The 57,076-nt window shown below is 71.6% G+C and carries 49 protein-coding genes and 2 pseudogenes (1 of these 51 only partly in view); 16 read left to right on the top strand and 35 right to left on the bottom strand.

Annotated features, from left to right (window positions below; translation table 11 throughout):
- Nucleotides 1–1,769: the 5' portion of a UPF0182 family protein gene (locus AB0F38_RS05500; protein ID WP_361887887.1), read on the bottom strand. Its footprint begins 1,168 nt before the window's first position; the window shows 1,769 of its 2,937 coding nt (coding positions 1–1,769); the start codon lies at nucleotides 1,767–1,769; the stop codon falls past the left edge of the window.
- A gap of 136 nt (nucleotides 1,770–1,905) precedes the next feature.
- On the opposite strand from AB0F38_RS05500, the gene AB0F38_RS05495 reads away from it, so the two are divergent.
- Nucleotides 1,906–2,466: a PPA1309 family protein gene (locus AB0F38_RS05495; RefSeq protein WP_361887076.1), complete on the top strand. Its 561-nt coding sequence runs from the start codon at nucleotides 1,906–1,908 to the stop codon at nucleotides 2,464–2,466.
- A gap of 24 nt (nucleotides 2,467–2,490) precedes the next feature.
- Here the strand turns inward: AB0F38_RS05495 and AB0F38_RS05490 are convergent, their stop codons facing one another.
- The 4 genes from AB0F38_RS05490 to AB0F38_RS05475 form a co-directional block, all read right to left on the bottom strand.
- Complete coding sequence (locus tag AB0F38_RS05490) at nucleotides 2,491–3,600, bottom strand: PDZ domain-containing protein (protein WP_361887072.1); 1,110 nt, start codon at nucleotides 3,598–3,600, stop codon at nucleotides 2,491–2,493.
- Between the two features lie 207 nt (nucleotides 3,601–3,807).
- A complete protein-coding gene (locus AB0F38_RS05485; protein WP_361887069.1) occupies nucleotides 3,808–3,954 on the bottom strand; it encodes a hypothetical protein in 147 nt (48 codons plus the stop codon).
- Nucleotides 3,955–4,081: 127 nt separating this feature from the next.
- The gene (locus tag AB0F38_RS05480) at nucleotides 4,082–4,543 is read right to left on the bottom strand and encodes a molybdenum cofactor biosynthesis protein MoaE (RefSeq protein WP_361887066.1); all 462 of its coding nucleotides are present in this window, start codon (nucleotides 4,541–4,543) and stop codon (nucleotides 4,082–4,084) included.
- Between the two features lie 115 nt (nucleotides 4,544–4,658).
- Nucleotides 4,659–5,801, bottom strand: coding sequence for an SDR family oxidoreductase (locus tag AB0F38_RS05475; protein WP_361887063.1), 1,143 nt, complete (start codon nucleotides 5,799–5,801; stop codon nucleotides 4,659–4,661).
- A gap of 191 nt (nucleotides 5,802–5,992) precedes the next feature.
- Between AB0F38_RS05475 and AB0F38_RS05470 the strand changes: the two genes are divergently transcribed.
- Together AB0F38_RS05470 and AB0F38_RS05465 are read left to right on the top strand one after the other, a co-directional pair.
- Nucleotides 5,993–7,447 (top strand): zinc-dependent metalloprotease, encoded by a 1,455-nt coding sequence (locus AB0F38_RS05470; RefSeq protein ID WP_361887060.1) that lies wholly within the window; start codon nucleotides 5,993–5,995, stop codon nucleotides 7,445–7,447.
- On the top strand, nucleotides 7,444–7,986 hold the full coding sequence (locus AB0F38_RS05465; RefSeq protein ID WP_361887057.1) for an NUDIX hydrolase: 543 nt from the start codon (nucleotides 7,444–7,446) through the stop codon (nucleotides 7,984–7,986). Before AB0F38_RS05470 ends, AB0F38_RS05465 begins: the two co-directional genes overlap by 4 nt.
- A 61-nt stretch (nucleotides 7,987–8,047) precedes the next feature.
- Here AB0F38_RS05465 and AB0F38_RS05460 read toward each other — a convergent pair whose 3' ends face one another.
- From AB0F38_RS05460 to AB0F38_RS05445, 4 genes are all read right to left on the bottom strand, one after another.
- Nucleotides 8,048–8,803: an AIM24 family protein gene (locus tag AB0F38_RS05460; protein WP_361887054.1), complete on the bottom strand. Its 756-nt coding sequence runs from the start codon at nucleotides 8,801–8,803 to the stop codon at nucleotides 8,048–8,050.
- 17 nt (nucleotides 8,804–8,820) lie between these two features.
- The gene (locus AB0F38_RS05455) at nucleotides 8,821–9,501 is read right to left on the bottom strand and encodes an AIM24 family protein (RefSeq protein ID WP_361887051.1); all 681 of its coding nucleotides are present in this window, start codon (nucleotides 9,499–9,501) and stop codon (nucleotides 8,821–8,823) included.
- Nucleotides 9,502–9,512: 11 nt separating this feature from the next.
- Entirely contained in the window at nucleotides 9,513–11,156 is a 1,644-nt protein-coding gene (locus tag AB0F38_RS05450; RefSeq protein ID WP_361887048.1) for a TerD family protein, read from the bottom strand.
- A gap of 107 nt (nucleotides 11,157–11,263) precedes the next feature.
- Nucleotides 11,264–11,887, bottom strand: coding sequence for a M48 family metallopeptidase (locus AB0F38_RS05445; protein ID WP_361887045.1), 624 nt, complete (start codon nucleotides 11,885–11,887; stop codon nucleotides 11,264–11,266).
- A gap of 179 nt (nucleotides 11,888–12,066) precedes the next feature.
- Here AB0F38_RS05445 and AB0F38_RS05440 point away from each other — a divergent pair, with 179 nt between their 5' ends.
- A complete protein-coding gene (locus AB0F38_RS05440; protein ID WP_361887042.1) occupies nucleotides 12,067–13,212 on the top strand; it encodes a ThiF family adenylyltransferase in 1,146 nt (381 codons plus the stop codon).
- Between the two features lie 64 nt (nucleotides 13,213–13,276).
- Nucleotides 13,277–14,788, top strand: coding sequence for an AarF/ABC1/UbiB kinase family protein (locus AB0F38_RS05435; RefSeq protein WP_361887039.1), 1,512 nt, complete (start codon nucleotides 13,277–13,279; stop codon nucleotides 14,786–14,788).
- Between the two features lie 7 nt (nucleotides 14,789–14,795).
- Here AB0F38_RS05435 and AB0F38_RS05430 read toward each other — a convergent pair whose 3' ends face one another.
- The 5 genes from AB0F38_RS05430 to AB0F38_RS05410 form a co-directional block, all read right to left on the bottom strand.
- Nucleotides 14,796–14,999 (bottom strand): hypothetical protein, encoded by a 204-nt coding sequence (locus AB0F38_RS05430; protein ID WP_361887036.1) that lies wholly within the window; start codon nucleotides 14,997–14,999, stop codon nucleotides 14,796–14,798.
- A gap of 154 nt (nucleotides 15,000–15,153) precedes the next feature.
- On the bottom strand, nucleotides 15,154–15,513 hold the full coding sequence (locus tag AB0F38_RS05425) for a hypothetical protein (RefSeq protein WP_361887034.1): 360 nt from the start codon (nucleotides 15,511–15,513) through the stop codon (nucleotides 15,154–15,156).
- Nucleotides 15,510–15,878: a WhiB family transcriptional regulator gene (locus AB0F38_RS05420; RefSeq protein ID WP_361887031.1), complete on the bottom strand. Its 369-nt coding sequence runs from the start codon at nucleotides 15,876–15,878 to the stop codon at nucleotides 15,510–15,512. Before AB0F38_RS05420 ends, AB0F38_RS05425 begins: the two co-directional genes overlap by 4 nt.
- Nucleotides 15,879–16,050: 172 nt before the next feature.
- The gene (locus AB0F38_RS05415) at nucleotides 16,051–16,374 is read right to left on the bottom strand and encodes a hypothetical protein (RefSeq protein WP_361887028.1); all 324 of its coding nucleotides are present in this window, start codon (nucleotides 16,372–16,374) and stop codon (nucleotides 16,051–16,053) included.
- Between the two features lie 167 nt (nucleotides 16,375–16,541).
- Nucleotides 16,542–18,770, bottom strand: a complete 2,229-nt coding sequence (locus AB0F38_RS05410) for an ATP-dependent DNA helicase UvrD2 (protein ID WP_361887025.1) — start codon at nucleotides 18,768–18,770, stop codon at nucleotides 16,542–16,544.
- A gap of 210 nt (nucleotides 18,771–18,980) precedes the next feature.
- Here AB0F38_RS05410 and AB0F38_RS05405 point away from each other — a divergent pair, with 210 nt between their 5' ends.
- A complete protein-coding gene (locus AB0F38_RS05405) occupies nucleotides 18,981–19,238 on the top strand; it encodes a mycoredoxin (protein ID WP_361887022.1) in 258 nt (85 codons plus the stop codon).
- Nucleotides 19,239–19,410: 172 nt separating this feature from the next.
- Here the strand turns inward: AB0F38_RS05405 and AB0F38_RS05400 are convergent, their stop codons facing one another.
- The 7 genes and pseudogenes from AB0F38_RS05400 to AB0F38_RS05370 form a co-directional block, all read right to left on the bottom strand.
- On the bottom strand, nucleotides 19,411–20,208 hold the full coding sequence (locus AB0F38_RS05400) for a hypothetical protein (protein WP_361887019.1): 798 nt from the start codon (nucleotides 20,206–20,208) through the stop codon (nucleotides 19,411–19,413).
- A gap of 156 nt (nucleotides 20,209–20,364) precedes the next feature.
- A pseudogene (locus tag AB0F38_RS05395) lies at nucleotides 20,365–20,445 on the bottom strand (helix-turn-helix domain-containing protein); the annotation flags it as partial.
- A gap of 202 nt (nucleotides 20,446–20,647) precedes the next feature.
- Complete coding sequence (gene nudC, locus AB0F38_RS05390; RefSeq protein WP_361887016.1) at nucleotides 20,648–21,595, bottom strand: NAD(+) diphosphatase; 948 nt, start codon at nucleotides 21,593–21,595, stop codon at nucleotides 20,648–20,650.
- Nucleotides 21,596–21,641: 46 nt separating this feature from the next.
- Nucleotides 21,642–23,036, bottom strand: coding sequence for a dipeptidase (locus AB0F38_RS05385; protein WP_361887013.1), 1,395 nt, complete (start codon nucleotides 23,034–23,036; stop codon nucleotides 21,642–21,644).
- A gap of 10 nt (nucleotides 23,037–23,046) precedes the next feature.
- Nucleotides 23,047–26,526, bottom strand: coding sequence for an ATP-dependent DNA helicase (locus AB0F38_RS05380; protein WP_361887010.1), 3,480 nt, complete (start codon nucleotides 26,524–26,526; stop codon nucleotides 23,047–23,049).
- Between the two features lie 93 nt (nucleotides 26,527–26,619).
- Nucleotides 26,620–30,048: an ATP-dependent DNA helicase gene (locus tag AB0F38_RS05375; protein WP_361887007.1), complete on the bottom strand. Its 3,429-nt coding sequence runs from the start codon at nucleotides 30,046–30,048 to the stop codon at nucleotides 26,620–26,622.
- 293 nt (nucleotides 30,049–30,341) lie between these two features.
- Nucleotides 30,342–30,767 (bottom strand): MGMT family protein, encoded by a 426-nt coding sequence (locus AB0F38_RS05370; RefSeq protein WP_361887004.1) that lies wholly within the window; start codon nucleotides 30,765–30,767, stop codon nucleotides 30,342–30,344.
- A 221-nt stretch (nucleotides 30,768–30,988) separates the two neighbouring features.
- Here AB0F38_RS05370 and AB0F38_RS05365 point away from each other — a divergent pair, with 221 nt between their 5' ends.
- The 3 genes from AB0F38_RS05365 to AB0F38_RS05355 all read left to right on the top strand — a co-directional run bounded on the left by AB0F38_RS05365 (nucleotide 30,989) and on the right by AB0F38_RS05355 (nucleotide 37,025).
- Nucleotides 30,989–33,721 (top strand): lysylphosphatidylglycerol synthase domain-containing protein, encoded by a 2,733-nt coding sequence (locus AB0F38_RS05365; RefSeq protein ID WP_361887001.1) that lies wholly within the window; start codon nucleotides 30,989–30,991, stop codon nucleotides 33,719–33,721.
- Between the two features lie 77 nt (nucleotides 33,722–33,798).
- Nucleotides 33,799–35,391, top strand: a complete 1,593-nt coding sequence (locus AB0F38_RS05360; protein WP_361886998.1) for an alpha/beta hydrolase — start codon at nucleotides 33,799–33,801, stop codon at nucleotides 35,389–35,391.
- A gap of 152 nt (nucleotides 35,392–35,543) precedes the next feature.
- On the top strand, nucleotides 35,544–37,025 hold the full coding sequence (locus tag AB0F38_RS05355; protein WP_361886995.1) for an alpha/beta hydrolase: 1,482 nt from the start codon (nucleotides 35,544–35,546) through the stop codon (nucleotides 37,023–37,025).
- Between the two features lie 56 nt (nucleotides 37,026–37,081).
- On the opposite strand, the gene moeZ is transcribed toward AB0F38_RS05355, so the two are convergent.
- From moeZ to AB0F38_RS05315, 8 genes and pseudogenes are all read right to left on the bottom strand, one after another.
- Nucleotides 37,082–38,260, bottom strand: a complete 1,179-nt coding sequence (gene moeZ, locus AB0F38_RS05350; RefSeq protein ID WP_361886992.1) for an adenylyltransferase/sulfurtransferase MoeZ — start codon at nucleotides 38,258–38,260, stop codon at nucleotides 37,082–37,084.
- A gap of 84 nt (nucleotides 38,261–38,344) precedes the next feature.
- Complete coding sequence (locus AB0F38_RS05345) at nucleotides 38,345–39,175, bottom strand: spherulation-specific family 4 protein (protein WP_361886989.1); 831 nt, start codon at nucleotides 39,173–39,175, stop codon at nucleotides 38,345–38,347.
- Complete coding sequence (locus tag AB0F38_RS05340; RefSeq protein WP_361886986.1) at nucleotides 39,163–40,128, bottom strand: NAD-dependent epimerase/dehydratase family protein; 966 nt, start codon at nucleotides 40,126–40,128, stop codon at nucleotides 39,163–39,165. The genes AB0F38_RS05345 and AB0F38_RS05340 overlap by 13 nt, the downstream gene beginning before the upstream one ends.
- Before the next feature lie 138 nt (nucleotides 40,129–40,266).
- Entirely contained in the window at nucleotides 40,267–41,616 is a 1,350-nt protein-coding gene (locus AB0F38_RS05335) for a hypothetical protein (RefSeq protein ID WP_361886983.1), read from the bottom strand.
- Nucleotides 41,609–43,378: a DUF3492 domain-containing protein gene (locus AB0F38_RS05330; protein WP_361887885.1), complete on the bottom strand. Its 1,770-nt coding sequence runs from the start codon at nucleotides 43,376–43,378 to the stop codon at nucleotides 41,609–41,611. The genes AB0F38_RS05335 and AB0F38_RS05330 overlap by 8 nt, the downstream gene beginning before the upstream one ends.
- A 198-nt stretch (nucleotides 43,379–43,576) precedes the next feature.
- Nucleotides 43,577–43,758 (bottom strand): annotated as a pseudogene (locus tag AB0F38_RS05325) (ABC transporter ATP-binding protein); the annotation flags it as partial.
- A gap of 272 nt (nucleotides 43,759–44,030) precedes the next feature.
- Complete coding sequence (locus AB0F38_RS05320) at nucleotides 44,031–45,359, bottom strand: DUF3152 domain-containing protein (protein ID WP_361886980.1); 1,329 nt, start codon at nucleotides 45,357–45,359, stop codon at nucleotides 44,031–44,033.
- Between the two features lie 8 nt (nucleotides 45,360–45,367).
- Entirely contained in the window at nucleotides 45,368–46,333 is a 966-nt protein-coding gene (locus tag AB0F38_RS05315; RefSeq protein ID WP_361886977.1) for an alpha/beta hydrolase, read from the bottom strand.
- Between the two features lie 110 nt (nucleotides 46,334–46,443).
- Here AB0F38_RS05315 and AB0F38_RS05310 point away from each other — a divergent pair, with 110 nt between their 5' ends.
- The 4 genes from AB0F38_RS05310 to AB0F38_RS05295 all read left to right on the top strand — a co-directional run bounded on the left by AB0F38_RS05310 (nucleotide 46,444) and on the right by AB0F38_RS05295 (nucleotide 48,312).
- Nucleotides 46,444–46,668 (top strand): hypothetical protein, encoded by a 225-nt coding sequence (locus AB0F38_RS05310; RefSeq protein ID WP_361886975.1) that lies wholly within the window; start codon nucleotides 46,444–46,446, stop codon nucleotides 46,666–46,668.
- A 168-nt stretch (nucleotides 46,669–46,836) separates the two neighbouring features.
- Nucleotides 46,837–47,478, top strand: coding sequence for a TetR/AcrR family transcriptional regulator (locus AB0F38_RS05305; protein ID WP_056793996.1), 642 nt, complete (start codon nucleotides 46,837–46,839; stop codon nucleotides 47,476–47,478).
- 148 nt (nucleotides 47,479–47,626) lie between these two features.
- Complete coding sequence (locus AB0F38_RS05300; protein ID WP_361886972.1) at nucleotides 47,627–47,854, top strand: DUF3107 domain-containing protein; 228 nt, start codon at nucleotides 47,627–47,629, stop codon at nucleotides 47,852–47,854.
- 185 nt (nucleotides 47,855–48,039) lie between these two features.
- Nucleotides 48,040–48,312: a hypothetical protein gene (locus AB0F38_RS05295; protein ID WP_361886969.1), complete on the top strand. Its 273-nt coding sequence runs from the start codon at nucleotides 48,040–48,042 to the stop codon at nucleotides 48,310–48,312.
- 9 nt (nucleotides 48,313–48,321) lie between these two features.
- On the opposite strand, the gene AB0F38_RS05290 is transcribed toward AB0F38_RS05295, so the two are convergent.
- Nucleotides 48,322–49,068, bottom strand: a complete 747-nt coding sequence (locus AB0F38_RS05290) for a ferritin-like fold-containing protein (protein ID WP_361886966.1) — start codon at nucleotides 49,066–49,068, stop codon at nucleotides 48,322–48,324.
- Nucleotides 49,069–49,519: 451 nt separating this feature from the next.
- Here AB0F38_RS05290 and AB0F38_RS05285 point away from each other — a divergent pair, with 451 nt between their 5' ends.
- Complete coding sequence (locus AB0F38_RS05285) at nucleotides 49,520–51,541, top strand: DEAD/DEAH box helicase (RefSeq protein WP_361886963.1); 2,022 nt, start codon at nucleotides 49,520–49,522, stop codon at nucleotides 51,539–51,541.
- A gap of 103 nt (nucleotides 51,542–51,644) precedes the next feature.
- A complete protein-coding gene (locus AB0F38_RS05280; protein ID WP_361886960.1) occupies nucleotides 51,645–52,499 on the top strand; it encodes an alpha/beta fold hydrolase in 855 nt (284 codons plus the stop codon).
- 10 nt (nucleotides 52,500–52,509) lie between these two features.
- Here AB0F38_RS05280 and AB0F38_RS05275 read toward each other — a convergent pair whose 3' ends face one another.
- Entirely contained in the window at nucleotides 52,510–53,421 is a 912-nt protein-coding gene (locus AB0F38_RS05275) for an NYN domain-containing protein (protein WP_361886957.1), read from the bottom strand.
- 210 nt (nucleotides 53,422–53,631) lie between these two features.
- On the opposite strand from AB0F38_RS05275, the gene AB0F38_RS05270 reads away from it, so the two are divergent.
- Nucleotides 53,632–53,784: a hypothetical protein gene (locus AB0F38_RS05270; protein ID WP_361886954.1), complete on the top strand. Its 153-nt coding sequence runs from the start codon at nucleotides 53,632–53,634 to the stop codon at nucleotides 53,782–53,784.
- Between the two features lie 81 nt (nucleotides 53,785–53,865).
- On the opposite strand, the gene AB0F38_RS05265 is transcribed toward AB0F38_RS05270, so the two are convergent.
- The 4 genes from AB0F38_RS05265 to AB0F38_RS05250 all read right to left on the bottom strand — a co-directional run bounded on the left by AB0F38_RS05265 (nucleotide 53,866) and on the right by AB0F38_RS05250 (nucleotide 56,908).
- Nucleotides 53,866–54,471, bottom strand: coding sequence for a MarC family protein (locus AB0F38_RS05265; protein WP_361886951.1), 606 nt, complete (start codon nucleotides 54,469–54,471; stop codon nucleotides 53,866–53,868).
- 124 nt (nucleotides 54,472–54,595) lie between these two features.
- The gene (locus tag AB0F38_RS05260; RefSeq protein WP_361886948.1) at nucleotides 54,596–55,462 is read right to left on the bottom strand and encodes a PHP domain-containing protein; all 867 of its coding nucleotides are present in this window, start codon (nucleotides 55,460–55,462) and stop codon (nucleotides 54,596–54,598) included.
- Nucleotides 55,463–55,599: 137 nt separating this feature from the next.
- On the bottom strand, nucleotides 55,600–56,244 hold the full coding sequence (locus AB0F38_RS05255) for a DUF6758 family protein (protein ID WP_361886946.1): 645 nt from the start codon (nucleotides 56,242–56,244) through the stop codon (nucleotides 55,600–55,602).
- A 79-nt stretch (nucleotides 56,245–56,323) separates the two neighbouring features.
- Nucleotides 56,324–56,908 (bottom strand): suppressor of fused domain protein, encoded by a 585-nt coding sequence (locus AB0F38_RS05250; protein WP_361886943.1) that lies wholly within the window; start codon nucleotides 56,906–56,908, stop codon nucleotides 56,324–56,326.
- Nucleotides 56,909–57,076 lie beyond the last annotated feature (168 nt).

Raw genomic sequence — 57,076 nt, 5'->3', positions numbered from 1 at the left:
ACCCATTGGATCCGGCCGCCCACGACCGCCGGATAGGCGTCACCGTCGATGGTCAGCCAGGGGGCGACCGCCTCGACGCGCTCCTTGGGCGTGCGGTTGTACAGGATCCGCGAGCCTTCGCCGATGGCTCCCGAATACAGTATCTGCGGCTCGCTGAAGGACACCGCGTAGGCCGCGCGGTTGAAGGCGTTGGAGAGACTGACCCCGCTGTCGCCCCTGTAGCTGGTGGTCTTCTCGCCGTCCTCCTCGTAGTCGAGCTCCTTCTGGGGCCCTCCGACGATGGAGTACTGCTCGGTCTTCTCGCCGTAGTAGATCCGCTGCTCGTACTTCGGCAGCTCACCGGTGGTCGGCAGGCCCGACTCGGTGAAGTCCGGGGAACCCGACGGGTTGGTGCCCGTCGTGGTGCCGCGGGCCGCGATGGCGCCGTAGCCGTGGGTGTACGTGAAGTGGTCGTTGATCCAGTTCCGCTTGGGGAGACCGTCGAGGTTCAGCTCGCGCAGGCCGATGACGGTGTCCTGCTCCTTGCCGTCCTTGCCCTTGTAGCGGTCGACGTCCAGCGTCTTGGGGAACTGGTAGTAGTTCCTCTTCTGCTGGAGCTGCTGGAAGGCCGGGGAGACGACGTTGGGGTCCATCACCCGGTAGCTGGCAGCCGCGTCCGCGTCGGCGCGGAGCTTGGCGCCGTCCGTGGTCGTGCTCTTGCCCGAGTAGTCGTCCACCTTCGCGTCGTCGATGTCGTAGGCATCTCGTGTCGCGTCGATGTTCTTCCGGATGAACGGCGCTTCCTTGGCCTGCTCGTTCGGCTGGACCTGGAACTTCTGCACGATCGCCGGGTAGAGCCCGCCGATCAGGATCGCCGAGAGCACCATGAGCCCGAAGCCGATCACCGGCAGTTGCCAGGTGCGCCGCCAGAGCGTCGCGAAGAACAGCATGGCGCAGATCGCGGCGATGCAGAACAGGATCGTCTTGGCCGGCAGGTAGGCGTTGGCGTCGACGTACCGCAGGCCCGTCCAGTTGTCCGTGGCCTTGAAGTCACTGGACTTCACGGCCAGGCCGTACCGGTCCAGCCAGTACGCCACGGCCTTCAGCGAGACGAAGATGCCGAGCAGTACCGAGAGGTGGCCGGTGGCCGCACCCGTGGCCCGCGCGCCGGGGCTGGTGATCCGCAGCCCGCCGTACAGGTAGTGGGTCAGCGCCGCGGCGATCAGCGACAGCACGGCGGCGGCGAAGCCGAAACCGAGCAGGAAGCGGTACCACGGCAGGTCGAAGGCGTAGAAGGACACGTCCAGCTTGAACTGGGGGTCCTTCTGCCCGAACGGCACGCCGTTGACGTACATCAGCCACGTACGCCACTGGCCCGAGGCGGAAGCCCCGGCGATCAGTCCGACGAGCGCGGTGATCGCGAGCAGCACCCATTTCTTGTACGGGGCGACACTCATTCGGTAGCGGTCCAGGCTCTGCTGCTCCAGCGACATCGCGCTCAGCGGCGGCCGGAGCCGGTGCGCGAGCCAGATGTTCACCCCGATGGCGACGGCCATCAGCAGTCCGAAGACGAGGAACAGTCCGATCTTGGTCCACAAGGTGGTGGTGAAGACGGACGAATACGCGACCGACCTGTACCAGAGCCAGTCCGTCCAGAACCCGGCGAACATGACAAAGGCCATGGCGAGAACCGCCAGGACACCCAATGTCATGAGCAGGGTACGGACGCGCCGGGACGGGCGGCCGACTCTGATCCGTGGCCCGGTCGGGCCTCCGCCGCGGTCCGGCATCTGGAAAGCCAACGTGCGCACCTCGAAGTTCGCGGTCGTGTGAAGCAGGCCCAGCGATCGTAGAGCCCACCTATGCAACTTACTGAGGCTTTACCTAGTTCCCGTTCCCGGGGCGGAAGGAGGCAGGATATTGGTCATGCCCAACGTTTCCGCCTCTGGCCCTCCGATGGCCGCGAGTCCACTCACCGTCGCCGTCCTCGAAATCGACGCCTACGCAGCAAGCCTCGGCTGGGACCAGCCCGCGCGGCTGTTCGCCCTTGTCGACACCGCCCGGCTGCGCGCCCATGAGCCGGGCCTCGCCGCCCAGCTCGGCCTCGACGACACCGCGTCGACGACCGCCGCCCTCACCCCCATCGAGCAGGAGGAGCTCCCCGCCGGCACCGCGCTGGACGAATTCCTCGCCACGATCGCCTGGCCCGACGCCGTGGTCGGCTGTGCCATGACCGTGGAGCGGCTGATGCTGCCGCCGTCCGCCGAGGCCTCCGTGCCGGACGGCATGAGCGACGCCCGGCTGACCGCCTGGGTCGCCAAGCACCCCGACCGGCAGGAGGTGCGCATGACCGTGGCCGTACTGCGGGACGGGGCGCGGGACTCGGCCGTGCGGCTGCGGGAGAAGGACTCCCCCACCGAGGTGCTGACCGGTGCCGGTCTGGTCCCGGGACTGGCCGAGGCGCTCGCGGCGACCTTCGAGTCCTGACCCCCACGTCCGCGGGGACCGGCCTCAGCCCGCCGAACAGCTCGGCAGGCCGGCCGTGTCCCCCGCGCCGATCTTCTCCAGGGACGACTTCGCGTCGTCCAGGGTCTTCACCCTCACCAGGGTCAGGCCGCTCGGGGTGTCGGACGCCGCGGCGGCACAGTTGTCGTCCGGGGTGAGGAAGTAGCGGGCGCCCGCGTCGCGCGCGCCGACCAGCTTCATGTTGATGCCGCCGATGGGTCCGACAGTGCCTCTGTCGTCGATGGTGCCGGTGCCGGCGATGAACCTGCCGCCCGTCAGGTTGCCGGGCGTCAGCTTGTCGACGATCCCCAGCGAGAACATCAGCCCGGCGCTCGGGCCACCGACGTCGGCCAGCTTGATGTCGATGTCGAACGGGAACGTGTGGTCCGTCCCGGCCTGGATACCGACGACCGCCCGGTCCTTCGCCGAGGGATCCGCCGGGTCCGCGGACGCCTTCCGCGTGGTGAGGGTGATCTTCCGGGAGCCCTCGGGTTCCTTGCCCGCCTTCTCCGCGGCGGCGGCCGCCTTGGCGGGAACGATGGTGAAGACGACGTCCTCGCCCGGCTTGTGCTCGGTGACGAGCTTCGCGACGTCCTCGGGCTGCTCGACCGCCGTACCGTCGACGGCCTTGATCACATCGCCCGCGTGCAGTTCGCCCTGGGCCGCGCTGTTCTTGAGGACCGTGGAGACGACGACCCGGGAGGTGACGGGGATCTTCAGCTCTTCCAGAGCGGCGACCTTGGCGCTCTCCTGGGACTGGCTGAACTCCTCGGCGTTCTCCTGCGTCGACTCCTCCTCGGTCTTGCCGTCCGGGTAGAGGGTGTCGTGCGGGACGATCACGCTGTCGTGGGCCAGCCAGCCGTAGACGGCCTCGACGATGTTCATGTCGTAGTCCGCGCCTGTGACACGCACCGTCGTCATGTTGAGATTCCCGGCGGTCGGATACGTCTTGTGGCCGGTGATGTGCAGAACCGGCTCGCCACGGGCGTCGCCCAGCGTGTTCACGGTCGGGCCCGGAGACATCTCCGAATAGGGCACGGGGATCAGCACGCCTGCGCAGAGCAGCGCGATCAGGATGAGGGTCGAGGCGAGCATCGTCGCGGTGCGGCGTGGCATGGAACGACAGTACGGGAAGGGCCTGTCAGTGCACCGTCGGGGCCGGTCCGTGCCAGCGGACGCCCTGGGCCGTCCTGAGGTCTGCCGTGCGCCGTCCTCGGCCCGCTCGCTGCGCGGAGAAACGCGCGGAAAAGGAGCGTATGCGGTACCGGATCGGCAACTGCGCACAGCCGCTCCGGGCTCTCAGACCGCCTCGGAACCGGAGTGCTATTTCTCCATCGCTTCACGGAATTTGGCGTAGCCGGCGAGTTCGGTGACATCGCCGGTCGTGCGGTTGCGGGCCGCCCACCCTCCCCATATCGCCGCGCCGAGAGCAGCTATAAGCGGAATCAGGAGCCAAGCGATTGCTGCCATCACGACCTCCCTACCCCATGAGCGACCGCAACTGACGATCAGAAGATTAACCACCTGCAGGACCAACGCTCGTGGCAGGGGTGCCGTTACGCAAATCGGGGCTGATAGCCCCCGGGGCGGTTTGCGCTCAGCAGGCGCCGACCCACTCCTCCGTACCGTCCGAGAATCGCTGGTGCTTCCAGATCGGAACCTCGTGCTTCAGGTCGTCGATCAGCTTGCGGCAGGCCTCGAAGGCATCGCCCCGGTGGGCGCAGGAGACCGCGACGACCACCGCCAGATCACCCACGCCCAGTTCACCCACCCGGTGGACGGCGGCCAGCGCCCGGACCGGGAACTGCGCGACGACCTTCTCGGCCACTCGGCGCAGCTCCACCCCGGCCGTCGGATGACAGGAGTATCCGAGCGCGCCGACCTCCTGCCCCTCGTCGTGATTGCGCACCGTGCCGACGAAGAGCGCGATGCCGCCGGCGGCGTCGTCCCCGACGGCACGGAAGATCTCGTCGACGGACAGCGGCGTCTCCCGGATGTCCAGCAGCTTGATGGGGTCCTGCGCCGCCTGCTCGCCGGGGTGGTCGTGTGTGCGTGCCATGGGACCCATCGTGCCGCACGGCGCCGACATCTCGGAATGGCGTTCTCGACCGGCGGCCGGCCGCCGTCCCCGGAGCCTCCTGCGGGGACGTCCGCGGGCGGGTGACGGTGGCGGGCTAGAAGCGGCGGCGGGCCTTGCGGGCGCGCCTGACCAGCGCCGCCGTACCGAGCAGTGCGACGGTCGCACCAGCGGCACCCGCGGCGGTGGCGTCCTTGCGGCCGAGACGGCGGCCGGCGACCGTGTGGCGGCCCTCCACCTCCTCCAGAAGCGCCGCGAGGACCTCCTCGTTGGTCCACCGGGGCCGCCACCCCACGTCGTGCAGCCGGCTCACGCTGACCACCCAGGGATGCATCGTGTAGGCGAGATCGCCCGCAGGGGACGGTGTGAGGCCGATCCGGTGCAGCCTGGCGGCGGCACCGAGGGCGACGGCGGACGGCAGCTCCATGCGGCGCACGCCGGAAAGCTCCTCCACCTCCTCCTGCTCGAGCCAGCCGTCGCAGCCGACCGCGAACTCTCCGTCGATCTTCTCCAGCGCGGCGTACTCCAGCGCGCTCACCAGGTCGTCGACGTGGCAGAACTGCCAGGCCGGACGCGATCCGGCGACGACCAGGAGCCTCGGTGACTCGAAGTAGCGGGTCAGCGCGGTGTCCGTACCGCCGACGAGGACCGTCGGACGCACCACCGTGACGTGGAGACCGGGGTGCGCGCGGGGGGCGCGACGCCCGAGCCGCTCGATCTCCAGCAGGTCGCCGACGCCGGTGGCCTCGGCCGTGGCCCGCAGTTCGGCGTCCTCGGCGAGCGGGAGGTCGTTGTCGGGCAGGGCCCCGTAGACCATCGCGGAGGTGCACAGCACGACCCGGTGGACCCCTACGGCCGCCGCCGCGGTCAGCACCGTCTGGGTACCGCGTACGTTGTACGCGGTACGGGCGGCGGGGTCGGTCTCCAGGTCGAGGTCGAGCGCCAGGTGCACGACGACGTCCGCTCCGCGCAGCTTCTCCGCGATGGCGGGGTCCCGTACGTCCAGGATGTGCCACGTCGCCTCGGAGACGTCACCCCGGCGTTCGTCGATGGCGATGACCTGCTTGATCTCGTCGGATGCGGCGAGGTGCGCGGTGAGCAGTTCACCGACGCCGGTCGCGGCACCGGTGACCGCGACGACGGGGCCCCGGCTTCTGGAACGATTTTTCGTGGGCTTGCTTTCGGGCGAGGGGTCGGCCAGGTTTCGCGCTGCGCGAACCTGCGGATCTGGGGAACTCACCGGGCGTCTCCAGCGGTTGTCTTCAGTACGTACCCGAATGACGCGTACGTACCAGGTGGCGTCCATCCTGCCGCAGGCCGGGAGCCGGCGGAGCACTGAGGGCCCGAGCGGTCTTTGGTGTCTACGCTGGATGGTGATGTCGGGCAGTCGCCGTCGGTTCGAGCCGGCGGCCCTACGAGCCGAGGAAACCCGTGAGTGACACCCCATTCGGATTCGGCCTTCCGCCGGAGGAGCCGGAGAACGGCGACGAGGGCAAGAAGAAGGACCCCACCGGAGGTGGGCAGGGCTCGGGCGGGCCGGCGAACCCGTTCGGCATCGGTCCGGGCGCGGGCGGGGACAACCCGTTCGCGGCGATGTTCGGCACGATGAACCCGAACGACCTGGGCGCGGCGTTCCAGCAGCTCGGCCAGATGCTGAGCTACGAGGGCGGCCCGGTCAACTGGGACATGGCCAAGCAGATCGCCCGCCAGACTGTTTCGCAGGGCACGGCGGACGGCAGCAAGGACGCGAGCGTCGGCCCTTCCGATCGCAGCTCCGTCGACGAGGCGCTGCGTCTCGCAGACCTCTGGCTGGACGGCGTGACCTCGCTGCCCTCCGGTTCGGTCTCGACGGTGGCGTGGAGCCGCGCGGAGTGGGTCGAGGCGTCGCTGCCCGCCTGGCGGAAGCTGGTGGACCCGGTGGCCGAGCGGGTCGGTCTGGCCATGGGCGACGTGCTGCCCGAGGAGATGCAGGCCATGGCGGGTCCGCTGATCGGCATGATGCGGTCGATGGGCGGCGCCATGTTCGGCCAGCAGATCGGGCAGGCCGTGGGCGTGCTCGCCGGTGAGGTCGTCGGCTCGACCGACATCGGCCTCCCGCTGGGTCCGGCCGGCAAGGCCGCGCTGCTCCCGCTCAACGTCGAGCGGTTCGGCAAGGACCTGAGCGTTCCGCAGGACGAGGTGCGCCTGTATCTCGCGCTGCGTGAGTCCGCCCACCAGCGGCTCTTCGCCCATGTTCCGTGGCTCCGCTCGCATCTGTTCGGTGCGGTCGAGGCCTACGCGCGCGGCATCAAGGTCGACACCGGCAAGCTCGAGGACGTCGTCGGTCAGTTCGACCCGTCGCAGCCCGAGCAGCTTCAGGACGCACTCCAGCAGGGCATGTTCCAGCCCGAGGACACCCCGGAGCAGAAGGCGTCGCTCGCCCGGCTGGAGACGGCGCTCGCCCTCGTCGAGGGCTGGGTGGACGCCGTGGTGCACGAGGCCGCGAAGTCCCGTCTGACCTCGGCGGACGCGCTGCGCGAGACGATGCGCAGGCGCCGGGCGTCCGGCGGTCCCGCCGAGCAGACCTTCGCCACGCTCATCGGGCTCCAGCTGCGTCCGCGCAGGCTGCGGGACGCGTCGAGGCTGTGGGCCTCGCTCACGGACGCCCGGGGCGTCGACGGCCGCGACGGCCTGTGGGAACACCCCGACATGCTGCCGACGGCCCACGACCTGGACGACCCGGACGGCTTCGTGCACCACGAGCAGCTGGACTTCTCCGAGCTGGACAAGATGCTCGGCGAGGCGGCGAAGGGCCCGCGGAAGCCGGCCGCCGAGGACGAGGGCAGGACCGCGGACGGTACCCCGGACGACACCGGGCGCGACGGCAAGGACGACACCGACCGGTGAGCCTGCATGACGACGCCGTTCTCGTACTCAAGGGGTACGACGAGCGCGACGGGGACCAGGCGGAGCTGCGCCGGACCTATCTGGACCACTTGGCCGGGCACCCCGACGGCATGTGGAAGGCGTGCGGGGCGGGCCACCTGACGGCCAGCGCGCTGGTGATCGATCCGAAGCGCGGCCGGGTGCTGCTCACCCTGCACAGGAAGCTCCGGATGTGGTTGCAGATGGGCGGCCACTGCGAGCCGCAGGACGCCGCGCTGGCCTCTGCGGCCCTGCGCGAGGCCACGGAGGAGTCGGGGATCGCGGGACTCGCCCTGCTGCCCGGCGGCCCGGTGCGGCTGGACCGGCATCCGATCCCGTCGCCCTGCCATTGGCATCTCGATGTGCAGTACGCGGCGATCGCTCCCGCCGGCGCGACGGAACAGATCAGCGACGAGTCCCTCGACCTGCGCTGGTTCCCGTACGAGGAGGTGGCCACCGTGGCGGACGCCTCGGTCGTACGGCTGCTGGACCGGACCCGCGCGCGGATGGCGCACCGTTAGACACGGGTGAGGGGCGGCCTCCGTACGGAGACCGCCCTTCCGCCCTCGGTGACGACCGGGCTCAGTTCCAGGCGTTGTTCTGGTTCTGGCTGTGTGCCCCGTGCTGTCCCACACCGAACTGGGCAGCCGCGCCCTGGCCGATCTGGGTGTTCTGCGGTGGCAGCACCTCACTGGGCTGGACCAGGGCGAAGCCCTGGCCGAGGAAGCTCAGCTCCCAGCCCTCCCCCGTGTTGCCGCGGCGCCGGAGCACGCCCGAGGAGTGGGTCTGGGCCTGCATCTGGACCCGCAGCCCGCTCGACCAGGCGACGATCGCGTCGGCGTCGGCGTTGACGTACTTGTCCGGTGTGACCTGCATCATCAGCGGCTGGCCCGAGGTCATCAGCGCGACCTTGCCGTTCCCGGAGATGTTGAGCTGGTACTTGCCGGTCCCGGAGATCCCGTACTGGCTGTCCACCGCGATGACCTCGGTGTGCAGCGAGGAATCCAGCGCCAGGACGTAGGCGCTGTCGACGGTCAGGCCCTCGTGGTCGACGTCGACCACATGGATGTACTGGGCGAGATTGGCCAGGTAGACCGTTCCCTGGCCCGAGCAGCGCATCAGGTCCAGGCCCTCACCCGTGCTACTGCGGGCGCGGCGCTGTCCCTGCGACCGGTACTCGCCGTCGAACTCCATGAGTCCCTGGTACGCGACCATGGCGCCCTTGCGGGCGAGGACGTCGTCGTGGCCCGTCAGCGAGACCCGCAGGAGCTGCGGGTTCTGGACGGTGTACCGATCCTGCGACTGCTGTTCGGTGTGGCTGAAAAGCGGACTCTGCATGATGTGTTCTCCCCCGCTCAGTTCCGGACCCGCAGGCGGTCGGTACTGTCCTCGCTCGGCTGGACGACGACGATGCCCTGGCCGGAGAAGGCCATCTGGTACGCCTCTCCGCTTCCGCGCCCGATGAGCGAGCCCGCTTTGAAGCTGCGCTTGCCCTTGACCTTCAGGTTCGGTGACCACGCGACGAGCGCGTCGGGGTCGACGTACGTCTCGTCCTCGCCCCGGCCGCAGTCGACGACGATCGGCGTGCCACGCGAGGTGATGGCGACCCATCCCGTGCCCTGGATGGCAACGTTCCACAGGCCCTGGCCGGCGAACTTGGCCAGGCCCTTGACCCGCTCCACACCCCAGGTGAGGTGGCCGTCGAAGGCGAGGAGGTTGGTGCCGTTGACGGACAGCGAGTCGTTGTCGAGGTTGATGACGACCACGTCGGCCCCGTAGTCGGCCAGGTAGAGCAGCCCGTCACCGGCGCACTTCATCAGAGGCGCTCCCTCGCCGGTGATCCACTGCGAGGCGATCTGACGGACGGCGGGCGGATTGGGCTCGTACTGGATGAAGCCCTCGTAGGCCACCATCGAGCCGGTACGAGCGTAGAGGTCCTGCCCGGAGGCCATGGCGACCTTGAGCATCGTGCGGCCGTGGTTCTCCATCCGGGCCGTGACGGGTGTCGGGGCGAAGCCCGCGAGTTGCTGATTCATGACGGGCTCCCTCAGACCTCGTAGGGCTGGACGACGATGAAGTTCCCGGGGGCTCCCCGGAACTGCAGGTTCACGGTCTCACCGCTGTGCCCCGGATAGGCGTTGCGGCGCAGCCGGACCTGACTGGAGATGATCACCTGGGACGCGGACGACCAGGCCACCACCGCGTTGCAGTCGGCGAACGTGGTGGGGGTGACCGGCAGGACGACCGGAACGCCGTGGGTCTTGACGACGACGGTGCCGGTGCCCTGGAACAGCATGGTGAACAAGGCCCCGCCGGGGATCCCGTGGCCCTCGATCCTGCGCACCTCGTACTGCAGCGACTCGTCGAAGGCGAGGACGCTCTCCGCGGAGACGCAGATGCCGTCGCCCTGCAGCTCGATGGGGTGGAGATGCGATCCTTCCTCGGCGAGGAAGACCTGGCCGCGGCCGGTACAGCGCATCAGCTGCATCTCCTGGCCCGTCGCGTTGCCGACCACACGGCCCGCGAAACCGGCGCCCTTGTAGCCGAAGTCGACCTTGCCCTGGTACATCACCATGCTGCCCTGACGGGCCAGCACCGGTGTGCCTCCCATGGTCAGGTCCACGCGCATGAGCTGCTGGTTCTGCGAGGCCCAGCGCTGCCCGGTGGCCGTCTCCTTGTACGGCTGCAGGGCGGCCCGCAGCCCCGCACCGGTCTGCGGAACACCCTGGGGCACGCCCTGCGGCATGCCGGGTGGCTGCTGACCGAACGGTGCCGGGGGCTGCTGCCCGTACGGCGGCGTGGCGGGCTGCTGCCCGTAAGGCGGCGCTACAGGCGGCTGCTGCCCGTACGGCGGTGCCGGAGGGTGCTGGCCGTACGGCGGTGCCGCCGGGGGCGCGCCCTGGCCCGGGACCTGCCCGAACTGCGGCGGCTCCGGCGGCTGTCCGTACGGAGCGGGCGCCTGGGGAGCGATCGGCGCCGCTATCGTCGGTGCGGCGTGAACCGGCTGCTGCGGTGCGGGAGCCGGCGCTGCCGGGGCGCCGAACGCAGGTGCGGGCTGCGGTGCCTGGGGAGCCGCCGGGACACCGAATGCCGGGGGCGCGGCGGCCTGGGCGGGTGGGGCGAACGAGGGGACGGCGCCCTGTGCCGGTGCCGCGGGCTCCTCCTCGGCGACCTCTCCTCCGAAGTTCTTCAGCAGCGCGTCGAGGCCGCCGTCGAACCCCTGGCCGACCGCGGCGAACCGCCAGACGTCCTTGAGGTAGAAGTCACCGAGCATGACCGCGCGCTCGGTGGTGAATTCGGACCCGGTGAAGGCGTACTTCACGACTTCCTCGCCGCCCGCGACGATCCGGATGTATCCCGGACCGACCTGCGACATCTGCCCGGCGCCGTCGAGAGTCGCGGTGAAGGACAGCTTGTGGATGTTCGCCGGAATGCGGTCGAGGGTGACGCGGAACGACTCGGTGTCACCGGCCTGGGCACCGAGGAGCTGAATGGACTCCTCCGGAGATTTCGGCTGGTTGAAGAAGATGAAATACCGGTCGTCCGAGAGCTGCTCATCGGCATCGAGGCCGAAGCAGCTGATGTCGAACGTCAGGCCGGGGCCGGCGATCTGCACACCTACGTACAGATCCGTCCCTGGCGTGAGATCACTGATCTTGGCCTTGTGGCCGCGTTGGAATTCCCTGGCCATGCGTAACGACCGTCCCCCATCCCGAAGGTGAATGCGTCGCGTCAGGCTAACCGCAGACCGCACCATTGAGCCAAGTCGGTACAGACCCGGTACAGAATCACCGAATGTCACTCTTCGCGTGCGGCGGGCAGATGTGGCAGCCGGTCGGCCGCCACGACGCCTTCGAGATACCCCCGGGCCCGCTCGGTACGGGGATACGCGTCCAGCAGGCGCCAGAAGCGCGGGCCGTGACCGGGAACGAGCAGGTGGGCCAGCTCGTGGAGGAGTACGTAGTCGACGACGTAATCCGGCATGCCCTGCAACCGGTGGGAGAGCCGGATGCTGCCCTCGGCGGGGGTGCAGGAGCCCCACCGGGTATTCTGATTGGTCACCCACCGCACCGATGCGGGACGCGCCCGGCCCCCGAAATACTGGGCGGACAGCCGCTCGGCACGCTCGGCGAGCTGACCGTCACCGATGACGCGCTTGCTCTCCTGCGCGGCGAGCTTGTCGAGCATCACGCCGACCCAGCGCTGCTCCTCCGCCTCCGACATCCGGGCAGGGATCAGCACGATGGTGCGGTCACCCTCACGGTACGCGGAGACCGTTCTGCTGCGCCGGGCGCTCCTGCGGACCTCGACCGCGCTCGTCACCGATGCGGGGGGCTGATGGGCGGCCGCGCTGCGCGGACGGCGTCCGGCGCTGCGCGCGGGGGTCTCTCCGGCGAGGCCGGGTGAGGGGTCGGCGGGCACGCCACGACGTTACCCGCTGCCGGTGAGGGAAGTCCCGCCCCCCGACGCTCGACGTTGATCCACTTCTCCGCATGCACCATTTGAACGACTAACACCCCGGGGCTGTGGATAACTTTCCGCCCCTTTCGCCGCCGCGTTGCATTCTGGCAACAGATCCCGAAACCGGACGGAGAGAAGTCATGCATCCCATGTTGAAGCCTGCGCTGCGCCGTGCCTGGCGCGGACGGAACACTGTGCAATTCGGCGTGACACCCGCGCATGCGGTGACGCTGGGGCCGATGGATATCGCGACAGGGAGCTTTCTGGAACTGCTCGACGGAACACGTGGTCTGCCCCTGCTGCGTGAAGAGGCCAGAGCCCTGGATCTGTCGGACCGTCACGTGGACATTCTCGTATCGCGACTGACGGAGGCGGGCCTGCTCGACGATCCGAAGGCGGGCGGCCCGGAGGCGGACGCGTTACGGCAGCGGGCCGAGACCCTGGAGCGCCAGCGTCCCGACGCGGCGTCGCTCTCCGTCGTCCACCCGGCACCCGGGAGCGGGCTGCGCAGACTCGCGGCCAGGCGGGCGATGCGGGTCCAGGTCCGGGGCGCGGGCAGGGTCGGCGCCTCGGTCGCCGCGGTGCTCTCCGGATCCGGGGTAGGCCGGGTCGAAGTGCTCGACGGCGGCCGCACCGAGCCGTGGGACATCGCGCCGGGCGGCCTTCCGGCGGCGGCCGTCGGGGAGCGCCGGGACACGGCGGCCCGTCAGCTGGTCCGCCGGTCCGCGGTCGGCGCTACGGCTCGGGCGGCGGGGACGGCCGAGTCCGCCTCGGGCGGCGAACCCGCGCTGTCCCTGGTCGTGGTTGCCCCCAGGGACGGCCTCTCGGTCTACGCCCCGGAGCCGGACGCGGCGGCGCCGTGGATCGCGTCCGGCACGCCTCATCTCTACGCGGGAGTGATGGAAGCCACGGGGGTGGTCGGACCGCTCGTGCTGCCCGGCGGCACGGGCTGCGCGGGTTGTCTGTCGCTGCACCGTACGGAGCGGGACCCGCAGTGGCCGCGGATGATGGCGCAGTGGAGGTCAGGGAGGCGCAGCGCCGTACCGGCCTGCGATCTGGGGCTGGCGACGGCGGTGGCCGGGCTCGCCGCGGCCCACGCGTTGTCCTTCCTCGACGGAGAGTTGCCGGCCAGCACCGGCGCGCGATGGGAGGCGGCCATGCCCCTGCTGGACTGGCGATCGGAGCGGCTGGGTCCACACCTCGACTGCTCCTGTGGTGCCGCCGGGCAGACTGAGGGGGAACTCACCCCCGCGGCCTGCGCCGCGCAGGACACAATGGCCGGGTGACCGCCGCCGACGGAGCAGGGCCGAACACTCACGCGGCACGGCAGTCCGGTAACTGGAGGGGCATATGTCTGATCTTCCCCGGAAGGCGGTCACCCGCACCGCGAAGCTGGCCGCGCTGCCGCTCGGCTTCGCCGGCCGTGCCACGTGGGGCCTTGGCAAGCGGATCGGCGGCAAGTCCGCGGAGATCGTGGCCCGCGAGGTCCAACAGCGCACGGCGGATCAGCTCTTCAAGGTTCTGGGCGAGCTGAAGGGGGGCGCGATGAAGCTCGGACAGGCGCTGTCCGTCTTCGAGTCCGCACTTCCCGAGGATGTCGCCGGTCCCTACCGGGCGGCGCTGACGAAACTGCAGGAGGCGGCACCGCCGATGCCGACCCGCACCGTGCATGAGGTGCTGGCAGAGCGGATCGGTGACGACTGGCGGGACCTCTTCCTCGAGTTCGAGGACCGGCCCTCTGCCGCCGCGTCGATCGGACAGGTCCATCGGGCGGTGTGGCACGACGGACGCTCCGTCGCCGTGAAGGTGCAGTACCCCGGTGCGGGGGAGGCACTGCTCTCGGATCTGACCCAGCTCAGCCGTTTCGCCCGCCTGCTCGGTCCGCTGGTTCCCGGGATGGACATCAAGCCGCTCATCACGGAGATGCGGGACCGGGTGTCGGAGGAGCTGGACTACGCGCTGGAGGCGCGGGCACAGCAGGAGCACGCGGCGGAGTTCGAGGACGATCCCGATGTGGTGATTCCCGGGGTGGTGCACCAGTCCGAGCAGGTGCTCGTCACGGAATGGATCGACGGAATACCCCTGTCCGAGGTGATCGCTGACGGGACGCCGGACCAGCGGGACCGGGCCGGCCAACTGCTGGCGCGCTTCCTGTTCTCGGGGCCGGCCCGCACGGGGCTCCTGCACGCCGACCCCCATCCGGGAAACTTCCGGCTGCTGCCCCCGGCGAGCCCGGACGTCGAAAACATGGGCGGGCCGGACGAGGACCCCGGCCGATGGCGTCTGGGAGTACTGGACTTCGGCACGGTGGACCGGCTCCCGGAAGGGCTGCCCCGGACCATCGGGGACTCCCTGCGGATGACGCTGGACGGCGATGCCGAGGCCGTGTACGAGATGCTGCGCGGGGAGGGCTTCGTCAAGGAATCGATCGCACTCGCTCCGGACGCGGTGCTCGAGTACCTGCTTCCGATCATCGAGCCGGCGCAGGTGGACGACTTCACCTTCACTCGCTCCTGGCTGCGTGGCCAGGCTGCCCGGATCGCCGATCCGCGCTCCCCCGCACATCAGTTGGGCAAGCAGCTGAACCTTCCTCCGTCCTACCTGCTGATCCACCGGGTCACGCTCAGCACGATCGGGGTGTTGTGCCAGCTGGGTGCGACGGTGCGACTGCGGGACGAGCTGGAGTCCTGGCTGCCCGGGTTCGTCCTGGAGTACGAGCCGGAGGAAGACGTACAGGACGACGTGCTGAGCGAGGTGCTGGAAGAGGTGCTGGACGAGGAGGACGTACTGGAGAAGGTCCCGGACAACGGGCAGGACAACGCGGCGGGTGAGGCCGCGGTGGCCCGGCCCGGAGAGCGCTGACCGGCCGTCACCACCAGGCGGAGTCGAGCCGGCTCTCGATCGCCCTGATATGGGTGCGGGAGCAGGCCTGGCAGAAGTACTGCCGCCTGCCGTTCTCCACGGAACAGATCCAGGTCGCAGGTGCGATGTCACTGTCGGCGGTGGCGCCGCAGCGTGCGCACACCACGTGTTCGGCAGCCGGTCTCGCCGGGTGATGAGTTTCCTCGTCCACCTGGCGACGATAACCCCGTCGGCGGGGCGGGGCACGGCGCAACGCACTACGGGGCCGGCCTGTTCGGACCGGCCCCGCGGCTGGGTGGGTGGCTGCGCGACGGGCAGAGCGGTTGCCCCGGCAGCTGTGTGCGGTGCGCCTGCTGGTGGTGCGGTCAGTGCATGACCGCCATGGCGAGCGCACGACGGGCGCGCATCGAGGCACGCTCCGCCCTGCGCTGCATCCGCCGGGCGGCCACCAGGCGATGGGCCTGGCGGTCCGTCTCGGCTTCCCTCAGGCGGTCGTGCATATGCGCACGTGCCAGGGCTTCTGGGATGAGTTGCATCTCGCGGGTCCTGTTCTGGCGCGAGTCGTTCGCGCCGATGATGGTGACGTCCGGGGTCGCGGAGCCGACGGGCTCCCTCGTGGGCGTGGTCATTGGTGCCTGATTCCGGGGGTCATGGGTCTGGGGACGGTCGATGGTTCCGATGCGCTTCGTTCGTGTGGGGGACATGACCCCCAGGCCGGCGGTCACGCCGCGACCGGGTTCTTGCGCGGGCGACCACGCGGACGCTTCCGGGCGACGACGACGCCCTGGACGAAGAGCTCGCCGCCCCAGACGCCCCACGGCTCGCGCCGCTCCTTGGCACCCGCGAGACAGGCCTCGACGAGCGGGCAGGTCCGGCAGAGGGACTTGGCGTACTCGACATCGGCGGGCGACTCGGCGAAGAAGACCTCCGGGTCGTACGAACGGCACGGGACGGGCACACCGAGCTTCTCGATGGCGTCGTCGAGCGCGGTGAGCGCGGTGAGGGGGATCAAGGTGGAGTCCTCCGTGAGGCCGGGCGGGGAGATCGTGTCGGAAAGCGGTACGGACGGGGCGTGCGTCTCGAGTTGCACGGTGGTGTTGTCCTCGTCTGGTCGTGCCGGCCTGTTGGCCGGTTGGCGGCTGGTACCAGGTGCTGCTTGTCCCGAGGCTCCTTCGTCTCGTCTCATCCGTTCGGACAAAACAAAAGGGCCGCGGATCCCGAGTGGGGTTCCGCGGCCCTGAAGGCGCCGGCCTGATTCAGAATCAGGCTGGATCACTCCAGGGTTCAGGCCCACGGAAGGCCCACATCGTGTGGTGCTGCGTTGCGTGCTTCTTGGCTCCGGCACCGGCTGCCGTGAAGGCATAGGCCTGGGCCTGTGCCTTCGCTACTGCTGCTGCCGGTGCCTCGGTCGGTCGCTCATTGCGTTCCCGCACGGGCAGGCTCGCCAGGGACAGCGGGGTGACGGCGGGAACGCCGAACACACCGGTGCCACGAAGCGAAAGATCCGAAGAGCAGGCGAGGCCGCGCGAGTCGGCGGAGACGACCGAGAGATCGGTCATTTTGATGGTCTGAATGATGCTGATCACAGGAATCGCCTCCTCTCGGCGTCTCGGGGGACCGGCCGGAGCCGGTCCTGCGGTATTCGGATAAGTACAGCACGGAGTCAGGGCTTCAGAGAAGTCGCTGTTCCCGTGGTTAAGAACCTATGGTGATGACTGCTGCGCGCGCAAACTATTTTCTCGACGAGTTTTCCTCACACGTCACGGTCGCTCTCGGCGGAGCCCTCGCCCGGCGTCCGACCTGCGCAGATGGCCAGCACATCGGCCCCGAACCTGCTCAGCTTCCGGTTGCCGACACCGGCGATGACGACAAGTTCCCCCTCGGTGTCAGGCACCGCCTCGGCGATCGCCATCAACGTCTTGTCGGTGAACACGCAGTACGCGGGCTGGCTGATCTCCCTCGCCCTGTCCGCCCGCCACTCGCGCAGCCGCTCGTACAGTCCCTCGTCCATGTCCGAGGGACAGTCCTCGCAGCGCATCAGCTTCATCTCGCCGGCTTCGGTGAGGGTCTTGCCGCAGACCCTGCACAGCACCGGGCCACGACGCCGGCTGCCCGCCGCCGGTACCGCGCTCCCGCCGCGCGCGCCCGTCTCCGCACCGGAGCCGCGGTCGATCCCGCCGCCTCCTCCGACGCCACCCCGGGCGCCGAGCACGGCGGAGCCGGGCCGCAACCCGTTCAGGAAGCGGGTCGGGCGCCGACCGCCGCGGCCGCCGGGTGAGCGGGACAGGGACCAGGACAACGACAGGTGGAAGCGGGCCCGGGTGACACCGACGTACAGCAGCCGGCGCTCCTCCTCGACCTGTTCGTCGGTCCTGGCGTAGGCGATCGGCATCATGCCTTCGGTGAGCCCGACCAGGAAGGCGGCGTCCCACTCGAGGCCCTTGGCCGAGTGCAGCGAGGCCAGCGTGACGCCCTGGACGGTGGGGGCGTGCTGGGAGGCGGCCCGTTCGTCGAGCTCGGCCACGAGGTCGGAGAGCGTCGCGCCCGGCCTGGCCTGTTCGAAGTCCTCGGCCAGACGCACGAGCGCGGCCAGCGATTCCCAGCGGTCCCGCACCGCACCGGAGCCGGCGGGCGGCTTGGACGTCCAGCCCTTGGTGGAGAGCACCGCCCGCACCTCGGAGGGCAGGTCGTCGGCGCCGTCGAGCAGTGAGTCGTTCCCCCCCGCCCGGGCCGCGCCGCGCAGGGCGACACCTGCCTCCCGCACCTCGGCTCGGTCGAAGAAACGCTCCGCGCCGCGCAGCTGGTACGGCACACCCGCGTCCGCGAGGGCCTGCTCGTAGACCTCGGACTGGGAGTTGACCCGGTACAGCACGGCGATCTCCCCGGCCGGCACACCCGCGGCGATCAGATCGCGGATCCGGCGGGCGGTGCCCTCGGCCTCCGCGGGCTCGTCCGGGTATTCCGTGTAGACGGGCTCGGGGCCCTTGACGCGCTGCGAGACGAGCTCCAGCCGGTGCTCGGCCGCCCTGCCACGGGCCTGGCTCAGCAGTCCGTTGGCCAGATGGACGACCTGGGGTGTGGAGCGGTAGTCCCTCACCAGCTTGACCACGGTCGCGTTCGGATGGCGCGTGCGGAAATTCAACAGATGGTCGGGGGTGGCCCCGGTGAAGGAGTAGATCGTCTGGCTGGCGTCGCCGACGACGCAGAGATTGTCCCGGTCACCGAGCCAGAGGTCGAGAAGCCGCTGCTGGAGCGGGCTGACGTCCTGGTACTCGTCGACGACGAAGTGCTGGTACTGGCGGCGTACGTGGTCGGCGATGTCGTGGCGGTCCTGGAGTATGCCGACGGTGAGGAGCAGCACGTCCTCGAAGTCGATCACTGACCGGTCGCGTTTGAGCTGCTCGTACATCGCGTAGACCTGCGAGAGCTCGGCCGGGTCGCGCGGAACGTCCCGCTGGGTCTTGGCCACCGCGGCCGGGTAGTCGGCGGGGACGGTCTGGGTGACCTTGGCCCACTCGATCTCGCTCGTGGCGTCCCGCAGCTCGTTGCGGTCGAGCCGGATCCCGCAGCGGGCCGCCGCCTCGGCGACCAGTTGGACCTTGCGCTCCACCAGCCGTGGCAGCTCACCGCCGACGGCTTTCGGCCAGAAGTACTGGAGCTGTCGCAGGGCGGCGGAGTGGAAGGTCCGTGCCTGCACACCGGTCGCGCCGAGCTGGCGGAGCCGCCCCCGCATCTCGCCCGCCGCCCGGTTGGTGAAGGTGACGGCGAGCACGGTCGTCGGCTGGAGGATCCCGGCCCGCACCCCGTACGCGATGCGGTGCGTAATGGCTCGCGTCTTCCCCGTACCGGCTCCGGCCAGCACACACACAGGCCCGGTCAGGGCCAGCGCGACCTCGCGCTGCTCCGGGTCGAGCCCGTCGAGCACGGCGTCCGCGGACTCGGGGACCTGCGGGAAGAGGGTGGAATGCGTTGCTGCTGTCACTCCGCCATGCTGCCAGGTCGCAGAGGGCCGGTGCGGAGGTTGTCCACAGAGGGTGCCGTTCGTCATACCGGTGCGGTGCCGTTCGTCGTACCGGCTGAGGGCCGCTGGGAATGGCGCTCAGGTCCCGTACGTTCCCTCCATGCGGGAGCGCACGGATACGTGCGGGTCCCGCTTCCAGCGAGACGGACGAGACAAGGGAGCACCAGCGACATGCCGGGCACTGTGACGATGTACAGCACCACGTGGTGCGGCTACTGCCGCCGGCTCAAGGGCCAGATGGACCGCGAAGGCATCGCGTACACCGAGGTCAACATCGAGCAGGACCCGGATTCGGCGGCCTTTGTCGAGAAGGCGAATGGCGGAAACCAGACGGTTCCTACTGTTCAGGTAGTTCCCTCCAGTGGCGGCACTGAGGTCGTGATGACGAACCCGAGCCTTGCCCAGGTGAAGCAGGCGCTCGGCGCCTGACTCTCGCGAGACGCAACCCCCGACCGGCCTGACGCTGATCGGGGGTTTTGTGTGCCCTGGAGACCCCGGCGCCAGACTCTGCACGCCTCACAGGAACGCAGCGGGACCGAGCGCTCGGCTTGGCGGCCATCGCAGGCAGAAGCTCTCGGCGCATGACAGCCGGGCCACCGGTTCAGAGCGTGAGTACGGGCCGGGTGGAGAAGTCCTCGCAAAGGTCTTCACCGTCCGGGCCGTACACGAATTCGGCCATGGACGGATTACGGTTGGAGGTGGCCAGGGGCAGCCATGCGAGCAGGTGGCCGTAGCCGCCGCACACCGACTCGCCGCCGTCTCCGCCGTGGACCGCCGCGATGTCGCTCGTCAACTCCGTACGGTAGGTGTCGTAGGCGATGTGCAGGCCGAAGGCGTTCAACTGGCTCTGCGGGCCTGTGCGGTCCCCGTACGGGATGCGGTCGAGGGGGCAGTCGTTCCCCCACCGAAACAGGGTCTCTGTCCCAGCTCCACAAGCGTGCTCCCACTCGTCGGAGCTCGGCATCCGCAGGCCACGAGCCGCGAGAACAGCCGGCATGTCAGCAGGCAACTCGGTCAGGCTCTCGTCCTCCACAGCCATGAGCACAGTGGCCAAGACGACGCTCCGGCGGGGGCTGAGCACCTGCGCGAGGTAGGCCCGCAGGTCGGGTCCGTGGCCGAAGCCCTGGTCCAGGCTCTCGGCGTAGTCGGCAGTCTGCTGTGGGGTCGGTTGCCAACGGTCCAGGTCGAAGCCGAGGGACACCGGCCCTCCGGGTATCAGAGCGAATTCCTGCTCGTTCCGCTCGATCCGGACGCGATGCAGCGGGGCACCGAGGTGCTCCGTGGTCTCGATGAGGGTCACCCGACCGTCCACCAAGCCAGCGGCCTCCTCGGCGACGCGGCGTGCGGTAGGCAGTTCGAAGGACCGCCACTGGCCGAGAGTGAGATCAGCGAGAGACATGGACCACACTGTTGCACGCAGGTCTGACACGGCTCGCGACCACCGCGCTCCGGAGCTGAACTGCGGTCGCGAAAGCCTCAGAGAGCGCGAGCAGCAGGCACCGGCGGCGGGCCATCGCTGCCTTTCCTGGTTCGGGACGCACTGTGTACGCCTGCCTCAGGCGCTCTCGCCGAGGTGGCGGTACAGAGTGGCACGGGAGATCCCGAGCGCCTTGGCGATCGCGCTGACGCTCTGGCCCTTCGCCTCCGGTCACTGACCCCGATACCGGCGCGCTCGCCTGAAGTCCAGGGCCGAGCGGCCCTGCGTCGGCCGCGTGGCGGCGTTGCTGATCGCGTCGTGGCGGACTCTCGGCGCGGGCCCGATCGCGGAGTCTGCCGAGGCGTCCCGCACGGCTGGCCACGGGCCGCCCGCTTTCCGCAGCACCGGCCCGCCCACGCCGTCAGCCGGCGCTGCCCGGCCTCGGGAGCGGCTTGCCGTACCAGAGCTCGATGAGGCGTGCCGCGATCGAGACTCCGAACGGGGGCAGGACCTCGCCCGAGTCGAACGCCGCGGTCAGGTCCTCGCGGGAGAACCAGCGGGCCTCCTCGATCTCCTCGCCGTCCACGTTGATCTCCGAGGATGTGGCGCGCGCCATGAAGCCGAGCATCAGGCTGGAGGGGAACGGCCAGGGCTGGCTGGCGATGTACTCGACCTCGCCGACGGTGACCCCCGCCTCCTCGAACACCTCGCGGGCCACGGACTGCTCGATCGACTCCCCGGGCTCGACGAAACCGGCGAGTGTCGAGAAGCGGCCCTCCGGCCAGTGCACCTGGCGCCCCAGCAGGGCCCGGTCCTGGTCGTCCGTGACCAGCATGATCACCGCGGGGTCGGTCCGGGGGTAGTGCTCGGCGCCGCAGGCCTGGCAGCGGCGGATGTGACCGGCCGCTGCGATGACGGTGCGTTCGCCGCAGCGTGAGCAGAAGCGGTGCAGCCGCTGCCAGTTCTCCAGGGCGACCGCGTGCACCATGAGACCGGCGTCGCGCGGACCGAGGAGCAGTCCGGCCTCGCGCAGGCCTGCGGGGCGCGCGGACTGGTCCATGCGGCCCGGGAGGGAGTCCTTCTGGAGCGCGAAGTAGCGCACGCCGTCCTCGTCGGTACCGAGGAAGTAACGGTGGGTCTCGGTGAGCGGCGCCTCGAAGGACGGCGTCATGACGAGCTCGGTGCCGCCGTCGGGGGTGTCGTCGATGAGCGCCTGGCCGCCGGAGACGACGAAGACTCTGGTGGTCGGGTGGCTCCAGGCCGCGGCGAGCCAGGCCTCGTCGAGCCGGTGGTGCGCGGCGCGGTCGATGCCGCTGGGCGCGGTGAGACCGATCGGACGGTCTGCGGTGGCGTTGTCGAAGGTGCTCACAGGTGCTTCCCACTCCCCCGGGGGATGGATCGGGTGTTCACAGGATTCAGCGAAGTGCCGCGGCCAGCTCGCCCCACAGGTGGGCGGTGGTCTCCACGCCCTTGAGGAGGAGGTCGAGCTCGACCTTCTCGTTCGGACCGTGCCAGCCGTCGGACGGTACGGAGATGCCCAGGAAGAGGACGGGTGCGCCGAGCACGTCCTGCAGGTCGGCGGCGGGGCCCGAGCCTCCTTCACGGGTGAAGAGGATCTTCTTCCCGAAGGCCCTTCCCATGGCGCGGGCCACTGCCTGGAGGGCGGGGTGGTCCAGCGGGGTCAGGCAGGGGCGGGTGGCCGGGGCGAAGACGATCCGGTGGCGGATGCCGGCCGGGATCTGTGCCTCGGCCCAGGTCCGGACCGCGTCCTGGACCCGTTCGGGGTCCTGGCCGGCGACCAGCCGGAAGCTCAGCTTCACCAGGGCGGACGAGGGGATGACCGTCTTGCTGCCCGCGCCCTGGTAGCCGCCGCCGATGCCGTTCACCTCGGCGGTGGGGCGGGCCCAGACGCGTTCCAGGGTGGAGTAGCCGGCCTCGCCCGCGGTGGCCCTCGAGCCGGCGGTGCGCAGCCACGCGGTCTCGTCGAAGGGCAGCTCGGCGAAGAGGGCCCGCTCGGTGTCGGTGAGTTCGGCCACACCGTCGTAGAAGCCGGGGACCGTGACCCTGCCCTCCGTGTCGTGGAGCGCGGCGACGAGGCGGGCGAGGACCGTCGCCGGGTTGGGGACGGCGCCGCCGAAGGACCCGGAGTGGATGTCCTGGCCGGGGCCGTACAGCTCGATCTCGCATTCGGCGAGGCCGCGCATGCCGGTGCAGACGGTCGGGGTGTTCTCGTCCCACATGCCGGTGTCGGAGACGATCACCACGTCGGCGGCGAGGCGGGCGGCCCGCTGTTCGGCCAGCTCGCGGAAGTGCGGGGAGCCGGACTCCTCCTCACCCTCGACGAGGAGCTTGAGGTGCACGGCCGGGGTGCTGCGGCCGGTCGCGGCGAGATGGGCACGGACGCCCAGCGTGTGGAAGAACACCTGGCCCTTGTCGTCGGCAGCGCCGCGTCCGTACATCCGGCCGTCGCGGATCACTGGTTCGAAGGGGTCGCTGTCCCAGCCGTCCTCGCGGGCCGCGGGCTGCACGTCGTGGTGGCCGTAGACGAGGACGACCGGTGCGTCGGGATCGTCGGAGGGCCACTCGGCGAAGACGGCCGGGGCGCCGGGCGTCCGCCAGATCTCGGTGACCGGGAAGCCGGTCTCCGCGAGCTTCGCGGACAGCCACTCGGCGCTGCGCCGTACGTCCCCGTCGTGCTCCGGCTGGGCGGATACGGACGGGATGCGCAGCCACTCGGCGAGGTCGTCGAGGAAGGCTGCGCGGTGCCGCTCGGTGTACGTACGGACGGCGCTGTCCGAGGTGTCGCTCATGCTCCTGAGCCTATCGGCCCTGCGGAGGTGGCTCGTCCAGCAGGAGCTTTTCGAGCTCTGACCGTCCGGGCAGAGCGGTGGGCCGGGAGGTCTCCCCGGTTCGTACGTACAGGAAGGTCGCGGTGACCGCCTCCATCGGCAGATCGTGCAGTTCCGCCCAGGCCAGGCGGTACACGGCGAGCTGGAGCGGGTCGGCCGTGCGGTGCCGGGTGGTCTTCCAGTCGACGATCTCGTACGTGTCGCCCGTGCGGTACACCGCGTCGATCCGGCCGCGGATCACCCGGCCCGCGAGGGTGATCTGGAACGGCGTCTCGACGCGGTACGGAGTGCGCCGGGCGTACGCGGTGCGCTCGAAGGCTTCCTTGAGTTCGGCGAGGTCACGTTCGTCGGCGATCTCCGCGTCGTTCTCCTCGCCCCCGGGAAGCTCGTCGGGGCCGAGCATGGGCAGCGGCAGCTCCTCGAACCGGGACTCCACCCAGGCGTGGAAGCGGGTCCCCCGGCGGGCCGCGGGCTGCGGGGGCCGGGGCATGGGGCGGGCCAGCTCCCGGGCGAAGCCGTCCGGGTCGTCGGCGAGGTGCAGCAGCTGGGTGGCGGAGAGCGAAGCCGGTACGAGGACGTCGCGCACGGTCGCACGGGTGCGGCGCAGCTCTCCGGCGAGGGCGTCGAGATCGCGGTCCCAGGAGGCCAGGGTGCGGGACTCCTCCGGGGTGAGGCCGTTGTCCACGGGGGCGCGGGCGGCGGGGACGTGCGGGGCGGGGGCCCGCGGGGCAGGCGGAGGTGAGGGCTCACCGTCCGGGAGCGGGCCGGGGCAGGGCGCGTCGTCCTCTTCGTAGGAGGGCTCCTCGTACGGCGGTTCCTCCTCGTACGGCGGTTCCTCGTCGTACGGCGGTTCCTCGTCGTACGGAGCGTCGTACGGCGACCCGTGCATGGCCTCGTGCGCGGGCGCCGCGTCGTGCGCCTCCGGCACGGGCGTGGCCGCCAGCGCCTCCAGGTGGGCCAGCACGGTGTCCCTCGCCGCACGGCGGCGGGCCATGGCGGTGTCGTCCAGCGGGAGCGGCCAGGCCTGGTCGGCGCCGTTCTCCTGGAGCGCCGGGTTCTCCTCGTCCTCCTCGGGTTCGTCCGCCCAGACCTCGATCTCCCCGTGCCCGGCAGCGCAGTGTGCGTACAGCGCGTCCAGGAAGGCGGACGGGCCTCGGGTCTTCTTCTGGGACGGGCCCCACCAGTGGCCGGAGCCGAGGAGCAGGCTGCGGGGGCGGGTGAAGGTCACATAGCCGAGGCGGAGTTCCTCGGTGTGCTGGTGCGCCTTCATCTCCTCCTTGAAGGCCTTGAGGCCCTTGGCGTCCCAGGAGTGGAGGGCCGGGAGGGTGGCCGTGTCGCCGCGCAGGGCGTGCGGCAGCACCTTGGACTGAGAGGTCCAGGCGTCCCGGGACCGGCCGCTGGGGAACTGGCCGGCGACCAGGCCCGGCACGGCCACGACGTCCCATTCCAGGCCCTTGGACTTGTGCGCGGTGAGGACCTTGACGGTGTTCTCGCCGCCGGGAAGGGCGTTGTCCAGGCCCTTCTCGTACTGCGCCGCGGTGCGCAGGAAGCCGAGGAAGGCGAGCAGGGACGCTTCCCCGTCGACCGCCGCGAAGCCCGCGGCGACGTCCAGGAAGTTGGCGAGGGTCTCGCGGCGGCGGGCCGCCAGTGCGTGCGGCGACGCGGAGAGTTCCACTTCGAGGCCGGTGGTGGCGAGGACGCGGTGCAGCACGTCCATGAGCGGGTCGGCCAGCGAACGGCGCAGGTCCCGGAGCTCGGCGGCGAGGCGGGCGAAACGGACGCGGGCCTCGGCGGAGAACGGCAGCCGGTCGTCCTCGGAGCCGCCGGACTCGAGGAAGGTGTCCAGGGCGTCGGCGAGCGAGGTCACCTCGGCCGGGTCGATGCCTTCGACGGCTTCGGCGAGGCGGCGGTCCGGGTCGAAGTCCTCGTCGCCGCCGTGGGAGGCGCGGTGGACGAGGAGGCGGGCGCGCCGCCCCAGGAGTGCGAGGTCCCGGGGGCCGATCCGCCAGCGCGGGCCGGTCAGCAGCCGGACCAGGGAGGCGTTGGCCCCGGGGTCCTGCAGGACTTCGCAGACCGCTACGAGGTCGGCGACCTCCGGGAGGTGCAGCAGTCCGGACAGGCCGACGACCTCGACCGGGATGTCCCGGGCGACGAGGGCGGCCTGGATCCGGGGGAAGTCCCCGGCGGTCCGGCACAGGACGGCGATCTCCCCGGGTGCGGTGCCGGTCCGCACGAGGTGGGCGAGCGCGTCGCCGAGCCAGTCGATCTCCTCGGCGTGCGTACGCAGCAAGGCGCACCGGACCGTGCCGTCCCGCTCGGCGCCGGGTGCGGGGCGCAGGGCCTCGACTCCTTCGTGCATGGCTCGCAGGGGGTCGGCGAGGCCGTTGGCGAGGTGGAGGAGGCGTCCGCCGCTGCGGCGGTTCTCGCTGAGGGAGTACCGGGTGGCCGGGGTGCCGTCGGCGTGCGGGAAGTGGTGCGGGAAGTCGTCGAGGTTGGCGACGGAGGCCCCGCGCCAGCCGTAGATCGCCTGGCACGGGTCGCCGACGGCGGTGACGGCGTGACCGGCCGTGCCTGCGTCCGACCCGCCGAAGAGTCCGGCGAGGAGGAGGCGCTGGGCGACGGACGTGTCCTGGTACTCGTCGAGCAGGACGACACGGAATTCGTCGCGCAGGATGGAGCCGACCTCGGGCCGGGTGAGGGCCAGCTCCGCCGAGAGGGCGATCTGGTCGCCGAAGTCGAGGAGGTCGCGGCTGCGCTTGGCCGCCCTGTAGCGCCGGGTCAGGTCGAGGAGCTCGCGGCGGGCCTCGGCCGTCTCGGGGATCTTGCGCAGCTCGGCGTTGGTGAGCCTGGCCGTCTCGAGCGTGTGGAGGAGTTCGGTGTCGTACTCCGCGAGCTGTTCGGGGCGTACGAGGTGTTCGGCGAGCTCGGCGTCCAGCGCCAGCAGGTCGCTGACGAGTGTGGGGAAGGACCTGGTGAGCGCGGGGTAGGGGCCGGGCGCCTCGCGCAGCACCCGCGCGGCGAGCTGGTAGCGGGTGGCGTCGGCGAGGAGGCGGGTGGTGGGTTCGAGCCCGATCCGCAGACCGTGTTCGGTGAGCAGCCGGCCGGCGAAGGCGTGGTACGTGGAGATGCTGGGCTCACCCGGGGGGTTGTCCGGGTCGATGGCGTCGGGGTCGGTGACCCCGGCGGCGACGAGGGCCCTGCGGACCCGCTCGGAGAGCTCACCGGCGGCCTTGTTCGTGAACGTCAGGCCGAGGACCTGCTCGGGGGCGACCTGCCCGGTGCCGACCAGCCAGACCACCCGGGCGGCCATCACCGTGGTCTTCCCGGAGCCGGCTCCGGCCACGATCACCTGCGGGGCGGGCGGCGCGGTGATGCAGGCCGTCTGCTCCGGGGTGAAGGGGATCCCGAGGAGCTCCTTGAGCTGCTCGGGGTCGGTGATACGTGGGGACACTCCAGAGAGGCTAACCGGAGGCACCGACAAAGCCGTCGTGACCGGACGTCACCGGGGCCTCGGCCGGCAGGTCACCGAGGGGCGTCCGAGAGGTCACTCGATGACCTGCCGGCCTTCCGGCTGTGCGCTGCACGAGGCCCGGAAGGCGCAGTGGGCGCAGTGCTGGCCGGTCGAGGGGGTGAACCGTTCGTCCAGGACACGGCCGGCCGCCGTAGCCAGCAGGTCGGAGACCCACTCCCCGGCCAGGGGCTCCTGGGCCTGCACCTTGGGAAGGGCCTCGCCGCCCTCCTTCTTCGGGGCGGGCTGGCGCAGCTGTACGAGTTCGGCACCGCCGGAATCCGGTCGCCGGCCGTCGAAGACCTCGTCGACGGCCCCTTCCCTGACCGCCAGCTGGTACACGGCGAGCTGGGGGTGCGCGGCCACCTCGTCACCGGTCGGCGCCCCCTTGCCGGTCTTGAAGTCGACGACGTAGGCCCGGCCCTCGGTGTCCTGCTCGACCCGGTCCATGGAGCCCCGGATGCGTACGGCGTACTCGCCCGCTTCGAGGGTCACGTCGAAGTCGTGCTCACTGGCCGCCGGGGTGCGGCCGGCGCGGTCCATCACGTGCCAGCGCAGGAAGCGTTCCAGGGCCGCGCGCGCCTGGTCCTTCTCCTGCCGGGACTTCCAGGGGGCGTCGAAGACCAGGCCGTTCCATACGGAGTCCAGGCGCTCCATCAGGACGTCGAGATCGGCGGCGGTGCGTCCGGAGGCCACTTCGTCGGCGAGTACGTGGACCACGTTGCCGAAGCCCTGCGCGGCCGTCGCCGGGGCGTCGGCCTTCACCTCCCGGCCCAGGAACCACTGGAGGGCGCAGGTGTTGGCGAGCTGGTCGAGCGCGCTCCCGGAGAGCGTGACGGGATGGTCACGGTCGCGCAGCGGGATCTCGGAGCGGGTCGGCTCGTCGAGGCCCCACCAGCGGTAGGGGTGGGCCGCGGGCACGAGCGGCTGGCCTTCGTCGTCGGTGAGCGCGGCGAGCCGCGCGAGCCGGTGGGCGGCTGCGTCGCGCAGGGCGGACGAGGCGGCGGGGTCGACGGTGGTCGCCCTGAGCTCGGCGACGAGCGCGGCCACCGCCAGGGGGCGCCGCGGCCGGCCGGTGACGTCGCGGGGTTCGCCCCCCAGTTCGGTGAGGAAGCGGGACGGCTGGTCGCCGTCGTCGGCGGGGGCCTTGACCGCGGTGACGACGAGACGTTCGCGTGCGCGGGTCGCCGCGACGTAGAAGAGGCGGCGCTCCTCGGCCAGGAGCGCCCCGGGGGTGAGCGGTTCGGCCAGTCCGTCGCGCCCGATCCGGTCCGCCTCCAGGAGCGAGCCGCGGCGGCGCAGGTCGGGCCAGAGGCCTTCCTGCACCCCCGCGACGACGACCAGGCGCCATTCCAGCCCTTTGGAACGGTGTGCGGTCATCAGGCGTACGGCGTCGGGGCGCACATGACGCCGGGAGAGGGTGTCGGCGGCGATGTCCTGGGCGTCGACCTCCTCCAGGAAGTTCAGTGCGCCGCGTCCCCCGGTGCGCTCCTCGGCTCGGGCCGCGGTCTCGAAGAGGGCGCAGACGGCATCGAGGTCCCGGTCGGCGTTCCGGCCGCCGGCGCCGCCGCGCAGCGCGGCACGCTCCAGCCTGCCCGGCCAGGGGGTGCCGTTCCACAGGGTCCACAGGGCTTCCTCGGCGGTCCCGCCGCCCTGGAGGAGTTCACGGGCCTTGCGCAGGAGTGCGCCGAGGCGCTGTGCGCCGCGGGCGTACGCCGGATCGTGCGTGACGAGCCGCTCGGGCTCGGCGAGCGCCCGGGCCAGCAGGTGCCCCGAGGGCGGCGGTACGCGATTGCCGGCCGCCCGCTCCTCGTCACGCAGAGCACGGCCGAGACGGCGCAGATCGGCGGCGTCCATGGAGCCGAGGGGGGAGGTGAGAAGCGTGAGGGCGGTCTCGGTATCGAGCCAGCCCGCGTCCGTGGCCCCGTCGGAGCCCGTGCCCGCGTCACCGTCTGTACCTCCCGGGGCGCCGGACACCCCGTCCCCGTCACCGTCAGACACCTCACCACCACCCTCGCCGCCGGCGGACGCGGCGGCACCGTGCAGGGCCGCGGTGGCGACCGTACGCAGTGCGGTCAGCAGCGGGGCGACCGCCGGCTCGTGGCGCAGTGGCAGATCGTCGCCGTCCACCTCCAGCGGCACGCCCGCGGAGGTGAGCGCCCGGCGCACGGCGGGGATCGAACGGCCGCCGGCGCGCACGAGGACGGCCATGTCCCGCCACGGCACGCCGTCCTCCAGGTGCGCGCGCCGCAGCAGATCGGCGATGTTCTCCAGCTCGGTGGAGGCCGTCGGATAGGTGTACGTCTCGACGCGCCCGCCGTCCTGTACGGCGGCCAGCTCGCGGTGGGCGCGGACCTTGTCCGCGGGGAGGCGCGTGAGCGGCATCCGGCGGGTGATCAGCCGGGTGGCGGCGAGCAGCCGGGCGCCGGAGCGGCGCGAGGTGGTGAGGACGCCGACCGGGGCGGGTGTGCCGTCGGCCCGGCGGAAGGTGTCGGGGAAGTCGAGGATGCCGTTCACGTCGGCGCCCCGGAAGGCGTAGATCGACTGGTCGGGGTCGCCGAAGGCGATCAGTGTCCGGCCGCCCCCGGTGCCGGGTGCCCTCCCCCGGTTGCCGGCCAGCGCGTGCAGCAGCCGCACCTGGGCCGGGTCCGTGTCCTGGTACTCGTCGACGAACACGGCGTCGTAGCTCCGGGCCAGCAGTGCGGCCACCTCGGGGCGCTCGGCGAGCAGGACGGCCCGGTGGACCAGCTCGGCGTAGTCCAGGACGCCCTGGGCGTCGAGGATGTCCAGGTACTCGGCGAGGAACTGCGCGGCGGCGCTCCAGTCCGGCCGGCCGGTGCGGCGGGCGAACGCGGCGAGGGCGTCCGGGCCGAGGCCCAGTTCGCGGCTGCGGGCCAGCACCGCGCGCACCTCGTCGGCGAAGCCCCGTGTGGTCAGACAGGCCCGCAGTTCGTCGGGCCAGCGGACGTGGGCGAGCCCCGCCTGCTCCAGGCCGAGCTGTCCCGCGAGCAGTTCACGGACCGTGACGTCCTGCTCCGGTCCGGAGAGCAGGCGCAGTGGATCGGCGAACAGGTCGGCGTCCTGGTGGGCGCGGACCAGGGCATAGCAGTACGAGTGGAAGGTGGTGGCCTGTGGACCGCGGGTGCCGCCCAGCCGGGACGCCATCCGGTCGCGCAGCTCGACCGCGGCCTTGCGGCTGAAGGTGAGGACCAGGATCCGGGCCGGATCGGTACCCGCGGCCACGCGCGCCGCGACGGCCTCGACGAGCGTGGTGGTCTTGCCCGTGCCGGGTCCGGCGAGGACCAGCAGCGGGCCGTCCCGGTGATCAACCACAGCGCGTTGCGGTGCGTCCAGGAGAGGGGGCTCCACGGAGCCCGGGGGGGTACGCACCAGCCGGTACGCGCCCGGGGCCCGCCGCCGTGTCTGACGGTGCGGGCTGTTCCGGGTGGTGGGGGAGGAGCTCACGTGGTTCGCCGGTCCTGGTGGGTGTACTCGGTCTGCTCGGGTGCCGGATGCGCGGGTACGACGGGTGGCCGAGAGCGACGGTTGGCTGGGACGACGGTTGACTGGGACGCGGGTGTGCGGGAAACGGACGGAACGGGGGGCGGAGCGCGATGCGCGTGGACGACGCTACGCCAGCGGCGGGGCGGAACGCAGTGAGTGGGCTGCGTCCCTCGTCACGTACGCGTGCCGTCGGCCCCGGGCGTTTCCCGTACCGGCCCGGCGCCTGTCGCGGCGGGGCACGATGGCCGAAGCTGTCAGGTGTGAGCTTCCTCGCCCCCGTCCCGACCGTGTCCGCCGCCGGCCTCCCCGTCCCACCTGGCGCGCTTCATGTCGAGGCGCGGGAGGTGCCCCTCCGTGCCCCGCGGGGCACCGCGCAGCGGCGTGCCCTCCTCGCGGTAGTGGTCCAGCGCCCGCAGCTCGTGACCCGGCAGGAGCGCGCCGTCGGCCCGCACCACCCGCCACCACGGCACCGCGGATCCGTACAGCGCCATGACCCGGCCGACCTGTCTCGGCCCGCCCTCCTCGAGCCACTCCGCGACATCGCCGTACGTCATCACGCGGCCGGGCGGGATCAGATCGGCGACGTCCAGGACCCGCTCCGCGTACGGGGGCAGCCCGGCGGTCACCGGCGCCGCGGGTGGGGCACCGGCGGAGCCGCCGCTCGTCCGGTCTTCGCTCATCCGCCCCATTCTGCCGTACGTCACCGACAGTCGTACCGGTTCGGTATCGCCTTGGTCACGCAGCGTGCGCGCGGGGGTGAAGGAGCGTATGTTGCCCCTCGCGCGCCCGTGCAATGCACCCTGATGCCCCCCTCTGTCTGCAGGCCGTGCCACCATCATGCGGGCGGTGACCGGTGATACGAGAACACGAAGACCAATCAGAGGCGACGAAGGAGCAGGGCGTGCAGCCACCGAAGGCGGCCGACGCCTCTGATGCCGAGCCGAGCCCGGCGCAGGACGACGCGCCGGACCCGGGGAGCACTCCCGGTCCGTCCGGGGAACGCCCCGCGGGCTCGACCCTGGCATCGGCCGGCGCCGCGCTGACCGACCGCGTATCGGGTGACGAGCCGCTGCTGCCCGCCCGGGTGCACCGCCCCTCCGATCTGCTGCGGCTGCTGGTCGGTGTCCTCGCGATCGCCCTGCTCTTCTCCATCGCCGCCTTCGCCCAGGGCACCACCACCGGCCTCGAGGACGACATCTCCAAGGGCACGGACCAGGCGCCCGATCTGCTGATCAAGCTCGCCGGGCTGATGTCCAGCATCGCCGTGCTGCTCGTGCCGGTCGCCTTCGCGATCGAGCGCCTCGTCAAACGCGACGGGCTGCGCATCGCGGACGGCGTGCTCGCCGCCGTGCTGGCCCACGGGGTGACGCTGGCCACCGACCTCTGGGTCGCGAGGTCGGCCTCCGGGACGATCCGGGACGCGCTGACCCAGCCCCAGCCCGGTGACGCGCTCACCGATCCCGTACACGGCTATCTCGCACCCGTCATCGCCTACATGACGGCGGTCGGGATGGCCCGCAGACCGCGCTGGCGGGTCGTGCTGTGGGTGGTGCTGCTGCTGGACGCCTTCGCGATGCTGGTCGGCGGGTACACCACACCGTTCTCGATCGTCCTCACCGTGCTGATCGGCTGGACGGTGGCGTACGGCACGCTCTACGCGGTCGGCTCGCCCAACGTCCGTCCGACCGGCCAGCATCTGATGGCCGGTCTGCGCCATGTCGGCTTCCGTCCGGTCGCCGCGATGCGCACCGAGGACGCGCCCGACAACATCGACCAGAGCGACCGGGGCCGCAGCTATCTGGTCACCCTGGAGAACGGTCCACCGCTGGACGTGACGGTCGTGGACCGCGAACAGCAGGCCCAGGGCTTCTTCTACCGGGTGTGGCGCAGGCTCACCCTGCGCAGCATCACCCAGCGCCGCTCCATCCAGTCGCTGCGCCAGGCCCTGGAGCAGGAGGCGCTGCTCGCGTACGCGGCGATCGCCGCCGGGGCCAACGCCCCCAAGCTCATCGCCACGTCCGAGCTGGGCCCCGACGCCGTGATGCTGGTGTACCAGCACATCGGCGGGCGCTCGCTGGACGCCATGGAGGACGAGGAGATCACCGACGACGTGCTGCGGGGGGCCTGGCGGCAGGTGCGGGCGCTGCAGTCGCGGCGGATCGCGCACCGCAGGCTCACCGGGGACGCCATCCTGGTGGATCGCTCCGGCACGGTGTTCGTCACGGACCTGCGCGGCGGAGAGATCGCCGCCGGCGACCTGATCCTGCGCATGGACGTCGCCCAGCTGCTCACCACCACCGGTCTGCGGGTGGGCGCCGAACGGGCCGTCGCGGGAGCGCTCGCGGTGCTCGGGCCCGACGCCGTCGCGGACTCCCTGCCCCTGCTCCAGCCGATCGCGCTCAGCCGTTCCACCCGGGCGACGCTGCGCAGGATCGCCCGGGAGCGCTCGCACCGCGAGCGGGAGGCCGTGCTGGAGGCGTCGCAGGCGGCCAAGCAGGCCAGGGCAGCGGAGCAGGACGCGTCGGCCTCCGGTGACCGCAAGGTGGTGCGCAAGTCGCTGCGCACCGAGAAGCAGGCCGAGAAGCGGGCGATCGACGATGCCCTGGACGAGGCACGCGAGGAGGACATGCTCGCCCAGATCCGCCGGGAGGTGCTGCTGATCCGGCCGCAGGCCCCGGTGGAACCGGTGCGGCTGGAGCGCATCAAGCCACGCACCCTGTTCAGCTTCATCGCCGGTTCGATCGCCGCGTACTTCCTGATCTCGCAGGTCACCGAGGCGGACTTCGGCACGGTCGTGGAGCAGGCGGAGTGGGGCTGGGTGGCGGCGGCGCTGGGCTTCTCCGCCCTCAGCTACATCGCCGCGGCCATGAGCCTGCTGGGCTTCGTGCCCGAGCGGGTGCCGTTCGGGAAGACCGTGCTGGCACAGGTCGCCGGATCCTTCGTGAAGATCGTCGCACCGGCCGCGGTCGGCGGCGTGGCGCTGAACACGCGCTTCCTGCAACGCGCCGGAGTGCGCCCGGGGCTCGCCGTCGCGAGTGTCGGTGCCTCGCAGCTGTTCGGTCTCGGCTGCCACATCCTGCTGCTGGCCCTCTTCGGCTATCTGACCGGTACGGAGAAGACTCCGGACTCGCTCACCCCGTCGAGGACGGTCATCGCGGGGCTGCTCACCGTCGCCGTGCTCGTGCTGGTGGTGACGGCGGTCCCCTTCCTGCGGAAGTTCGTCGTGACGCGGGTGCGCTCACTGTTCGCCGGCGTCGTACCGCGCATGCTCGACGTCGTGCAGCGCCCGCAGAAGCTGGTCACGGGCATCGGCGGCATGCTGCTGCTGACCGGCCTGTTCGTGCTGTGTCTGGACGCGTCGATCCGCGCGTTCAGTGGTCCCGACGTGCCCCAGCTCAGCTACGCCAGCATCGCCGTGGTCTTCCTCGCGGGCAACGCCCTGGGGTCCGCGGCACCGACCCCCGGGGGCATGGGCGCGGTCGAGGGCGCGCTGACCCTGGGTCTGATCGCGGTCGGCCTGCCGAAGGAGGTCGCGGCGCCGGCGGTGCTGCTGTACCGGGTGATGACGCTGTGGCTGCCGGTGCTTCCCGGCTGGATCTGTTTCAACCAGCTGACCCGCAAGGGCGAGCTCTGAACGAACCACGCGGGCGCGGGCCACTCGCATGGACCGCGCCCCGCGCGGTCCCCCGCGCCCCGCCGCACGATGGGGTCATGAGGACTTCCCCTGCCCTGCGCGCCGCTGCCCTCGCCGCCACCGTGCTCCTGCCGCTGGCCGGCTGTTCGGACGGGGACGACGGCGGGGGCACGGACCGGGGGACGCCCTCCACCGCGTCGACGGCCTCCCCCACGGCGACACCGCGGAAGCTGGCCGCCCAGAAGCTCGACTGGCAGCCCTGCCCGGCCCCGAACGAGGCCCAGGGCAGTGGCACCGCCCCCTCCCCCCTGCCGGGCGGAGCGGCCTGGGAGTGCTCCTTCATGGACGCTCCGCTCGACTACGGGGACCCGGACGGCAGGACCGTCGAGCTGGCGCTCATCCGCGCCGCGGCCAGGAACCAGGACCGGCGGATCGGCTCCCTCGTCTTCAACTTCGGCGGACCGGGTGCCTCGGGTGTCGCCACCCTGCCGTCCTTCGGTACCGCGTACGACTCGCTCCGTACCCGCTACGACCTGGTGAGCTTCGACCCGCGCGGGGTCGGTCGCAGCGAGGGCGTCGAATGCTCCGACGACGAGGCGCTGGACGCGTGGTACCAGAGGGACGGCACCCCGGACGACGCCGGGGAGGAGCAGGCCTTCGTCGACGACCTGACGTCCTACATCGCGGACTGCGAGGAGAACTCCGGGGACGAACTGCCCTACGTCGGTACGACGAACGCCGCCCGGGACATGGACCTGCTGCGCCAGGTGCTCGGCGACGACAAGCTGTACTACTTCGGGTTCTCGTACGGCACCGAACTGGGCGGCGTCTACGCCCATCTGTTCCCCGGTCACGTGGGCCGGGCCGTCCTCGACGCCGTCGTCGACCCGACGCAGGACGCCGAGCGGTCCTCGCTCGGCCAGGCCGAGGGTTTCCAGCTCGCCCTGGACAACTTCACCGCCGACTGCGCGCGGCGCGACGACTGCAGACTCCCCGGAACCACGGCGCGGGAGGTCCAGGACTGGATCGCCGATCTCCTGGCGGAGCTGGAGAAGAACCCCGTCCAGGGGCTCGGCGAGAGGGAACTGACGCAGACCCAGGCCACCACCGGCATCGCCTCGGCCCTGTACTCGAAGGAGACCTGGCCGTTGCTCGAGCAGGGGCTCGACGAGGCGGACGGTGACAACGGCGGGCTGCTGCTGGCGCTCGCGGATTCGCTGAACGGCCGCACCGAGGACGGCCGCTACGACAACTCGAGCGCCGCCAACGTGGCCGTCAACTGTGCCGACTCCGAGCAGCGGTTCACCGTGGAGCGGACGCGGGCGGCACTCCCCGCGTTCCGCAAGGCGTCCCCCGTCTTCGGCGACTACCTGGGCTGGGGACTGATGTCCTGCACCGGCTGGCCCGTCGCCGGCGCCTGGGAGACCCCGGACGTCAGCGCCCCGGGCTCGGCCCCGATCCTGGTCATCGGCAACACCGGCGACCCGGCGACCCCGTACGCGGGTGCGAAGGCGATGGCCGCGGAGCTGGGCAGGGGGGTCGGGATCGAGCTCACCTACAAGGGCGAGGGCCACGGCGCGTACAACGGGGGCAGCGTCTGTGTCCAGAAGGCCGTGGACGGCTACCTGCTGGAGGGGAAGGTGCCGGCCTCGGGCACCGTCTGCGAGTGAACCTCCCCTCCACCCCGCTGTTCGCCCCGCCGGACGCCCGGAACCGTCGCTGTCGGTAGCGGCGATTAGCATGGCCGGACATCTGCAACGCCCGGCGCTCGCCCCCGCCGCCTTCGCGGTACCGGCCTTCGGGCATCGGGGAGGAAACGCACATGCGCGTACGCGGACGGGCCCGGCGGGCCGCGGTCCTGACCGGAGCGGTCCTGCTGGTGACGGGGGTTCTCACCGGGTGCGACAGCCCCGCCCCGTCGGGGCGGCTGGACTGGAAGCGCTGCGAGGCCCCGGAGGGCGGCAGCGAGCCCGGCCCGGACTGGCGGTGCACCACCGTCGACGTGCCCTTGGACCACGCGAGGCCGGACGGGGCCACGATGAGCATCGCGCTGATCCGCAAACAGGCCACGAAGAGAAGTGAGCGGATCGGTTCGCTCCTCTTCAACTTCGGCGGTCCCGGTGGTTCGGGCGTCGACATCCTGCCGCGCGCCGCCGGTTCGTACGGGGAGCTCAGCACACGCTACGACCTGGTGGGTTTCGACCCGCGTGGGGTCGCGGGCAGCAGCGGGGTGCGCTGCCGCAGCGACGCGGAGCAGGAGGAGGCCTCCCTGACGATCGACATGACCCCGGACACGCCGGCTGAGGAGGCCGCGTTCATCGAGGACGGCGCGGACTTCGGGGCCGGCTGCGAGCGCCTCTCCGGCACGGTGCTCCCCCACGTCGGCACGACGAACGCCGCCCGGGACATGGACGCCATCCGGCGTGCCCTCGGCGACCGGAAGCTGTCGTACTTCGGCATCTCGTACGGTACGGAGCTCGGCGGGACGTACGCCCATCTCTTCCCGGAGCACGTGGGGCGGGTCGTGCTGGACGCCGTCGTCGACCCGACCGCGGAAACGGTGGGCCACGCGCGCAACCAGGCGACGGGCTTCCAGCGGGCGCTGGAGAACTATCTGAAGGACCGCGGCCAGGACCCGGGGGCGGGTACGCGGCGGATGGCGCGGCTGCTGCGGCGGATCGACGGGAACCCGCTGCCGACCTCCTCCGGCCGGCAGCTCAACGAGAGCCTCGCCCTCACCGGCATCGTGACGCCCCTCTACTCCAGGAGCAGCTGGCCGCAGCTCACGGAGGCGCTCGACGAGGCCGAGAACAGCGGCACGGGCGACAGGCTGCTCCAGCTGGCCGACTCGTACAACGGCCGTGACGAGAACGGGCACTACGACACCCAGAACCACTCCCAGCGGGCGATCTCCTGCGCCGATGCCCGGGCCAGACCGACGGCGGCCGAGGCCCGGGCGCTGCTCCCGGAGTTCCGGGAGCTGTCACCGGTCTTCGGCCCGTTCCTGGCGTGGGACACGGCCGGCTGGTGCGCCCGGTGGCCGGTCGACGGGGAGCACGACACCCCCGAGGCGAGCGCCCCGGGGGCGGCTCCGATACTCGTGGTCGGCACGACCGGTGACCCGGCGACCCCGTACGAGGGGGCGCAGAGGATGGCGGACGAGCTGGGCGAGGGCGTCGGCGTGATGCTGACCAACAAGGGCGAGGGCCACGGCTCGTACGGCGAGAGCGGATGTGTGACGTCCCTGGTCGACGCCTACTTCCTGGACGGGAAGGTCCCGGCGGACGGGCGGACCTGTTCCTGACGGCCCTGCGCGAAGGGGCCGGCTCCGCACCGGAGCCGGCCCCTTCGTACGTGGTTCTAGTAGACCGGCTTCTCGGGTTCGATCTGGTGGACCCAGCCGATCACGCCTCCGCCGACGTGCACCGCGTCGGCGAAGCCCGCCGACTTGAGGACCGCGAGGACCTCGGCACTGCGGACACCGGTCTTGCAGTGCAGGACGATGCGCCTGTCCTGCGGCAGGTCCTGCAGGGCGTTGCCCATCAGGAACTCGTTCTTCGGGATCAGCCTGGCGCCCGGGATCGAGACGATCTCGTACTCGTTCGGCTCGCGGACGTCGATGATCTCGATCTTCTCGTCCCCGTCGATCCACTCCTTGAGCTGCTTGGGAGTGATCGTGGAGCCGGCCGCCGCCTCCTGGGCCTCCTCGGACACGACGCCGCAGAAGGCCTCGTAGTCGATGAGCTCGGTGACGGTCGGGTTCTCGCCGCAGACCGCGCAGTTCGGGTCCTTGCGGACCTTCACCTGGCGGTACTGCATCTCCAGGGCGTCGTAGATCATCAGCCGGCCGACCAGCGGGTCACCGATGCCGGCGAGCAGCTTGATGGCCTCATTGACCTGGATGGAGCCGATGGACGCGCAGAGCACGCCCAGGACACCGCCCTCGGCGCAGGACGGAACCATGCCGGGGGGCGGCGGCTCCGGGTAGAGGCAGCGGTAGCAGGGACCGTGCTCGGACCAGAAGACGGACGCCTGGCCGTCGAAGCGGTAGATGGAGCCCCACACGTAGGGCTTGTTCAGCAGGACCGCGGCGTCGTTGACGAGATAGCGGGTGGCGAAGTTGTCCGTGCCGTCCACGATCAGGTCGTACGGGGCGAAGATGTCCATCACGTTGTCGGCTTCGAGCCGCTCCTCGTGAAGGACCACGTTCACCAGCGGGTTGATACCCAGCACCGAGTCCTTGGCCGACTGGGCCTTGGACCGGCCGATGTCGGCCTGGCTGTGGATGATCTGGCGCTGCAGGTTCGACTCGTCGACCTCGTCGAACTCGACGATGCCGAGCGTGCCGACGCCGGCCGCGGCCAGGTACATCAGGGCCGGCGAGCCGAGACCGCCGGCGCCGACACAGAGCACCTTCGCGTTCTTCAGCCGCTTCTGTCCGTCCATCCCGACATCCGGGATGATCAGGTGGCGGGAGTACCTGCGGACCTCGTCGACGGTGAGCTCAGCAGCTGGCTCTACCAGGGGTGGCAGCGACACAGGAACCTCAACAATGCCGGTGGTCGGTTTCTACGTACTTCATCTACGTACGGTTGTTCTCCAGCAACACTGCCACGCCCCTCCTCATTCCGAGATACCAGGTCCGATCCGCGAGACGAATTCATCCCAGTAGCTGGGCAGCGCCGCAAATGGATCGGTTTGCCCCTTCTCGTCGTCCCGGTCCGTGAAGAAGATCGTGCCCGCGCCCTGCCAGCGGGCGATGCGCATGGCCTCCTCCAGATGGGTCCGCGGAATCCCGTGGACGAAGTGCGCGAAGCGGCTCGGCTCGTACGCCGCCGTCCACTCGGCCACCTGCGACCAGCGGTAGTCCGTCCAGGGCCCCCGGAAGGTGACCAGCTGGTCGGCGGCCTCGGCGTAGCCCGGGTACGGGTGGGTGTCGTGGCCCAGCACCAGCCGCCCGCCCTGCTCGTCCGCGCTGTCGCTGTCCGCCAGGAGCGCCGCGAGGGTGCTGGTGAGCCGGCGGACGGCCGGGAGTTCGGCGCGCCCGGCCGGGCAGCGGTCGAGGAAGAAGCCGCCGACCCGGTACCAGTCGAGGAAGGCCCGGGCGTCGGCGAGCAGCTCGCCGACGGGGCGGACGCCGAAGGCCAGGTCGAGGTGGCCGAGCAGCCTGCCCCCCGCCGCGGCCCGGACCGTGTCGTCCGGGGCATCGCCGCGCAGGGCCCGTTCGCGGGCGTTGCGGAGGCGGCCGGCCGCCTCCAGGCAGTGCGGGTCGGGGCGGGCGCCCGGCCCGTCGTCGATGTTGAGCACCGCCCAGTGCAGCGGGGTGCCGGGGCGGCTGAGCTCCGCCCATTCGGCGGGGGCGAGCAGCGGATGGGCGTAGCCGGGGACACCGAGACCGAACCGCTCGGCGCCGCTGGTCCGCACGGCGGCGCCGGTGCTGGTCAGATACGGCATGCCGCCTCCATCCAGATGTCGGCGAGGGACTCCTCCAGATTGATCCGGGGGCGCCAGCCGAGCCGGTCCCGGGCCGTGCGGACATCCGCCTGCTGCCAGGCGCCGCAGCCGTCCGGGTACGGGGACGGGGTCGCCGAGAGGTGCTCGACGACGGACTCCGCGGAGGCGCGGGGGGCGCCGATGGGGAGCCGGGCGGGGGCCGTGTCCAGCTCGTGGAGCGCGCCCGCGTATCCGGCGACCCGGGCGAGGACCGCCGCCGCGTCGCGCAGCCTTACCGCCCGGCCGGTGCCGATGTTGACGACGCCCTGGGCGGCGGAGAGCGAGGCGGCGTGCACGGCGCGCGCCACGTCCCGTACGTCGACGAAGTCGCGTTGCACGCCGAGGCCGCTGAGCCTGAGTTCGGGATCGCCGCACTGCATGGCGCGGCGCATCGTCTCGGCGAGCCGGCCGAGCGGGGAGCCTGCCGGGGTGCCGGGTCCGACCGGCGAGAAGACCCGCAGGACGACCGCGTCCAGGCCCGAGCCGAGGACGAGCTCGGTGGCGGCGAGCTTGCTGACGCCGTACGGGCCACCGGGCCGGGGCACGGCGTCCTCGGCGGTGGACGAGCCGGGCTGGGAGGGCCCGTACTCGGAGGCACATCCGACCTGGACGAGCCGGGCGCTGCAGCCGCTGCGGCGCATGGCCTCGCAGACCGTGGCGACGGCGACGGTGTTGTGCCGGGTGAGGTCCCGGGCGCCCCCGCGGGTGGCCCCCGCGCAGTTGACGACGACGCCTGGATGGACGGCGTCGAGGAAGCGGGTGAGCGCTCCTGGACTGCCGCCGGCGAGATCGAACCGTACGTCGGCGTCGTCGCCGCGGCCGAGTGCCGTGAGGTGCACGGCGGGGTCGGCGAGCAGGCGGTCGGCGACGAAACGGCCGAGGAATCCGTTGGCTCCGAGCAGCAGAACCCTCATCGCGCGCTCCCTCGGTGCCGACGGCGGGCTGCCGGTGCGGGGGATTGGGGGGTCATGTCCGGTGTCTCCTTGAGGAAGGGGTGTGCGGGACGGGGGCCCGCGGCGTCGGCTCCGCGGGGTTCGGGTGGGCGGGTCCGGCTACGCCGCGGCGTGTGCGGAGGCCCGGGAGAGGGTCACGGATGCGTGGATCAGCAGCCCGAGGGCCGCGATGCCACAGGCGAGCGCGGGTACACCGCCGGTGCCCGCCGCTGCGACGACGGCTCGGACGGGCCGGGCGAGGTGGTCGAGGCCGGGCAGCCGCCCGGCCAGGACCAGGAAGGGGGCGGCCACTTCCACCGCGCAGGCGGCGGCGAGTCCGGTGGCGGCGGGTTCAAAGAAGCCGTGGGCGGCGAGGAGCCGGGCCAGGAAGAGCAGGACACCGAGGGCGGCCGGTGCTACGGGCGCGCCCCCGCCCCCGTAGCCGAGACCTGCGAGGAAGAGGAGGACGGCCAGCGCACACAGGAAGAGCGCGACGATGCCGAGGAGCAGGGGGCGCACTCCGGCGCCGAACTCGGCCAGTACGTGGCTTACGGCCAGCCTGCGGTGCGCCTGGACGGCGAACAGGTGTGCACACCAGGCGGCGGGGGCCACGGCGAGTGCCAGCCCGAGCAGTGGGGCGGGCGCGGCGGTCCAATGTCCGTCGGGGCCGCCGCTGATGACCTGGGCGAGCAGGTCGTCCCCGTACACGGCGTATCCGAGGAGCCAGCAGACGTACGGCGTGACGGTCCCCATGCCTGCCCGCGCGCGCAGCGGGCCGGTGCGGAGACAGAGCCGGAGCCCGAGGAACACGAGCAGTGCCCCGACGGCGGTCACCGCGCACCGGGCCTCTCCGCCGAGCAGCCCCTCGGTGCCCCGGAGCGTCCCGGCGGTGGCGAGACAGGTGGCACCGGGCAGCAGGGCGAGCAGGGTCCATCCGGCCCGCGCCTCGGTGCCGGGTCGCGGTGCCGGCTGCGGGGAGCGGGCCGGAGCGGGCCGGCCGGCACCGGGGACGCGGGCGTGGAGCTCCTCCGCCAGCGAGAAGACGTCGCGGTGCCGGTAGCGGGCGGCCGTCCGGTCGGTGAGCCCGTGCGCCTCCAGGCCCGCCGCGATCTCCAGCGGATCGACGGCCCGTTCGCACAGTTCGCGGTGCCGGTGCATGAGCACCTTCACGGGGTCGGCGGGGCCGCGCCGCGCGGCGGGCCTGCGGGCGGGGTGGTACGCGATCTCGGGGGCGCGCGCGGCAGCGCGCACCGTCAGGGGAACCTGTGCGGACGCCCGGTGCCCTGAGGCCTCGGTCTCCCCCGGACGCTCGTGTGCCACGTCGCCCGGCCGCCACGCCGGAGCCGGGATCCCGGCGGCCGAGGGGGTGAGGGCGGGTGTACCGGGTCGCCTGCCGAGGTCCTGGGTGGGGGCGTCGGCCGGTCCGCCCACGGGGGCTCCGTGTTCGCGGCCGGTCGCATCGTCACGCATCGCCGTCCCCCGCTCCGCGTGCGCCCGCGCACACACCGTCGGCGCCCGAGGCCCAGCTCGGCAGCCGGACGGCGCCGACGGCACGTGGGGGCGGCAGGTGGCCCAGCACATGGGCTTCGGGAGGCGTGGCGAACGGGCGCGGCGGGCCCCCGGGGTCGCCCTCGCCCGTCTCCGCCGCCCACCTGGCCGGGGCGTGCGCCACCAGGTCCAGGTAGATGCCGCGAAATGCCGCGAGGTTCTGTTCGACGGTGAAGAGTTCGAGCGCCCGGGCACGCGCCGCCGCGCCCAGGCGTGCGCGGCGCCCGGGGTCGCGCAAGAGCGCGACACAGGCATCGGCGAGCGCCCGCGGATTGCGTGGGGGCACCACGAGCCCGGTGCCACCGACGACTTCCGCCACGGCGCCCACGTCGGTCGAGACGGTGGCCCGGCCGCAGAACATCGCCTCGACCAGGCTGATGGGGAAGCCCTCGACCACGCTGGACAGGACGACGACACCGCCCGCCGTGTAGGCCTCCGCGAGGTCGGGTCCCCCGGTTCCGCCGATCTCCTCGAAGGTGACCGGGTTGTCGCCGGCCGCGGGCGCGTCGGCGGCCCGGTCGGGGAAGAGCCGGGCGGCGAGCGCTCTGCAGTGGGCGAGGTACCTGTCGCCCTCGCCCCCCCGCGCCGGGGCGCCGAAGATCCGCAGCCGGGCGTCGGCCTGGGACCGGCGCACCTCGGCGAGGGCGTGCAGCAGTGCGATCAGGTCCTTGGCGGGCTCGATGCGCCCGATCCACACGAGCGTGTCCGGACCGCCACCGTCGTCCCTCTCCCCCACCGCCCCGAAGCGCTCCGCCTCCATGCCCGGGTAGACCGTGCGCAGCTTGGCGCGGTCGGCCCCGCAGCGCTCCTGCCACCGGCGCACGTGGGCGTTGCCCGGTGTGATGAGCGTGGCCTGCCGGTACACCTCGGAGGCCAGCCGTCCGTGGAAGTTCGCGAGCAGGGCGCGCACCGGCGCACCGAACGGGGTGTCGGGCGCCGCGAGATAGTGCGCCCGCAGCGGCACCCCGTGCTCCGTCACCAGCAGCGGCACTCCGAAGAAGCGTTTGGCCAGCAGTCCCGGCAGGGCCGCGGCGCCGCCGGAGGCCGCATGGCAGAGATCCACCGCGCCGAGGCCCGACTCGTCGTACCAGTCGAGGGAGAGGGGGCGCAGGGCGCGTTCGAGCTCGGCCGCGAAGGCGAGGTGGTCGGGAACGGTGGCGCTGTGGACGGTCCGCCCGGTGCCGGGGGCGCGGCAGGCCGACTCCACCAGGCGCGCGGTCGCCTCCGAACGCAGGGCGGCGTGCAGGCCACCGCGTTCACGGGCCAGTTCGGCGAGGCCGTAGAGCCCCTCCGTGAAGAGGTCCGCCGCCGCGCGCCCCCGGCCCGCGCCCCCGGAGTCCGTACCCGCGCAGACCGCGCCGAGGAGCGCCGTGACATGCGCGGTGAAGCGCCGCCGGTCACGCCGTCCGTACGAGCGCCCCAGGCCCGTCGCGAGCCGGCTCGGCAGGCCTCTCGGGTACGCTCCGTGCGCGTTGTCCGAGTGCGCCCACAGCGGCGCCGTCCGGACCCGGCCGACCCGGTCGGGGAGCCTGACCCGGCCCTGTTGTTCCTGGTGGGCGGAGCGGCTGAGCGCGAAGAGGTCGAACTCGTGCTGGGGAAGACCGCGCACCAGACGGTCGCACCAGAGCCTGGACTCACCGGTCGCATACGGATAGCCACCGTCCGTGAGGAGTCCGATCCGCACGAGCACACCCCTCGATCTCCCTTGTGGGCAGCCGCCGTTGTTCGGCGACTCGCAGCGGGACGACCGTAAGCGGACACACCCGTGGTGCGACGGACGGTTGTCCGTCGCACCACCGAAAGGGGTGAACCGTCGTAACTTTCCCGCCCCGGTGGCGTTCTGTCGCGATAAGGGCACGGCGATCACGCGGGGGCGGACTGCGGCCAGACGCTTGCGGGCCGTGCTGCGTACCGCGGCGAGCGCCGGGTCGAGCGCCGGAACAGCGGCCAGGAGCTGTTTCGTGCAGGGGGGTCCCGTGGTGATCCGTACACCTCGTCGACCACGCCCTGTTCGACGATCCGGCCCTGCCGCATCACCGCCACCCGGTCACTGACCAGCCGTACGAGCATGCGCCCGAGGGTCGTCCTGCCGCTTCACGCCCGGGCGGGGACTCATGAAGGACCGCGGGGGCCGACGCGCGCTCGAGCAGGCGTCAGCGACAGAGAACGTCGGCTACGCGGTGCCCGGCCACGCCGGACAGCGCCAGCTCAATGGCGGCGCGCCCGGAGGATGCGGGGCTGCGTGACATGCCGAGAGACATGGATGACCTCCCCACGATGTGAACGCGGAATGAGACGTCCGTCTCACGACGCAGACACAGCGCCCTTCCGGCCGATCAACTGCCCGGATACACCCAGGGGTTGGGGCGACACTTGATGCCCTCGATCTCCAGCGTCTTGGTCTGCTGCTGCATCACGGGGGCCAGTGCACCCGGAGTGCGGCAGCTCACATGGTTGTGCCCCAGCCGGTGGCCGACCTCGTGATTGATCAGCATCTGACGGTAGGCCAGCAGTTGGTCGGGGCCGAAGGTCGAGGCACCCTGCGCCCAGCGATAGGCATTGATCATGACGCGGTCGGTGGCGGCGGAATCACAGGAGACGTTGTCCTCCGTGGTGTCCAGGCCGGATTTCTCGCACCAGACCCCGGTGGTGCCGGGACTGGCGAGCGTGATCACGAAAGCGGGTTCGCCGGAGGAGACCCGCTCGAAGGTCATGGCGCCGTTGTGCGCCCAACTGCGGTCGTCGTTGAGCGTCTTGTGCACGGCCTCGGCGAAGAGCCCGGCATCGAGACCGAGACCCTTCTCGACGTCGATCCGATACCTGTACTTCTGCCCCTTGCCCGGAGCCTTCGCCAGCCCGGGAACCGCTTCGAACGACCCGGTCGCCTTGAGGTCCGGAGCGAGCGGATAGGCCTTGGCCATCTTCTGCGCGTACGACAGGGCCCTGACCTCCGGCTGCGGCACCTGGGGCGTCGCGCGTTCCACCGAGCGGGAGGCGTCCTCGGCGTCCTCGCGGTCGACACCCGCGGCCTGCGGGAGGCCTGATGCGCCGGAGTCCCGCGCCACCTGCCCGGCCACCACGACCGCGAGCACCGTGGTCACCGCCGCGGCGGCGATCCCCGTGAAGGTGCGGCCCCTGCCTCCCCTGCCGTCCCGGCCGCCGTCGAGAGCGGCCTGGTCGGACCCGTCGGCCACACCCTCACCCTCGGGACCGGCGGGCGGTGCGGAGCGCGAGGGGGTGGTGTCGAACGCGTCGACGAATTCCCTGCGCGGACCCGGTATCAGCGGAACGCCGCCGGTCTGCGGACCGGACGCAGCACGCCGGTCGGCGGCGCGCTGCGCGGCCTGCTGGGCCGACATCTGCCGCGCCACGGCCTGCCGTGTGGAGGCGTCCCGGGCGGGACCGGCCGGACTCTGCCGGCCGTCGTAGTGCGGCTGCGGGCCGGTCCCCCATCCACCGCCCGGCTCACGCTGTTCCGGATGACCGCCACGCGCCTGCGCAACGTCGTGGAAGGAGGTGTGGCCATCACCCGCGAGCGGAGCGGCGGTATCGCGCCTGCGCCGGCCGTTGCCGGGGCCGGAACGGGCCGCACCGCGTTCACCGCCGGTGACGGCTCCGGCGTCGCGCCCCTTGGCCTCGGCGCCCTTTCGACTGTGTCGTCCCACGCCCTGGATCAGCTCCTGCCGCGTTCGTCGAGCAGATCCCGGAACGCCTGGGCGACCGTTTCCGGGTACTCCATCATCGCCACGTGCCCGGCGTGGGGCAGTGTCAGCAGTCGCGAGTCGCGGAAGGCCGCGGACGCTCTGCGTGCCATCCGGTACGAGACGAGCTGGTCCCGTCCGCCGTACACCAGCAGGGTCGGTGCGAGCACCCGTTCGGCCTGGCGCCACAGCCCGTGCTGTCCGCCCAGTGTGTAGGCATCGACGATGCCCCGTGCCGAGCGTGTCATGGCGTCCCAGAAGTACGGCAGCTCCAGCCGACGCTCCATCTCGGCCACCGCATGACGGAAGGCCTCCTCGGAGATACGTGCCGGATCGCCGTAACAGAGTGCCATGACACCGCGCGTGCGCTGCTCCGCGGTCCACTCCCGGGTGAGCCGGGAGAACAGGGAAGCGACGCCCGGGAGTGCGAGCAGCCCGGTCGGCACGGCGGGCCGCTGCACCCGGATCTCGGGCAGGGCCGGTGAGATCAGCGTCAGGGTCCGCACCAGGTCGGGGCGGACCGCCGCGACCCGGGTGGCAACGGCGCCGCCCAGAGAATTACCGAAAAGGTGAACGGGTCCACACCGCCCCGCGTCGAGCAGCCGGATCACCGCCCGGGCGTGTCCGGTGAGCGAGTAGTTGCCGTCGTCCGGCGGCGGGGAGCTCCCGAAGCCGGGCAGGTCTACGGCCTCGCCGTCGACCACGTCGGCCAGCATCGGCATCAGCGCCGACCAGTTCTGGGAGGAGCCGCCCAGTCCGTGCACGTAGAGGGCCGGGGCGAGCCCGGCCGTCCGCGCGGGGCGGGCGCGCAGCGTCAGCGTGAGGCCCGGCAGCTCGACGGAGCGCAGCTTCTCACCCTCCGCGACGCGGACGGCACTGACCGTGGGCGCCACCGCGGCAGCGGCGGCGCGGATACCGGGCAGCTCGGTCGAAGACATGCGGCAATGTTACGAGACGATCACGCGCTGGTTCATGTGTTCGCGGTCACAGGCCGCATAGCGCCTCCGGAGGGATGCTCCTAGGCTTCAAGAGAAGGAAGGGAGCCACCATGACGGTCGACCCGAGTGACCCGGACACCTTCGAGGACACCGAGGACGTCGAGCCCGAGGAGCGGGACCAGGAGACGCCCGAGGCCGACTCCGCCGAACAGCGCGCGGAGGTCCAGCAGGAGCGCGACGAACCGCTCACGGACATCGACCGGGGCAGGGCCGACGAGGCGGATGCGGCGGAACAGGCGCGTGTCGTGGCACAGGATGAGGACGATTACCGGTAGTGTGCCCCGCTTTGCGCCACCGCTCGGCCCGCCCGCGGCTACCGGAGTCGTCCGGTCCGTGAAATTCTGCGTCCGCGCCGCGCGCACCCGGGTTACTCAAAAGTACGATGGCCCGACGGCGCAGCGTGCACGGTACGACTGTGTTCGATCACGAATTTGGGAGGCGGCGTGACAGCCATCGAGCAGACAGAGGCAGCGCGCCCGCGGGGCACTCGCCTGCCCCGCCGTGCCCGACGCAATCAGCTGCTGGGCGCTGCGCAGGAGGTCTTCGTCGCGCAGGGCTACCACTCCGCCGCGATGGACGACATCGCCGAGCGGGCGGGCGTCAGCAAGCCGGTGCTCTACCAGCACTTCCCCGGCAAGCTCGAGCTCTATCTGGCGCTGCTCGACCAGCACTGCGAGGCGCTGCTCCAGGCGGTCCGCACGGCCCTCGCCTCGACGACGGACAACAAGCTGCGCGTCGCGGCGACGATGGACGCCTACTTCGCGTACGTGCAGGACGAGGGCGGCGCCTTCCGCCTGGTCTTCGAGTCCGACCTGACCAACGAGCCGGCCGTCCGCGAGCGGGTCGACCGGGTCTCGCTGCAGTGCGCGGAAGCCATCTCCGACGTGATCGCGGGTGACACCGGCCTGTCCAAGGAGGAGTCGATGCTGCTCGCGGTCGGTCTCGGCGGCGTCTCCCAGGTGGTGGCGCGCTACTGGCTGTCCAGCCGGTCCGCGATTCCGCGCGACACAGCCGTACAGCTGCTGACCTCGCTCGCGTGGCGGGGCATCGCGGGATTCCCGCTGCACGGCATCGATCAGCACTGATCAGCGGCGTCGGCGTGGACCGGTGCGGCGGGCGGTGTTCGCTGCGGGCGTTGCCGGTCGGCCGGTGGCCGGTCCCTTCACCGGGCTAATGTGTGCTGCGTACGGCGCGGTTCACCGCGCAGAGACGGACCGTCGGAGGGACATAGCCGTGGAGGTCAAGATCGGGGTGCAGCACACGCCCCGGGAGATCGTTCTGGAGAGCGGGCTTTCCGCCGAAGAGGTCGAGAGCGCGGTCGGCGAGGCGCTCAGCGGCAAGGCGCGGCTGCTCAGCCTCACGGACGACAAGGGCCGCAAGGTTCTGGTGCCGGCCGACCGGATCGCGTACGTGGAGATCGGCGAGCCCAGCACCCGGCGGGTGGGGTTCGGCGCGCTGTAGGTCGCGCGGGACGAAGGACATGAGGTGGAGGCCCGGCGGATGTCCGCCGGGCCTCCACCTCTTTTCCACAGGATCTTTCCCCGGAAGGGTTCCCGGTGGTCTGGGGAGGGTTGTGTTCCGCAGGCCCCGGGTAGTAGCGCCTACGACCGAACTGCCCGCCGCGCAATCAAGCGAGGTGACCCTCTGTGCTCTGGGAATCCATCAGCTCCGTCGTGCTCGGACTCGCCCTGTCCTGGCTGGCGCTCCGCACGTTGCCGGGCCGGCTGCCGTCCCACCGCACGGTGCTCGTCACCGGACCGCTCGGCGCCCTGTTCGGGGCGTATCTGACGCATTCGACGCTGGGCTCCGGCCACCCCCTGGCGACGCCGGCCGGTGCCCTGCTGGTCGGGGCCGTGACCCTCTCCCTGCTGGTCCGCCCACGCGGCAGCCGGCCGGTGCGGTCCGCACCGGCCCAGTAGGGCCGCCGGTCAGGCCGCGAGACCGAGTGCGGCCATCCGCTTGGTGTGGGCCTCGGTGATCCTGGAGAACATCCGGCCGACCTCGGCCAGGTCGAAGCCGTCGGCGACTCCGCCCACGAGCATCGTCGACAGGGCGTCGCGGTCGGCGACCACCCGCTGGGCCTGCGAGAGCGCCTCGCCCATCAGCCTGCGCGCCCACAGGGCGAGCCTGCCGCCGACCCGGGGCTCCGCCTCGATGGCGGCGCGCACCTTCTCGACCGCGAAGTTCCCGTGTCCGGTGTCGTCGAGCACGGCGAGGACGAGGGAACGGGTGTCGGTGTCGAGGCGGGCCGCGATCTCGCGGTAGAAGTCACTGGCGATCGAATCGCCGACGTACGCCTTGACCAGACCCTCCAGCCAGTCCGAGGGCGCGGTCTGCCGGTGGAAGTCGTCCAGCGCCTTGCCGAAGGGCTCCATGGCCGCGGTCGGCTCCTCCTCGATCGCGGTCAGCCGGTCGGTCAGCGTCTCGAAATGATGGAATTCGGCGGACGCCATCTTTGCCAGTGCCGCCTTGTCACCGAGTGTCGGCGCGAGTTTCGCATCCTCGGCGAGCCGCTCGAAGGCCGCCAGTTCCCCGTAGGCGAGTGCCCCGAGCAGATCCACGACCGCCGCACGGTACTGCGGCTCGGCGGACGCGGTCACCCAGTCCTGGGCGGCGATTCCGGTGGGTGCGGGCGCTTCGTCGGTTGCTTCGTTGGCGTTGTCAGGCGTCTCCATGGAGCGCAGAATAGCCCGCCTGCGGGAGGGTGGAAGTGCGCCGCCGGCCGGAGACATCACACCGTTCCGATGAATTCGCCCGACACACATGCGCGGATCCGGGGTACAGTGGTATTGCGCTTACTGAGCATTTTCTTGTGCCAGGAGCGCGCCCTTGAATGAGGATGCCCGGTCGGTGGCCCGATCGGCTCCGACCCGACAGCCCTCCACGCGGTGTGTGCGACAGGCACGACCCGCAGATGAGGGGCCCCCTCAGCGGCACGAGCGCTCGAGCGTCGGCAGTGGTCCCGCGCCACCCGGCCCATCCACGGCCGGATGACCAACCCCGGCACGGTACGACCCCCAGCGTTCGCCTCGGGCCGCGTCTCACAGAAGAGGCAGCACCCTGACTACGTTCCGCGACCTCGGAATCCTTACCGAGACGGCCGAAGCCCTCGAGGCGGTCGGCATCATGTCCCCGTTCCCCATCCAGGAGATGACGCTCCCCGTGGCGCTCTCCGGCTCCGACGTCATCGGCCAGGCCAAGACCGGCACCGGCAAGACGCTCGGCTTCGGTCTGCCGCTCCTGGAGCGTGTGACCGTGCCCGCCGACGTCGAGGCGGGCCGGGCCGCGCCCGACAAGCTGACGGACGCGCCGCAGGCCCTGATCGTCGTTCCCACGCGCGAGCTGTGCCAGCAGGTCACCAACGACCTGCTCACCGCCGGCAAGGTCCGTAACGTCCGGGTTCTCGCGATCTACGGCGGCCGCGCCTACGAGCCCCAGGTCGAGGCCCTCAAGAAGGGCGTCGACGTGATCGTCGGCACCCCGGGCCGTCTGCTCGACCTGGCGGGCCAGCGCAAGCTCGACCTCTCGCACATCCGCGTCCTCGTCCTGGACGAGGCCGACGAGATGCTGGACCTGGGCTTCCTGCCCGACGTCGAGCGCATCATCACCATGCTGCCGCCGAAGCGGCAGACGATGCTGTTCTCGGCGACCATGCCGGGTGCCGTCATCAGTCTGGCGCGCCGCTACATGTCGCAGCCGACCCACATCAACGCCACCTCGCCCGACGACGAGGGCACGACCGTCAAGAACACGGCGCAGTACGTCTACCGCGCCCACTCGATGGACAAGCCCGAGATGGTCTCGCGCATCCTGCAGGCCGAGGGCCGCGGGCTCGCGATGATCTTCTGCCGTACGAAGCGGACGGCGGCCGACATCGCCGAGCAGCTGGAGAAGCGCGGCTTCGCGTCCGGCGCGGTCCACGGCGACCTGGGCCAGGGCGCCCGCGAGCAGGCGTTGCGTGCCTTCCGCAACGGCAAGGTGGACGTCCTCGTCTGCACCGATGTCGCCGCACGCGGCATCGATGTCGAGGGTGTGACCCATGTCATCAACTACCAGTCGCCGGAGGACGAGAAGACGTACCTCCACCGCATCGGCCGTACCGGCCGCGCGGGGGCCAAGGGCATCGCGATCACGCTGGTCGACTGGGACGACATCCCGCGCTGGCAGCTGATCAACAAGGCCCTGGACCTGAAGTTCCCGGACCCGCCCGAGACGTACTCCACGTCCCCGCACCTGTACGAGGAACTCAGCATCCCGGCCGGCACCAAGGGTGTCCTGCCGCGCGTCGAGCGGACCCGTGCGGGCCTGCGCGCGGAGGAGATCGAGGACCTCGGCGAGACGGGCGGCCGCGGCCGCAAGTCCGCCGCGCCCGCTGCGGCACCCCGTGAGGAGCGTCCGCCGCGCACGCCGCGTCAGCGTCGTCGTACGCGGGGCGGCGGCACCCTCGAAGAGTCCGCCCCGACGGTGCCCGCACCGTCCACCGAGGCACCGTCCACCGAGGCAGCGGGTGACGAGACGGTGGAGCCGCGTACCCCGCGTCGCCGCCGCCGTACCCGCGCCGCGGCGCCCGAGGGCGTCGCGGAGGCCGCCGTGGCCGTGGCCGAGGCTCCGGTCGAGGCCGTGGCCGAGGCTCCGGCCGCACCCGTGGCCGAGGCGGAGCCGGTGGCCGAGGCGAAGCCGCGCCGCCGCCGGGCCCGCGCCACGACTGTGAAGCCGCTCGTCGAGACGGTGGCTCCGGCCCCGGCCGCCGAGCCGGTGGTCGACTTCCAGACCGTGGCCGTCGCCGCACCGGTGGCGGAGCCCGTGGTCACCAGGCCGCGCCGCCGGACCCGGGTGATCAAGCCGGCCGACGAGGTCGACTTCCAGATCGCGCCGGTGTCCGAGCCCGCGGTCGAGACCAAGCAGCACCGCCGGCCCCGCGCCGCCGCCAAGCCGAAGACCGAAGCGGTGGCTTCGGTGGCCGCCTCCCCGGCAGCCGCCGAGGACGCCACGGAGACCAAGCCGCGCCGACGCCGGCCGCGCGCCGCCACCGTGAAGGCGGAGCCCGCCGCGGGGTCCGAGGCCCTCACGGCCGAGGACGCGGCCGTCACGAAGCCGCGCCGCCGCCGGGCCCGCGCCACGACGGCCGCCGAGGCGACCGAGGCCTGATCCGGCCGCAGCACCGCGCCTACGGCCCCGGTACCCGCGCTGCGGGGACCGGGGCCGTACGCCTGCCCGGGCACGGTCCGGTCCCCGGCGATAGCCTCACCCCATGAGCCGGCCGCCCACCTTCACCCCGCCCCCCTGTGCCCATGCGCGCGTGCTGCGCACCGAGCGCGGCGACTTCGCCGTGCTGGATGCGGCACCGCCGGCCGGGGCGCACTCCACCGCCCTCCTGCTGCCCGGGTACACGGGCAGCAAGGAGGACTTCATCGCGATGCTCGAACCCCTGGCCGCCGCCGGCTTCCGGGTGATCTCCGTCGACGGTCGCGGTCAGTACGAATCTGAGGGGACGGACCGTCAGGAGTCTTACGCACAGGTCGAGTTGGCCCGTGACGTACTGGCCCAGGCCGCAGCGCTCGACCGCACCGGCGGACCTGGGGGGATCCATCTGCTCGGGCACTCGCTGGGCGGCCAGATCGCCCGCGCCGCGATGCTGCTCGACGCCGGGCCGTTCCGTTCGCTGACCCTGATGTCGTCCGGCCCCGCCGAGATCACCACCGACCAGCAGAAGAAGGCGCAGCTGCTCGGCGACGCCCTGACCCGCTGGACCATGGCCGAGGTCTGGGAGGCCATGCGCGCCCTGGACCCGCCCGAGGACGCCGACACCGGCGACGGCGAGGATCTGCGCCGCCGCTGGATGCGCCACGATCCGGCGCAGCTGATCGCCACCGGAGCCCAGCTGTCGGCCGAGCCCGACCGGGTGGCGGAGCTCGCCGCGCTGTCCCTCCCCGTCCACGTGGTGTCGGGCGAGAGCGACGACGTCTGGCCCGTGCCCCTGCTGGACGACATGGCCCGGCGCCTGGGGGCCCGCCGCACCGTGATCGAGGGAGCCGAGCACTCCCCCAACACGGCCCGGCCGCTGGAGACGGCGGCAGCCCTCGTCTCGTTCTGGACCGGCCTGTGATCCCTCCGGCTCAGAACTGCGCCTGCAGGTGCTGCCAGAAGCCGTCGCGCAGTGCGCGGCGCAGCGGGGCGTGGCCACGCAGCGAGTGCTGGAGCAGGCGTTCGGCCTCGACCAGGAGGTCCTGGTCGACGGAGCCCGGCAGGTAGGGATGCCCGGGCAGCAGGTCGGCGAGCGATTCACGGCCGCGCGAGGAGAGCCAGGTGCCGGCGATCTGCGCGCCGACGAAGCGGACGTCCTCGCGCGCCGGGGCCGGGCCGTCGTCCTCGTACATCGTGACGGAGCGACGGGTCACGTAGGGACGGCAGAAGTCGAGGTCGAAGGTGCGCTGGCTGTCGACCTCCCAGAGCAGCGGCTCGGCCTGGTTGCGCCCCTCGCCGGCCTCGATGCCCCAGAGGTGGACACGGGCACCGTAACCCTGTGCGGCCTCGACGGCCGACACCAGGTCCTCGTCGCCGCCGACGAGTGCCGCGTCGCTGATGGCCCGGTGCCGGGCGAGCGATTCCAGGTCCGTGCGGATGAGTGAGTCGACGCCCTTCTGCTGGTTGTTGGCGTTGAGGTTGCCGAGCCTGACCTTGACGTCGGGAAGCTCGGCGATGGACTGCTGCTCGACCGTGTGGATCCGGCGTCTGGCCCCGTCGTACCAGTAGACCCGCAGCAGCCTGCTGTCCGCGAAGATCGTGCGGGCCTTGTCGATGAAGGCCTCGATCAGCCCTTCCGCGTCGAGGTCGAAGGACCGGCGGTCCTCGGTGCCGGTGACGAGCAGTCCGGCCGCGGCGTACACATAGCCCGCGTCCACGAAGATCGCGTGCGTGGAGGGGGTCTTCGACACCTCGGCGAGGACGCGCTGGAGCAGCTCGTTGGTGCGGTCCAGCTGTTCCCGGATGCCCGGTCCTTCGTCCGGCTGTGCGTCCGCGTGATTCATACGGTCCTCATTGTCTGCGCATGCTCCGTTACCGACGGGTACTTAGACATCCAAAAAATTTCCTTAGCGTAGGGAATGTTCTCGGAGGGCAAGCCGTTGTATCCCTTGTGGAGCACGAGGCGCGACGCCTTGTGCTCCCCGACCTTTTCGGACGGCCAGCCCGTCCTCCCAGTAGTTCTCCAGCAGGAGGATCAGACGAAGGGAAGCCGCATGCGCTTCGAGATCATGCGACTCGACGATGTCGACGGTACCGCCGTGGACAGCACCGTCGTGGACGCCGCCTCCGTCAACCGGATCGTGCAGCAGGCCGCCTCCATGGGCCAGCGCATCTACATCCGGCCGACCGACGCGTCTGCTTCGTGACGCCTTACATCGCTTCGCGCCGCTGAAGACGATGCGCCCCCGCACGGAAGCTCCGTGCGGGGGCGTTGTGCTGTCCGGGCGTCAGGCGCCCTGGACGACCTGGGTGACCCCGTTGATGATCTGCTGGACGGCGATGGCCGAGAGCATCATTCCGGCGAGGCGGGTCACCAGCACCACACCGCCGTCCCTGATCACGCGGATGATCAGCAGCGAGTACCGCATGGCAAGCCAGAGCACGAGGTGCATGACCAGGATCGCCGACCAGACCGCGACCTGACCGCTGACACCGTCGGCGTTCTGCACCGCCAGGATGACCGAGACGATCGCACCCGGTCCGGCGAGCAGCGGCATGCCCAGCGGTACGAGGGCCACGTTGACGTCCTTGGTCTGCGTCGGCTCGTCCGTCTTGCCGGTGAGCAGGTCCAGCGCGATCAGCAGCAGGAGGAGTCCGCCCGCGATCATCAGCGCGGGTACGGAGACGTGCAGGTAGTCCAGGATCTGCTGACCGAGCAGGCCGAAGACGGCGATCACGCCGAAGGCGACGGCGACCGCCTGAAGGGCCATCCTGCGCTGCACCTTGGCGGGGCGGCCCGCGGTGAGGGCGAGGAAGATCGGGGTGATTCCGGGCGGATCCATGATCACGAAAAGGGTGAGGAAGAGGGATCCGAAGACAGCGACGTCGAACACAGTGAGCCTTGCGAGAGAAGAGCGGGCCGAACAGGGAGGCGCGCGGGCCGTCGGCCACGACGGCGCCATGCGCAGGACCGCGCCGGGGATGGTGCGGGAGGGGGAATCGCGTGCGGGAAGCGCGTTACGCGGGGCGTGCTCCGCCGGCGCCCGGCACGGGGAAGGCTCCCGTGGCTCGCCGGGTGATCTCGCCGTAGATCTCGGGGTCGGTGGTGAATTCCCCGAGCCGGACGGTCTTGCGGCTCCCGTGGTAGTCGCTCGACCCGGTGGGCAGCAGTCCCAGCTCGGCCGCGAGCCCGCGCAGCCGGGCCCTGGTGGGCTCGTCGTGGTCCATGTGGTCGATCTCGATGCCGTCGAGGCCTGCGGCGGCCAGGCGCGCGATCACGGCCTCGGGGACCACTTCGCCGCGCTTGACGGCGAGGGGGTGCGCGAAGACGGTGACGCCGCCCGCGGCCTTGACCAGCCGGACCGCCTCGAACGGGTCGAGTTCGTGCTTCTCGGCGTAGGCGCGGCCGCCGTCCGCGAGCCAGTCGGGGGTGAAGGCGTCGGAGACCGAGCCGACGACCCCCAGCTCCACGAGCGCGGTGGCGATGTGCGGCCGGCCGACCGACCCGTCCCCGGCGATCCGCGCGACCTGCTCCCAGGTGACCGGGACGCCGAGCTCCTGGAGCTTGCGCACCATCGTCCGCGCGCGCGGCACCCGGTCGTCCCGGACCAGCTCGCGCTCGCGGGCCAGTTCGGGCTCCGAGGGGTCGAAGAGATAGGCCAGCATGTGCAGGCCGACGCCGTCGATGCGGCAGGAGAGCTCGGCGCCCGTGACGAGGGTCAGGCCCCCGGGGAGGGCGGCGACCGCTTCCGCGTGGCCGCGCACGGTGTCGTGATCCGTGAGGGCGACGACGTCCAGGCCCGCCGCGGCGGCGTTGGCCACCAGCTCGGCGGGGGTGTCCGTACCGTCCGACGCGGTGGAGTGGGTGTGCAGATCGATGCGCACGACGCGGACTCCAGTGCTGGCGGACGGACAGGGGACGCTCAAGGATAACCGGCGGGCGCCGGGGTCCCCGGCCCCCGTCGCCCCGCACACTCCGCCGCCACCGTCCGCCCCGTCCGTACGGCCGCTTCCTCGCCCGGTCAGGGCGTCGTGAGCAGCCGGGGCGTGAGCGCCCCGCACGGCAGGAGGTCCACCTCCGCGCCGGCCTCGCGCAGATCGGTCAGCACCAGTTCGTCGTACATCAGGAGTCCGGACTGCTCGGGCCAGACGATCGCCCAGAGCCACAGTCCGCGCGCCTCGCCCGCGAAGACCGCCCGGTCGTCCGGGGCGTCCTTGACGTGCCAGAGCGGCGTGGGCCGCCCGGCGGCGAGCACCTTGGCGTCCGGCACCCCGCCGGCGCACAGACGGGAGCCGGGGTCCGGGCCGTCGATGCCGGCGTAGCGCGCACCGAGCCCCACGCCGAGTTCCTCCGCGACGAGCAGCAGCTCGCCCATGCCTCCGAGCGGTCCGGGTCCGGAACAGGTGACAGCGGTCGCCCGGCCGCCGCTGCGGTCGTCGCCCGCGTACGCCGCGCCCGTGAACAGCCAGCCCACCGGGAGCGGCCAGGGCATCCACACCGGCACTCTGGCCCGGTGCACCACCACACCGAGCGCCTCGACGCTGGGCGGGATCACCGGCTGCACCGGGTGGACCTGGCCGTGCACGGAGCACTGCCAGGCATCGGCGAAAAGACCGGGCGCCCTGACCCGGCCACCGCACTTCGGGCAACTGGGTTCGCCCCTCATACCCCCCAACGGTCCTCTCCGGGCGTCGTGCCGTCAAGGACGATCACCCGTCCGCAGCGCGGCGCCCCCGCGGGCCGGCTCAGTCGAGGGGTACGGAGGAGCGCAGCGGGTCCCGCAGATCGGTCCCCTGCGACAGCCAGCGCTCCTGGAGTTCCTGGGCTCCCCTGACCCGCTTCCAGGCAGCCTCGTTGTGCGTCATCGGCAGGAGCGGCAGGAAGCGCACCGGTTCCATCGGGGCCTCCAGCTCCAGGTCCTCGACGAGGCCGCCGGGCTCGGCGACCAGCACGGAGCTGAACGGCGCCCCGGACCAGAGCGGCCGGCCGAGGTCCAGGGACGCCCCGGGGGTGACGATCAGCCCCTCGACCTGCGGGGAGGCGGCCAGTACGGCGAGCGGCCTGAGCACCTCGTCGGTGGCGGCGAGCCCCACCCGTACGGACAGGACCAGTTCCGCCCGCGGGCCCTTCACCGGGTCGGCGAGCGGCGAGGTGGGATCGGCCATCGGCTGGGCGGACATGCCCAGCGTGGCGTAGCGCACCACATCGCCGTCGATGAAGCGGAGCACCTCGATGCGGTCCGTGCCGAGGAACGTCACACCGGCGCGCGCGTCCGGTTCCCCCAGGGCCGTGCGGAGCCGGGCCTCGACCAGATCAAGAATTTCTCCCATGCCGCGAGCATAGAACGCGTCTCCAACGGGCAAAAAAACCGTTTGACCCCGAGTCGGCTGATAGCGTGGGCCGCCCGTCGGGACAGCACGCCAAGCGTCGCTCTCAGGCCCGACAACACGTGATCCCCCACGGGGGACCGGCCGGAGGAGGTGGGGCTGCGGTGGATC

Origin of the sequence: Streptomyces sp. NPDC025273 (assembly GCF_040638585.1) — a bacterium.
GTDB classification, from domain to species: Bacteria; Actinomycetota; Actinomycetes; order Streptomycetales; family Streptomycetaceae; genus Streptomyces; species Streptomyces cinereorectus.
This window is presented reverse-complemented; position numbering and strand designations above follow the sequence as displayed.

What these genes read in the sequence shown, in the direction of transcription:
- AB0F38_RS05495 (WP_361887076.1), top strand. Translation starts at nt 1,906, where the DNA reads ATGCCCAACGTTTCCGCCTCTGGCCCTCCGATGGCCGCGAGTCCACTC.
- AB0F38_RS05490 (WP_361887072.1), bottom strand. Translation starts at nt 3,600, where the DNA reads ATGCCACGCCGCACCGCGACGATGCTCGCCTCGACCCTCATCCTGATC.
- AB0F38_RS05485 (WP_361887069.1), bottom strand. Translation starts at nt 3,954, where the DNA reads ATGGCAGCAATCGCTTGGCTCCTGATTCCGCTTATAGCTGCTCTCGGC.
- AB0F38_RS05480 (WP_361887066.1), bottom strand. Translation starts at nt 4,543, where the DNA reads ATGGCACGCACACACGACCACCCCGGCGAGCAGGCGGCGCAGGACCCC.
- AB0F38_RS05460 (WP_361887054.1), bottom strand. Translation starts at nt 8,803, where the DNA reads ATGCAGAGTCCGCTTTTCAGCCACACCGAACAGCAGTCGCAGGATCGG.
- AB0F38_RS05455 (WP_361887051.1), bottom strand. Translation starts at nt 9,501, where the DNA reads ATGAATCAGCAACTCGCGGGCTTCGCCCCGACACCCGTCACGGCCCGG.
- AB0F38_RS05450 (WP_361887048.1), bottom strand. Translation starts at nt 11,156, where the DNA reads ATGGCCAGGGAATTCCAACGCGGCCACAAGGCCAAGATCAGTGATCTC.
- AB0F38_RS05440 (WP_361887042.1), top strand. Translation starts at nt 12,067, where the DNA reads ATGCATCCCATGTTGAAGCCTGCGCTGCGCCGTGCCTGGCGCGGACGG.
- AB0F38_RS05435 (WP_361887039.1), top strand. Translation starts at nt 13,277, where the DNA reads ATGTCTGATCTTCCCCGGAAGGCGGTCACCCGCACCGCGAAGCTGGCC.
- AB0F38_RS05405 (WP_361887022.1), top strand. Translation starts at nt 18,981, where the DNA reads ATGCCGGGCACTGTGACGATGTACAGCACCACGTGGTGCGGCTACTGC.
- AB0F38_RS05400 (WP_361887019.1), bottom strand. Translation starts at nt 20,208, where the DNA reads ATGTCTCTCGCTGATCTCACTCTCGGCCAGTGGCGGTCCTTCGAACTG.
- AB0F38_RS05385 (WP_361887013.1), bottom strand. Translation starts at nt 23,036, where the DNA reads ATGAGCGACACCTCGGACAGCGCCGTCCGTACGTACACCGAGCGGCAC.
- AB0F38_RS05370 (WP_361887004.1), bottom strand. Translation starts at nt 30,767, where the DNA reads ATGAGCGAAGACCGGACGAGCGGCGGCTCCGCCGGTGCCCCACCCGCG.
- AB0F38_RS05360 (WP_361886998.1), top strand. Translation starts at nt 33,799, where the DNA reads ATGAGGACTTCCCCTGCCCTGCGCGCCGCTGCCCTCGCCGCCACCGTG.
- AB0F38_RS05355 (WP_361886995.1), top strand. Translation starts at nt 35,544, where the DNA reads ATGCGCGTACGCGGACGGGCCCGGCGGGCCGCGGTCCTGACCGGAGCG.
- AB0F38_RS05345 (WP_361886989.1), bottom strand. Translation starts at nt 39,175, where the DNA reads ATGCCGTATCTGACCAGCACCGGCGCCGCCGTGCGGACCAGCGGCGCC.
- AB0F38_RS05340 (WP_361886986.1), bottom strand. Translation starts at nt 40,128, where the DNA reads ATGAGGGTTCTGCTGCTCGGAGCCAACGGATTCCTCGGCCGTTTCGTC.
- AB0F38_RS05335 (WP_361886983.1), bottom strand. Translation starts at nt 41,616, where the DNA reads ATGCGTGACGATGCGACCGGCCGCGAACACGGAGCCCCCGTGGGCGGA.
- AB0F38_RS05315 (WP_361886977.1), bottom strand. Translation starts at nt 46,333, where the DNA reads ATGTCTTCGACCGAGCTGCCCGGTATCCGCGCCGCCGCTGCCGCGGTG.
- AB0F38_RS05310 (WP_361886975.1), top strand. Translation starts at nt 46,444, where the DNA reads ATGACGGTCGACCCGAGTGACCCGGACACCTTCGAGGACACCGAGGAC.
- AB0F38_RS05290 (WP_361886966.1), bottom strand. Translation starts at nt 49,068, where the DNA reads ATGGAGACGCCTGACAACGCCAACGAAGCAACCGACGAAGCGCCCGCA.
- AB0F38_RS05285 (WP_361886963.1), top strand. Translation starts at nt 49,520, where the DNA reads ATGTCCCCGTTCCCCATCCAGGAGATGACGCTCCCCGTGGCGCTCTCC.
- AB0F38_RS05280 (WP_361886960.1), top strand. Translation starts at nt 51,645, where the DNA reads ATGAGCCGGCCGCCCACCTTCACCCCGCCCCCCTGTGCCCATGCGCGC.
- AB0F38_RS05275 (WP_361886957.1), bottom strand. Translation starts at nt 53,421, where the DNA reads ATGAATCACGCGGACGCACAGCCGGACGAAGGACCGGGCATCCGGGAA.
- AB0F38_RS05270 (WP_361886954.1), top strand. Translation starts at nt 53,632, where the DNA reads ATGCGCTTCGAGATCATGCGACTCGACGATGTCGACGGTACCGCCGTG.
- AB0F38_RS05255 (WP_361886946.1), bottom strand. Translation starts at nt 56,244, where the DNA reads ATGAGGGGCGAACCCAGTTGCCCGAAGTGCGGTGGCCGGGTCAGGGCG.
- AB0F38_RS05250 (WP_361886943.1), bottom strand. Translation starts at nt 56,908, where the DNA reads ATGGGAGAAATTCTTGATCTGGTCGAGGCCCGGCTCCGCACGGCCCTG.